Genomic DNA, 54,115 nt, shown 5'->3' with positions numbered 1-54,115 from the left:
TGTGACGGCGGGATTTATCGGCGTGACTATGGCTCTGAGGCGTTAGCCTTGCCTTCGTGAGCCTGCACATCTACGACACCAGTACGCGCGCCATCCGTGAATTCGTTCCGGTCGAAGCCGGCCGGGCGTCGATTTACCTGTGTGGGGCAACTGTGCAGGCTCCTCCGCATATCGGACACATCCGCTCAGGCGTGAACTTCGACGTGCTCAGGCGCTGGATGGCGCGTTCCGGATATGACGTGACGTTCTGCCGCAATGTCACGGACATCGACGACAAGATCATCAGGGTCTCGGCCGAGGAGAGCGTGCCCTGGTTCGTCGTGGCCGAGCGCAACCAGCGGGCCTTCACGTGGGCGTACGACACGCTGGGCTGCCTGCCGCCGACCGTCGAGCCGCGGGCCACGGGGCACGTACCCGAGATGATCACGCTGATGGCGCGGCTGATCTCGCTCGGGCACGCCTACGCCTCCGGCGGGGACGTCTACTTCGACGTTCAGTCCTACGCCGACCGCTACGGCACGCTCTCCAACCAGAAGCTGGAGAACATGCGGCCCGCGGCCGACACCGACGACGAGTCCTGCAAGCGCGATCCGCGCGACTTCGCCCTGTGGAAGGGGGAGAAGCCGGGCGAGCCGACCTGGCCGACCCCCTGGGGGCCCGGGCGTCCCGGCTGGCACCTCGAGTGCTCGGCGATGGCGACCAAATATCTCGGCCCGACGTTCGACATCCACGGCGGCGGGATCGACCTGATCTTCCCGCACCACGAAAACGAGATCGCCCAGTCGCAGGCGGCCGGGGACGGGTTCGCGCGCTACTGGATGCACAACGGCATGCTCAAGATCGGCGCGGAGAAGATGAGCAAGTCGCTCGGGAATTCTCTGCTGATTCCCGAGATGGTGCAGAAGGTACGACCGGTGGAGCTGCGCTACTACCTGGCGGCTCCGCATTACCGCTCCTCGATCGACTACTCGGAGGAGGCGCTGCTGGAGGCGGCGGCCGCCTACCAGCGGATCGAGGGCTTCGTGACGCGCGCCGCCGAGGTCATCCACGACGTGGACGCCGACGCGCCGCTGCCGCAGGCGTTCGCGGACGCGCTCGACGACGACCTCGGCACGCCTCAGGCACTGGCTGTGGTGCATGAGGTGGTGCGCGAAGGGAACGTGGCGCTGGCCAAGGGGGATAAAGAGGCTGTGGCGCGGCTGCTGGCCGAGACGCAGAACATGCTGGACGTGCTGGGGCTCGATCCGCGGTCTCCGCAGTGGCGGGGGGCCGGGTCGGATCTGGCGCCGGTGGTGGATGCGCTGGTGGCGGTGGCGTTGGAGCAGCGGAAGGCGGCTCGGGAGCGTAAGGACTACGCGGCCGCGGACGCGATCAGGAACCAGCTGGCGGCTGCGGGGATCACCGTGGAGGACACGCCGCATGGGGCTCGGTGGGAGCTGAGCCGCTAGTCCGCCGGCGGTCCGGTTCTGTGGTGGGCTGAGGTGCCTGACGGCCCGAGTACCCTTGATGACATGGCAGCAGGGGGTAGGGCTTCGGGCAGGCCCGCGAAGAAGAAGGGCCCGTCCAAAGGCACCGGGGGGCAGGGTCGCCGGTCGCTGGAGGGCAAGGGTTCGACCCCGCCTGCCGAAATGCGCCATTGGTACAAGGACAAGGCTCGTGCCGAACGCGTGGCTCGTGAGGAGCGTGGGGGCGGGCGGCGTACCGCGTCGGTGCGGCAGCGACGTTCCGAGGACGCTCCCGAATACATCGGCGGTCGCAATCCCGTGCTCGAGGCACTGCAGGCGGGAGTGCCTTCCAACGCGCTCTACATCGCCCAGCGTCTCGAGAACGACGACCGCGTACGTGATTCCATCAAGATCGCGGCGGAGCGCGGCATCGCCCTGCTCGAGGTCACCCGCGACAAGCTCGACCGCCTGACGGAGGGCGCCGTCCACCAGGGCATAGCCCTCCAGATCCCGGCCTATGACTACGCACACCCGTCGGAGCTGGTGGAGCTCGCGCAGGACGCCGCCGAGATCCCCCTGATCGTGGCCCTGGACTCGGTCACCGACCCCCGCAACCTCGGCGCCATCGCCCGCTCCGCCACCGCCTTCGGCGCCCACGGCCTGCTCATTCCATCCCGCCGCTCGGCCGGCGTCACGGGAGGGGCGTGGAAGACGTCCGCAGGCACCCTGGCCAACCTACGCGTGGCACGCGCGGCCAACCTGACGGCGGCGCTGCGGGAATACCGGGAGGCGGGGCTGTTCGTGATCGGCCTCGACGGCGCCGGCGAAACGGACATCGGCGACGTCGATTTGCTGACCGAACCGTTGGTGGTCGTTGTGGGCTCGGAGGGCAAGGGGCTTTCGCGGCTGGTTCGCGAGCATTGTGACGTGGTGACGCGCATCCCGATGCAGGCGGCCGCGGAGTCGCTCAATGCGGGGGTGGCGGCTGGGGTGGCGCTGTATGAAGTCGCTCGTCACAGGCGTCCCTAGCGTCTACACTGGTAGGCCGTGCCGACGTAGCTCAATCGGCAGAGCATCTGTCTTGTAAACAGAAGGTCAGGGGTTCGATTCCCCTCGTCGGCTCGTAGCTCAGAGCCCCCTCGCGGAGATCACGAGGGGGCTCTTGCTAACCGAGGTGCTAACACGTTCTCCCGGCTCATTGCTGTATTCGGTGAAGCTTCGCCCACACCTTGGCGCCAGTGACCCTCACGCGGCATATCCACACGGGAGAGACGCGCTTTCGGCCACGCTCGGATCGAGATCGACGATACGTGCCACGTGGCAGATTGCCGAAGCATCCGGATCGCTGGCGTCGGTGACGTCATCGCCAATTAGCCAGTCGTTCTCATCGTCGTGAATCACGATGAGCGCGGGCAACTCGCCGGAGATCACCGTTCTCTGTACGACGGCCCCGAGGCCGGGCGGGAACTTGCCATCGGGAAACGGGGAGGGGACGTGCCGAAGGACCTCGCTCATATCGCGCAGTCTTCCAGCCGAACTGAGGACCATCACGGTCGGGTGCGAACACGCCAGGCTAGTGGCCGAGGTGGGTGGGAGTGCACAAGTAAGCCGAGGTCGCGTGGCGATTTCTGGGAGCCACATTGGGAGCCACATTGGGAGCCACCCGAACGGTCAGGGGTTCGATTCGCCTCGTCGGCTCTGCAACACGAAGCCTCTGAACAGGTGTAATGCCGTCAGGGGCTTTCTGTTTGTCAGGACGATATCGAGATCTTGCGGACATCTTTGCTGTGCGATCTTCGGAAGTCTTCACAAAATCCGAATGATCACGCGGTGGCCCCCATCAGGCTCCTTGAACTTCGGTCCGGGTGCCAGCTGGCCGGAGGCCGCGCTCACCTCATTCTTGAGGCGCCTTGGTTTTCCTTTCCGTCCACACCTCGTACGTACTGTCCCCCGGGAGCACCCAAACCTCCGCATCAGGCCGGGCAATCGTCCGTAGCAGCGTCGCCTTGCCGGTCGCCTTCGAGACCCGGTAGATGGCCACCCCCGTCTTGGTCTTCGATCGGACGATCACGCGTCCCGCCTGGTCGAAGTCGAGGTCGTCGATGTACTGCCCGCGCGGCAACCGCACGGTCACCGTGCCGCTCGCGCGGCCGGTACGCAGGTTGAGCAGGCGCAGCTTGCGGAACTTGCGCCACGTGCCGACCGGCATCGCCGCCGTGACGTAGTCATTCGCCAGCGCCGTCGGCAACAGCCGCGTCTTCGGCCGCATCCGGGCATGGAGCCCTCGGTCGAACACCGTCGGCCCGTCCCCTGCCAGCAGCAGCCGCTTGCCGTCCGGGCTGAATCCCACGAACCCCCACGAGTCCGTCCGTCCGGGAGGCGGCAACACCTTGCCCTTCCGCAGGTCCGCGAAGATCCCCACCCCCGGCGCCGAGGTCTCCGTGATCACGTAACTGCCGTCGTCCGACACCGACGGCCACTCCTCGTAGATCGCGAACGCCGTGAGGTTCCGTGACACCACCCTTTCCTTGCCGTTCAGGGTCCGCTCGACGAACAGCCTGTCGGATTTCCGGAAGTAAAAGAAATGTCGTCCATCCCCGCTGACAAGGAACGGCGCCCGCTCACCGGCGTTGACCGCATCATCCGGTGCCTTGGCGAGCGCCTCCGGCACCTCCACCACGTCTCCGTTGGTCAGCACCAGTTGCCAGGTCTGTGTTCGCTGCGCGTACGCGATCGTGGCCGGCGTGGTAGCCGCCGCAGGCTGTCCGATCAGTGTTGCGGCGGTCAGGAGGAGTGTCGCGAGAGCCGTACGAAATCCCATGCTTCATGGGATGCCAGAAGTTGTCAGAATGTTGACGGTCTCTTCTGAGTTCGAGACCGGCTGGCCGAGGGAAAACCCGAGGAGGTTGTGCCTGCAGTTCGGCGCGCCAATTGATCGGCTGAATGACAGTGCCGAAGTACATCGGATCTTGCTGACAACCACCAGGACCAGAGCTCAGTGACCGACGCTCTGGTAGTGGTCGAGTTGACGCCGCCAGATGAGGTACGCCAGCGCGACCAGGACCACCCCCACCAGCGGGCCGGCCAGCGCCCAGGGGTTGTCGAGCTTGCCCAGGACGACGCTTGCAGGCACGTAGGCCACGAAGGCGACCGGCAGCACGAAGGTGAGCAGCCACTCGGTCACACCGCCGAAGATCTTCATCGGGTAGGAGCCGAACCTGCTGAAGATGTCGTCGACGAAGACGCGCAGGGCGAACGTGTCGAGCATGCGCAGCGACAGTGAGCAGAGTGCGAGGAAGAAGGCGGCCTCGATGAGGGCGCCGCCGACGATCGCCACGAAGCAGAAGGCGATCAGCCAGGCGTTCCACTGGACCTGCGCGTTCTGGCCGGCGACGGCGAGCAGCACCGCGCCCACGAGTAGGTCGCCGAACTGGGCGATGCCCATTCTGTTGCCCATGAGCTGGACGAGGGGGTTGAGCGGGCGTAGCAGGAAGCGGTCGAACTCGCCGTTGCGTACGACCCATTGGATGTCGTTCACGCTCATCATGGGGATCATCGCCAGGGCGTGGGCGGTCAGGCGCAGGCCGTACAGGAAGGCGATCTCCGCGAGTCCCCAGCCCGCCAGCGAGGGAAACGTGTGCATCACCACCCAGATGAAGGCGAACCCGGTGCCCTGCCAGAGCGCGCCGCTGAGGATGCCGATGACGGTGTTCAGGCGGTACTGCATGGCGCCGCGGGCGGAGGCGCGCTGGAGCAGGAGGTACAGGCGCAGGGAACGGAGGACCTCAGCCACCCTGGATCTCCACCCTTCGGTGAGCCCGGGACCAGGTCAGCGCGAGCAAGCCCGACAACCCCGCGATCCAGGCGACCTCGACCAGGACGGGTCCTGAAATATCGGAGATGTGGCCGACGTAGATCGCCGCGGGCACGTAGCCCATGTACTTGAAGGGCAGGGCCTCGGCCAGTACGCCCAGGAAGCCGGGAAAGAACGCGAGCGGCACCATCGTCCCGGCGAAGAACTGGCTGACCAGCCGGTAGAACAGCGAGATCGCCCCGGTCTCCATCATCCAGAAGCCGATCAGGCTGATCAGCAACGCCAGCTGTACGGCGATCACGTACCCGAGCGCCAGCGTGATCAGGTAGCCCAGGCCGTTGACCGGCGCGGTGATCGAGCCGACCAGCAGGACCACCGGGATGACCGGGGCGAGCAGCAGCAGTCCGCCCCAGGTGTTGCCGACCTGGAAGGCGGCCATCTGCCTGAGGTAGCCGACCGGCCGGGCCAGGTCGAAGAAGACCATGCCGGTGCGGATGCGGTGGTGCATGATGTGGGAGACGGTGGTCTGGGTGGCGAAGGCCTGCAGGTTGGCCAGGGTGAGATAGGCCAGCAGGGCGTCCAGTGAGAGCCCGGCGGCCGCGGGGCGCGAGCCGTACACCGAGGTCCAGATCATGCGCAGCAGGAAGACCTGGGCGATCAGCGTCACGCAGGTCATGATGATGTTGCTGCGGTAGGCCAGGGCGAGGCGGAAGCCGATGCGGGTCATCGGGTGTAGATGCCCTTGATCACGCTCTCCAGGTCCGGTTCCTCGATCGACAGGTCGCGGATGGTGTGTTCGGCGGCGATCGAGGCGATCACCCCAGGCAGATCGTCGTGGATGTCGAAGACGTAGCGCCCCTCGGCGTCCCGCGACACCCCGCGTACCTCCTCCGGCTCGGACTCCAGCAGGACCACCAGCCGCCGGGGCTGGTCGACCAGCGCGTCGATCGCACCGTCGAACAGGACCTTGCCGTGGTCGATGAGGATGATCCGCTTGCAGAGGGCTTCGACGTCGGCAAGATCGTGCGTTGTCAGGATGACGGTGGTGCGCCCGACGCGGTTGGTCTCCACGATGAACTCGCGCACCGCCTCCTTGGCCAGCACGTCGAGCCCGACGGTCGGCTCATCGAGGTAGAGCAGCGGCGGTTCGTACAGCACGGCCGCGGCCAGGTCACCGCGCATGCGCTGGCCCAGGCTGAGCTGGCGCACCGGAGTGTCGAGAAACTCGTCGAGCCCGAGCAGGTCGCGCAGCTTCTTCAGCGACGTCTCGAAGCGCGGACCCGGAACGTCGTAGAGCGAGCCCACCAGCCGTAAGGACTCGATCAGCGGCAGGTCCCACCACAACTGGCTGCGCTGGCCGAAGACCACGCCGACGCTGCGCGCGTTGGCCGCGCGGTCGCGCCAGGGCACCAGGCCGTTGACCTCCACGGTGCCGCTCGTCGGGGTGAGGATGCCAGTGAGGATCTTGATGGTGGTGGACTTGCCGGCGCCGTTCGGCCCGAGGTAGCCGATGACCTCGCCCTCGTCGATCTCGAAGCTGACGTCGTCGACTGCGGTCTTCTCCTCGTGCTGGCGAGTGACCAGCGTGCGTAAAGCCGCGAAAGGTCCGGCGAAGGTACGTGGCCGGCGGAAAACCTTGGTTAACCCCTCCACCTGGATCATGCAGAAATCTTTTCTGTACGGTGCCGGCGCTGCAAGTAGTTTTTATGGCCGGCCGGTCAGCGGGGTCTGGGCCGGTTGGCGAGGTCGAGCAGGGGTGGGCGGCGGGCCCAGGTGGCCCAGCGCCAGAGCCATTCGAGCGGGCCATGGCGGTATCGGCGCAGCCAGAGGGTCGACCACAACCACTGGGTGGTGAGGATGGCGGCAGCGATCAGGTAAACCGTCGTCATGGACCAGGTGTGCGACTGGCCGCCGAGGATATACGCGGTCGGGCGTGGGCGTTCGGACCGTCGGCCGGGTGCGGGTGGCCAGCGCGCCGGGTACGCGGTCCTGCGGTATCCGGCACCGGCTGGGAATCTTCGGATGGCATGGGCTCATCCTGCGAGCGCGGCTTGGCGCCGGCCTCGGCCGAAAGCAGGGTCGCGACGGTACTTTCGGCCGGTAAATGCGGACGGGCCAAGGCTGCCGGTGTCTCAGTCGGTCGTCCGGCGGGCTGGGAGGCGCTGCCATTGGGCGTCGACGATTGGGCGAACGGTGCCTTTCGTGTCTTTTCTCCCTATTCGCGTGGCGACAGTTATCTTGTCTTCCGTGTCGTACACCGTTCGGATGCTGGAGATCGACAACCCTGCGGCCTCGGCCAGGGCTCGTAGCCGGTACGGCTCCGGGCGGACGAATTCGCGCGCATATGTCGCGATAAGTCGTATTTGTCGTTGAATTTCCCGCCTTTGCGTTGCGAGTTCCGCCAGCCTCGCCAGGACCGGATCTTCGGTGGGTGACGCCCCGGCCGCCATCGTCAGCTCTCCGACCAGCGCACTTCGCGCCCTCCTCACGCTGTCCGCCCGCCCCGCATAGTCCTCCTGATCCTCGTCCTCGCCCTTGATCGGCTCCGGAATGAGCACTTTCGCCAGCTCCTCTGCGATTTCCATCATGCGCTGGATCATGAAACACGAAATGCAGAAAACGCAAGGAAGTGGGAGATCGACGGTATCGGTGTAGTGCGTTGATGTGATACAGGCCAATACCCACGTGTAAGAATTCTGCACCCCGAGGCGCGGGTTTCCCTGCTTGAGTGGAAAAAGCGGCATTTACCAGGTGCCGGATCTTGTGCGATCCTCAGAACCGCAAAACGAGCGGCCCTTCTGTTGCAGTCAGAAAGGCCGCTCTTGCGGTATCTCGCCAAATATCCCAAGTTAGGAGCCCGCTAGCCATGAGGTTACTAAGACAGCGTCGCCCGTCGAAAGAGCCCCAGCCCGTCCGTGAGCCGGAGCGCATCCCGCAGCGCTGGGTGCTCATCCTGCTCGCCGCGATCCTGGGAGGGCTGACGATCGGCGGCCTGGCGAGTTCGGTCCCGGCGGGCGTCGCGACGGCTCTGGGGCTGGTCGGGCTGCTCCATAAGATCATGAAGTAGTCAGGAATGTCATGAAGAGCATCCCGGAAGAGAGCGTCGCGGCCGGGGTCAGCCCCGTACCGCGCACAGCAAGCGGTTGTTCCCGCGCTGCCAGAGCGTCCCGATCTCGGAGAAACCCGCCTCCGCGAGCGCCTTGACATGATGCGACAGAAGGTGGGATTCCGAGCCGTGATGAGAGGCCCCAGCCGTGGTGCGCTCTTCGTTGAGCGAGGCGAACGCCGGGTCGGCGGCGATCGCGTCCCACCAGGTGCGCCAGTCCTCCGGCGGGTTCGCGCCGAACGCCCGCTTCGCCTCCCGCTCGTGAACGGCGTGCTCGAGCCGCGAGAGAGCGGGCGTGGCGTCATCGGTGTCCAGGTGATCGCCGTTGAGCAACACCCCGCCGGGACGCAGCACGGTCGCCAGCTCCGCGTACACCCCCTTCAGATCAGCTCCGGAGATCCAGTGCAGCGCCGTCGTGCTGACCGCGGCGTCGGCAGGGCGGTCGAGTCCGAGCAGTCCCGTCCAGCCGCTGGTACGCAGGTCGGCCGAGACGAACGTCAGCTGCGGATAGGCCGCCCGCCCGAGCCCGAGCAGCAGCGGATCGGCGTCAACGGAGATCACCGTGGCTGAGGGGAGCCGCTCCAGCAGCCGTGCCGAGAGCGAGCCGGGACCGCACCCGAGGTCGATGACCAGCGGATCGGGCCGCCCCAGCGCCTCCACGGCGTCGATCAGGGCGGTGAACCGCTCCTCGCGATCGGGAAGGTAACCCTCCTGCTGGCGATCCCAACGCGCGATCCACTCCATTGCGGCATCGTGAGTGAGCACGAACGCCTCCTTGTGACTGTCGTTTAAACTTTGGTCAGTCACAACCTAGAACACGAAGGTGTAACCGGTCAATTGGACTACAACAGTCACACGGATACGGTGGTCAGGGTCGCGGTGGCGCTCGTCAACGCGCTGACCCCAGGTGAACGGCGGGGACGTACCTTTCCCGCGCCCGGCGAGGTCGGGAAGGCCGCGACCGAGGGCTTGCGTGCCGCCTACCCGGCCCATCGCGAGGTCTCCGAGACGGAGGGCGCCGAGTTGATCGAGGTCGCCGCCCGCCTGCGAACGGTCTTCGCCGCGGTCTCCGCCGCCGACATCGACACCGCGGCCACGCAGGTGAACACGCTGCTGGAGGAGACCAACGCCAGGCCGATGCTCGAAAGGCACGACGGCGAGCCCTGGCACCTGCACTTCCATGGCCGCGGCGGGACCATGGCCGGCGACTGGGCGGCGAGCTGCGCCACCGGCCTGGCGATCGTGCTGGGCAGCGAGTTCAGCGATCGCCTCGGAGTCTGTACGGCGCCGCACTGCGACCGCGTCTACGTGGACGTGTCACGCAACGGCACCCGCAGGTTCTGCTCCACGGCCTGCCAGAATCGTGTCAAGACGGCGGCCTTCCGCGCGAGGGGCAGGGCGGAATGAACGCGGCTACGCCAGGCGGCGGATCGGAGTTCCGGCCAGGAACGCGTCGATGTCCGCCACGGCCTCCCGGAAATACGTCCCATAGTTGAGCTCGCTCACATACCCCAGATGCGGCGTAGCCAGCACATTGGACAACGTCCGGAACTCGTGATCGGCAGGCAGCGGCTCCACCTCGAACACATCCAGCCCGGCCCCCGCGATCCGATCCGCCTTCAAGGCCGCCACCAACGCCTCCTGATCGACGATCGCGGCCCGCGAGGTGTTGACGAGGTAAGAGCTGGGCCGCATCAACGACAGCTCCCGCTCCCCGATCAACCCCCGCGTCCTGTCACTCAACACGAGATGCACAGAAACAACATCAGACCCAGCCAGCAGCGCATCCTTGGAAGGAGCCAGTCGCACGCCCACGCCCGCGGCCCGTTCCCGAGTCAGGTTCTCGCTCCACGCCACCACGTCCATCCCGAACGCCCGCCCGACCCCCGCCACCCGGGATCCGATCTTGCCAAGCCCGAGTAGCCCGAGCGTGCGGCCGTACAGGTCGGTGCCGAGGGTGCTCTGCCAAGGCCCGCCCGAGCGCAGGGTGTTCGCCTCGGGGAGCAGGTGGCGGGTCAGGCCGAGGATCAGCGCCCACGTCAGCTCCACCGGCGGCGTCGAGCCGCTGCCCGTGCCGCACACCGTGACGCCGCGCGAACGCGCGGCGTCCAGGTCGATGGCGGCGTTGCGCATCCCCGAGGTGATGAGCAGCCGGAGGTTGGGCAGCCGCGCGAGCAAGGAGGCGGTGAACGGCGTGCGCTCCCGCATGACGACCACGATCTCGTAGTCGAGCAGGGCCGCCACCAGGGAGTCCTGATCGGCGAAGCGCTCGCGGAAGCTGGTCGCCCGCACCCTGGACCAGTCGGCCAGGCCGAGCGCCACCCCCTGATAGTCGTCGAGTACGGCACAACGCAGCATGGCCCGGCATCCTACGCCGCATGGACAATGCCCTCTTACCTCAGGGCGCCTTTCCCCTTACCCCGCCGAACCGGTCAAGACGGGCAACCGTGCGAAAGGGTGTCCTGAAGTCCGATGGGAGAGGAATCATCCCATGCGTAGACGCTTGGCAGCCGCAACCCTCGCAACCGCTGCCACCCTCACCGCGATCGTCGCCCTTCCCGGCCCGGCGAACGCGACCACTGCCAGTGACGTGCACCGCGTCAAGATGAACGGCAGGCAGGAAGTCCCCGGCCCCGGCGACCCGAACGGCTTCGGCACGTTCGGCTACCAGGTGCGTGGCTGGCGGCTGTGCTACTTCATCACCGCGCACAAGATCAGGCCCGCGACCATGGCCCACATCCACAAGGGCAAGAAGGGCGTCAAGGGTCCGATCGTCGTGGCGCTGAAGGCCCCGACGAAGGGATTCGCGCGCGGCTGCATCAAGGCGGTCAAGCACCAGAACGCCAAGAACGCCATGACCACTCTCACCAGGAGTGAGCTGCGCGGCATCGTGAAGTGGCCGCATCTCTACTACGCCAACGTCCACAACAAGAAGTTCCCGGACGGTGCCATCCGGGGCCAGCTCGCCGGCAGCATGCGGTACTGAGCCCCCTGCTCCAGCTCCCCGGGGCGGCCGGGGAGCTGGAGCCTGTTCACTCGGCGGCCAGTCGCTCCGCCTCTTCGTGCAACGCCAGGATCAGGACCAGCTCAAGCTGGAGCTGGCCGAGATCGGACGTGGTGAGACCGTCTAGGACGCGCATGTTGGGCCTCCCTGACCATAGGACGCCCCATGAGTAACAAGGGTTTACCGGCTATTTCTCACTCTTGAAACGTTCCCACGCGGATTGCCGCGTCATATTGAGTGAGGCGCCGATGCGTTCCCAGCTGACGTCCCTGCCGCGCAGGTGCCCCACCCAGTCGTGCAGGTTGTCGTCGACTTGCGCCTGCACGGCGGCGATTTTGGGGAGATGGTCGAGAATTTGCTGCTCGGTCATGGCCTCCCACGTGGGGAGCCGGGGCTCGGTGGAGGCGGCGAGCCGTTCCTCTTCGAGGATTTCACTGCACAGCCCGATGCACTGGTCGCAAATGTGCACACCGGGACCGGCAATCATTTTGTTCACTTCCGTGCTCTTCTTGTGGCAGAAGGAACAGCGAACCTTGTCTTTCCAGTCAGGCATGGCCTGACATTATCTCGTCAGGCCACTCCTGACAACCCCGAACGGCGGTCCTGTTCCAGTTGCGCCTGCAGGATGGCCTGCCGCTCCTCGTTGATCTTGCGGCAGAGCGTCACGTACGCGTTCAGCACCTTGCAGTACGCGATGCGCGCCTGTTCGAGCTGGGTGCGCACGTTCAGGATGTGGTCGGCGTCTCCGCCCCGCTCGGCCTCGGCCAGCAACATGCGGGCCTCGTCCACGATCTCTTCCGCCCGCATCCTGGTACGGCGGAGCAGGGCCGAGCATTCGTACAGCTCTCCCAGTCGAGCCGAGGAGACGATGAACTCGGCGGAGTGCACGGCCGAGCCGTTGGCCGCCCGCCTGCGGAGATCCGATCCCATTTCACGCCACCTCCCGGGGCAAGGTTGCCTAACTGTAGACGCGCAACCCTCCCGAGAGGATCACCTGGAACGGCGGGGAGTAGCTCAATGCTCCCGGTGGAGAGGTTTCTATGCCCGGGAGGGAAATCCTCGTCCCTGAAGGTCATTCTGCGCGAGCTAAATGTGGTATTTGGCGGCCTGAACGTGGCTTATTAGCGAAATGCGATGAATCTCCGGTGATAGCAAAAGCCGGGGATGAACACCTCCGATAGGCCCCACGAGGACGGCTGCTCGTCACATACTGAAACTGGATGACAGCGCAGCGTGACTCTGAAGTGGTGGCGGTGGTGGCGATGTCGGAGGCTACGGGGAACGATGACGATGGGGTTGACGTCAGCGTCGTCATCCCCGCGCACAACTGCCGTACCTATCTGGACAGATGTCTGACCGCGGCGCTCGTGCAGCGGGTGAAGAAGGAGATCGTCGTCGTGGACGACGGCTCCACGGACGGCAGCGGCGAACTCCTCGACCTGTACGCCGCCTACCACCCGGCCTGCGTCAAAGTGATCCACATCGACAACAGCGGCGGCGCGGGACGGCCGCGCAACGTCGGCATCGAACACGCCACCGGCCGCTACGTGTTCTTCTGCGACGCCGACGACTACCTCGGCCCCGAGGCGCTCGAACGTATGGTCGCCATGGCCGACAGGAACGGCTCCGACATCGTCCTCGGCAAGATCGTGGGGCACGGCAGGCGGGCGCCGCTGTCGATGTTCCAGCACAGCGCCGACCGGGTGGAGCTCGGCGACAGCACCGTCTACAACAGCCTGAGCTGCTTCAAGCTGTTCAGGAGAGAGCTGCTCGAACGCCACCGCATCAGGTTCGGCGAAGGGCTGCTGGTCGGCGAGGACCTGCTGTTCACCGTGCACGCCTATTGCCACGCCGAGGCGATCTCCGTGGTGGCCGACTACGACTGCTACCACCTGGTCTCCAGGCCGGACGGCAGCAGCATCATGCAGCAGGCCGGCAGCAGGGACCCGCTCGCCTGGCTGGCCATGATCCGGGGGCCGATCCGGCTCATGACCCGGCACGTCGAGCCGGGCCCGCTGCGCGACCACCTGCTGCGCAGGCACTTCAGGCTGGACGCGTTCGCCCAGCTCGGGACCGTGTTCCTGGAGAGCGACGACGTGCGGCGCAAGGACATCGCGCGGGAGGTGGCGGCGCTGTGCGACGAGTGGTACACCCCCGGCGTGCACGAGCGGCTCAACAGCATCGACAGGCAGCGGGCGACCGCGCTGGACGACATCGAACGGCTCGTGCGCCTGGCCCGCATCGAGAACGCCACCGTGCGGCGCAGGCTGACCGGGCTGCGCTGGGAGGGTGACCACCTGGTGGTGACGGGCGCCGCCCGGCTCGACGGCATCACCAGGGACGACGGCGTGGCCGTGGTGCTGCGCCGGCGGCACGACCCGTCGACCGAGCTGGTCATCGCGGCCGAGCGGAAGGGCGGCGAGTTCACCGCGCGGGTGGACGTGGCCGCGCTCGACTCCGGGATCTGGGACCTGCGGGTCGCGGTCGAGATCGAGGGCGTGGTGCGGTTCGGCAGGCTCGGCGCGGACCGCGACAGCGGGGTCACCCGGCCGCCGCCCAGGCTGATCGGCGGCGTCGTGAGCCTGCCGTACTTCACCAGGGACAACGGCAATCTGAGCATCGACGTCGGCGGGCACGTGGTCGCGGTGCCCGGCTCGGTCAGGCTGATCAGGACCAGGTGGGCGCTGGGGCACCGGCTGCTCGTCGACGGGGAGATCGAGGTCGTCGGCAGCACGCCCGCGGCCTCGGCGATCAGGCGGATCGTCTGGCGCGAGCGGCGTACCGGCCGCGAGCGGGCCGAGCGGGTGCTGGCGTTGCCCGGGGGCGGGTTCGCGGCGAGGTCGGCCGTGGCGGGCTTCCCGCCCGGCATCTGGGACGCCTATCTGGAGCTGGGGCTGGGCGGGCCGCCCGCGCGGTTCAGGATCGAGACCGACGCGAAGACGGTCGCCATGCCGCGCAAATGGTGGGGGGCCGCCCTGCTGCGGAGCGTGCGGCCGTACGCGACCTCGGGGAAGGGGCGGCTGAGCGCGGTGGTACGGCGGTTGACGGCCAGGACGATCCTGAGAAGGATCATGAGGTAATTGCCATCTATGTGCAGGTGCAAGACGATGTCCTAAAGTAAGGGCGTTTGGATACTTCTGGAGGGCATTGCCGTGCACGTACCCGATGGCTTCTTCAATGCGGCCACGTCCGTCTCAGCCGGAGTCGTCGCGGCCGCCGGGGTGGCGGTCTGCCTGCGCGGGGCGCGGCGCGAGCTCGACGACCGGACCGCGCCCATGGCCGGGCTCGTCGCGGCGTTCATCTTCGCCGTCCAGATGCTCAACTTCCCCGTCGCCGCGGGAACCAGCGGCCACCTGCTGGGCGGCGCGCTGGCCGCGATACTCGTCGGGCCGTATACGGGCGTGTTGTGCATGGCCGTGGTCCTGCTGGTGCAGGGCGTGTTCTTCGCCGATGGCGGGCTGACGGCGCTGGGCATCAACATCACGATCATGGGCATCGTCACCGTGCTGGTCGGCTGGGGGGTCTTCCGGCTGGTCACGAGGCTGGCCAGGGGTAAGGGTGGCGTCACCGCGGCGGCGTTCCTGGCCGCGCTGATCTCGGTGCCCGCCGCCGCGATGGTGTTCTCGTTGTTCTTCTGGATCGGGGGGACCGCGCCGATCGAGGTGTCCGCGGTCGCGGCCGCGATGGGCGGCGTGCACGTGCTGATCGGGATCGGCGAGGCCGTGATCACGGCGGTGACCGTCGGCTCGGTGCTGGCCGTGCGTCCCGACCTCGTGTACGGCGCCCGCGGCCTGGCCAAGCCGCTGGTACTGCGCGGCGCAGCGGGCGAGGGCACGACCGTCGGCCAGGAGGAGCCGGTGGCGGCGCCCGGCAGGCTCAGGCCGTTCCTGCTCGGCGGCATCGGCGTGACGCTGGTGCTGGCCGGGATCGTGTCGTTCTTCGCCTCCTCGTCCCCCGACGGGCTGGAGGCGGTGGCCGAGAACAAGGGCTTCCTCGACCAGAAGGTCGACCACCTGTTCGGCGGGTGGGCGCTGGCCGACTACGGTGATGTCGGCGGGATCCCCGTCGGCGTGGCCGGGATCGTCGGTGTCGGGCTCGTGCTGCTCATCGCCGGGGTGCTGGCCTACGCCGCGCGCGGTCGTAACAAGATCAAGGTGTGATACGTGGGCGCTGGGCATCATCACCAGCTCTATCTGCCGGGCGGCTCGGTCGTGCACCGGTTGCCGCCGCAGTGCAAGCTATTGGCCGTCTTCGCCTTCGCCATCGTGGTGGTGGCCACGCCGCGCGAGCGGTTCTGGGCCTTCGCGGCCTATGCCGTTCTCCTGGGCGTGGTCGCACTGGCCGCGAAGGTGCCGCTCACGTACGTCCTGCGGCGGATGGTGATCGAGGTGCCCTTCGTGTTGTTCGCGTTCCTCATCCCGGTCATCGGGCTGGGGGAGCGGACCACGGTGCTGGGGCTCTCGCTGAGCGTGCCGGGGCTCTGGGCGGCCTGGAACATCCTGGCCAAGGCCACGCTGGGGGTGATCGCCTCGATCCTGCTGGCGGCCACCACCGAGCCGCGGGTCATCCTGATCGGGGCGCAGCGGCTCAGGCTGCCGAGCCTGCTGGTGCAGATCGCCATGTTCATGCTGAGATACCTGGACGTGATCATGGATGAGATGCGGCGGATGCGGGTGGCTCGGGAGTCTCGCGGGTTCGAGGCACGGAACTTCCGGCAGGTCCCGGTGATCGCGCGGTCCGCGGGGGCGCTGTTCATCCGGTCGTACGAGCGGGGCGAGCGGGTGCATCTGGCCATGCTGAGTCGGGGATATTCCGGTCAAATGCCGATAATTCGGGATATTTCGGCATCCGTACAAGAATGGGGCGCCGCCCTCGCCCTGCCCGTGGCGGCCCTCGCAGTGTTGGGACTCTCCCTGTGACGAACTCTCTGGACGTCAGGCAGCTCGCCTACGCCTACCCCGACGGCACGCAGGCGCTGTTCGGCGTGGACCTGTCGATCGCCCGCGGCGAGCGGGTGGCCCTGCTCGGCCCGAACGGCGCCGGCAAGACCACCCTCGTCATGCACCTCAACGGCATACTCACCGCCGGGCACGGGAGTGTCACCGTGGCCGGCACCCCGGTGCGCAAGGACACGCTCAAGGAGGTCAGGCAGCGCGTCGGCCTGGTGTTCCAGGATCCCGACGACCAGTTGTTCATGCCCACGGTCAGGGACGACGTGGCGTTCGGCCCGGCCAACGCGGGGTTGCGGGGCGAGGACCTGGACCGCGTGGTCAAGAACGCGCTGGAGCGGGTCGGCATGCTGGACGCCGCGGACCGGCCGCCGCACCATCTGTCGTTCGGGCAGCGGCGCAGGGTGGCGGTGGCGACGGTGCTGGCGATGGCGCCCGAGGTCCTGGTGCTCGACGAGCCCTCGTCCAACCTGGACCCCGCCGCCCGCAGGGAGCTGGCCGAGATCCTGCGCTCCCTGGATGTGACGGTGCTCATGGTGACGCACGATCTCCCGTACGCGCTGGAATTGTGCGAGCGCTCGCTCATCCTCTCCGACGGCGTGATCGCCGCGGACGGCCCCACTCGGGAGCTGCTCGCCGACGCCCCGTTGCTGGCCACCCACCGGCTGGAGCTCCCGTACGGCTTCGCCATTCCCGCGGTGTGAGGGCTGGTTACGACTGCCCTGTCCTCAAGCATCCGACTCTTCGTAGTTTGTGCATGCCCGGTTGCCGGGGATGTCGAAGTACAGTGGCTCATCGAGGAGGGGCCAAATGAAGCTGCGGCTTGCGCGACACGCCCTGGGTGACGCCGTGGTGGTGGCCGTTGAGGGAGAGCTTGACCTGTTCACCGCACCGTTTCTGCGTGACGAGGTGCGGGACGCGATCAAGCAGGACGGCGCCAGACTCGTGCTCGACCTGCAGCAACTGTCGTTCATGGACTCCAGCGGCCTGTCGGTGCTGATCGAAGCCTGGCGGCTGGCGACGGGGGAGGGCGGCGGCGTGTGCCTGGCGGCGCCGCAGGCGCCGGTGGCGCGCATCCTCCGCACGACGGGGCTTGACCGTCGGATCAAGGTGTACTCCGACGTCGACAGCGCCGTGGGGGAGATTTAACCACCCCCGAGTAGAACTTCATTCGGTAGGCGGTTAGGGTCCGGGATATGGACGTGAACGGATCTGCAGCAATCATCTCCGGCGGCGCCAGCGGGCTCGGCGAGGCCACGGCCCGCGAGCTGGCGCGGGCCGGCGCCACGGTGGTCGTCGCCGACCTCAACGAGGAGCGCGGCAAGGCCGTGGCCGACGAGATCGGCGGGGTCTTCGCCAGGACGGACGTGTCGGACGACGAGCAGGTGCAGGCTGCCGTGGACGCCGCCGTGGCCACCGGCAAGCCGTTGCGCGTGGTGGTCAACAGCGCCGGCATCGGCTGGGCCGAGCGCACGGTCAACCGCGACGGCAACCCGCACAACGCGGCCTCCTACCGCAAGGTCATCGAGGTCAACCTGATCGGCACGTTCAACCTCATGCGCATCGGCGCGGCCGCGATCGCCAAGACCGAGCCGGCCGACGCCGACGGGCAGCGCGGCGTGGTGATCAACACCGCCTCCGTGGCCGCCCTGGAGGGGCAGACCGGGCAGCTGGCGTACTCGGCCTCGAAGGGGGGCATCGTGGGCATGACGGTGCCCGCGGCGCGCGACCTGTCCGCGATCGGCGTACGCGTGAACACGATCTGCCCCGGCATCATCGACACCCCGATCTACGGCTTCTCCGCCAACGCGGACGAGTTCAAGGCCAAGCTGGTGGCGCCGGTGGTGTTCCCCAAGCGCATGGGGCGGGCCGACGAGTTCGCGCACCTGGTGCGGTCCCTGATCGAGAACGACTACATGAACGCCGAGGTCATCCGGTTCGACGGCGGCATCCGCTTCCAGCCCAAATGACCCGCGGGGGGACGGCCCCCCGCGACCCCCCCGATCCTTGCGGGGGGACAGGCCCCCCGCACCCCCGATCACAATCTTGCGGGGGCCCGCCCCCGCACCCCCGATCACAATCTTGCGGGGGCCCGCCCCCGCACCCCCGATCACAATCATGCGGGGGCCCGCCCCCGCATACCCCCATCACAACCCCGTGGGGGACACCTGCGGATCCGACCTGAAAGGGTTGTTGTGGCTGACGAAGTGCTTGTCGAGGAGTTCGGGAACGTTGCCGTTATCACGATCAATCGCCCCAAGGCGCGTAACGCCGTCAATGGGGCGGTGGCGCGGGGGATCGCTGATGCGCTGGATGGGCTGGATGCTCGTCCTGATATTTCGGCTTATGTTCTGACCGGCGCTGGGGGGACCTTCTGCGCGGGGATGGATCTCAAGGGGTTCCTGGCCGGGGACTTCCCCGTGGTCGAGGGGCGCGGGTTCGGCGGGCTGGCCGAGTCGCCGCCGAAGAAGCCGCTGGTGGCCGCCGTGGAGGGCTACGCGCTGGCGGGCGGGTTCGAGCTGGTGTTGTCGTGCGACATCATCGTGGCGTCGTCGGAGTCCACGTTCGGGCTGCCCGAGCCCAGGCGCGGGCTGGTGGCGGGCGCGGGTGGCATCATGCGGCTGCCGCGCCGGATCCCGTACCACGTGGCCATGGAGATCGCGCTGACCGGCGACCACTTCCCGGCCTCCCGCCTGTACGAGCTCGGCCTGGTCAACCGGATCACCGAGCCGGGCCAGGCGCTGGAAGGAGCGCTCGAACTGGCTCGCAAGATCGCCGCCAACGCCCCGCTGGCACTCGCCGCGACCAAGCAGGTGATCATCGAGTCGCAGGACTGGTCGCGTGAGGAGATGTTCGGCAGGCAGAGCGCGATCATCACCCCGGTGTTCGGCTCGAAGGACGCCATGGAGGGCGCCGCGGCCTTCGCCGAGAAGCGCGCGCCCCGATGGAAGGGCGAGTGACCGGTCCCTCCCGCTTCCCCCTGGAAACGGGAGGGGCTTCTTTAGCGCGCGCATAGCTCTGCCTGCGTACGGTAAAAAGGAGGTGACGGACGTACCGGGAGAGCGCATGAGCGACCATTCGGGTTCCAGATTCGAGTCGGCCAAACGCGGCGCCGGAGCTCTCCTATCCGGTGCGCTGAGCTCGTTCATCATCGTGGTCGGCATGCTCGCCGTGATGTGGGCGGTCGAGGGCGTCGACTTCTTTCTCAACGGCTCGCTCGACAGGGAGTTCGGCATCATCGGCTGGGAGCCGGACGGGCTGATCGGCATCCTGTTCGCGCCGTTCCTGCATGTCGGGTTCGGTCACCTCATGGCCAACTCGCTGCCTCTGCTGATCCTCGGCTTCCTGGCCGGGCTGCGCGACCTGCGCAAGTTCCTCTGGGCCAGCGTGCTGATCATCCTCATCGGCGGCCTGGGCACCTGGCTGACCAGCCCGGAGGTCTACACGGTCGGGGCGAGCGGCCTGGTCTTCGGCTACTTCGGCTATATCCTGGCGCGCGGCCTGTTCGACCGCCGCCTCCTCGACATCGCCATCGCCGTGGTCGTGGGCTTCGTCTACTGGGGGATCCTGGCGGGCCTGCTGCCCAACCAGGACGGCATCTCGTGGCAGGGGCACCTGTTCGGGCTCATCGGCGGCGTCGTGGCCGGCTGGGTGTTGCGCCGCAAGCGCGAGCTGCCCGCCGCCCGTACCACCCCCGGCCTGTACTGAAGGTGAAGAGTTGGCGAACCTGGGAGCCCTGGAACACGCGATCATGGACGTGTTGTGGGATGCCGGGAAACCGATGCGCGTCAGGGAGCTCCTGGGCAAGCTCAACGAGGACCGCGAGCTCGCCTACACCACGGTGCAGACCGTGGCCGAGCGGCTCGTCAAGAAAGGGCTGCTGGTACGCACGCCGTACCGCAACGCGTTCCGCTACGCGGCGGTGAGGTCAAGGGACGAGCACGTCACCAGTCTCATGCTCGAGGCGCTGGCGGCCAGCACCGACAGGCTGCCGGTGCTGGCGAGGTTCGCGCAGAGCGTCGAGGAGGAGGACGCGCTCGCCCTGTTGAAAGAGCTGTCGCGCAGGACGGGTCAGAGGCGCTCGACCACGTAGTCGACGCAGACCGTCAGCGCCTCGACGTCGGCCGGGTCGATGGCCGGGAACATCGCGATGCGCAGCTGGTTGCGGCCCAGCTTGCGGTAGGGCTCGGTGTCGACGATGCCGTTGGCGCGCAGCACCTTGGCCACCTCGGCGGCGTCCACCTCGTCGGAGAAGTCGATCGTGCCGACCACCTGCGAGCGGAACTCGGGAGCGGCGAACGGCGTGGTATAGGCGGACTTGTCGGCCCAGGTGTAGAGGCGCTGGCTGGAGTCGGCCGTGCGGGCGGTGGTCCAGGCCAGGCCGCCCTGTGAGTTCATCCAGTCGAGCTGGTCGGCCAGCAGGAACAACGTCGCGACGGCCGGCGTGTTGTAGGTCTGGTCCTTGCCGGAGTTGTCGATAGCGACCGGCAGGCTGAAGAACTCGGGCACGTAGCGGCCGGTCGCGGCGATCTCCTCGACCCTGGCCAGGGCGCGCGGCGACATGATCGCGATCCACAGGCCGCCGTCGGAGGCGAAGCTCTTCTGCGGCGCGAAGTAGTAGACGTCGGTCTCGGTGAGGTCGACGGGCAGGCCGCCGGCGCCCGAGGTGGCGTCCACGAGGACCAGCGAGTCGTCGCCGCCCACGCGCTTGATGGGCATGGCGACGCCGGTCGAGGTCTCGTTGTGGGTGAGCGCGTAGGCGTCCACGCCGTCCTCCGCGACGGCCGCGGGGTGCGTGCCGACCTCGGACTTGATGACGCTCGGCTCGCCCAGCCACGGCGCCTTCTTGGTGACCGCGGCGAACTTCGAGGAGAACTCGCCGAACGACAGGTGCTGCGACCGGTTGCGGATGAGCCCGAAGGCGGCGATGTCCCAGAACGCGGTGGTGCCGCCGTTGCCCAGCACGACCTGGTAGCCCTCGGGCAGCGAGAACAGGTCGGCGAGCCCGGAGCGTACGCGGCCGACCAGGTTCTTGACCGGCTTCTGGCGGTGGGAGGTGCCCATGAGGCTCGCGCCGGAGGCGGCGAGCGCGGCCAGTTGCTCGGTGCGCACCTTCGAGGGCCCGCAACCGAATCGGCCGTCGGCGGGCTTGATGTCAGCGGGAATCACGATGTCAGCCACGTAATGGAGCCTACCGAGGCGTGTGCGATGGCTTGAACGCGGTCCGGCTCCTGAGACATGATGAACCACTTCCCTTGATCGCGGCTGGAGGAGCGTCCAGGTGGCCGATCTGCGAGGCGTCATCGAGGTGTTGATCCGCCGGCCCGCGTTCTGGCGCGCGGATCCGCCGCTGCCCATCGTGCTGATGACCGGCCCGCAGGCGCTCGCCGCGGTCGATCGGCTGGCCAAGCCGTTCGAGAACACCGTGCCCTATGCCCGGGTCACGGATCGCGAGCACGAGTCGGTCCTGGGCCTGGTGAAGTCGCTGGCGGGTGAGCAGGGCCGGCTGGGCAAGCCGGTGGGCGGGTCGCTCCTGCCGCCGCCGCGCTTCCCGCTCGCCCAGTTCGTGTTGTGGGCGAGGGAGAAGCCGGAGGGCGCCGCCGACTGGCCGCCCGATCCGCAGTCGCACACGGACTACCAGGCGTTCAAGAAGCGCCTCAAGGAATGGCGGAGGGGCAAGAGCGGCGGCGACGGCGATGTCAAGACGTCGGCCGACTTCCTGGCACGGGCCGCCACGACCTGGGTGCCGGTCGGCACCCTGGCCGTCTGGTGGGCCGGCGGCGCCTCCGACCTCGTCGGAGTCATTCCGTGGCTGCTCGGCGCTCTGGTGGCGCTGGCGGGCACCGCGGCGCAGGGCATGTTGTCGATCCGGGGATCGCTCTTCACCGGCTGGTTCGCCCAGAAGCCGGACCTGAAGAGGAGACGTTTCGAGCGGCTGCCGCAATACGCCCTGCGCCTGGCGGCCGCGGGCGACGAGGAGATCGAGGAGTTGCTGGTCCACGCGTTGATGCAGGACCTGCACGAGGCGTACAAGAAGTGGATCATTCCGTGGCCGAGCTGGGGCAGGGGGCAACATTGCCTCCTGGTCCTCCAGGCCGGCGATCCGGCCAGGCCCAACGCGCGGTTCCTGCGGTTGATGGAGGAGATCACCAAGAAGACCGGGCTGTTCGCCCCGATGGTCGTGCTGGCGGCCGTGCCGGACGGCACGCCCGCGCCGCAGGCGAGACCGGCGGATCTGGGCGATCTCGAGAAGACGGTACGGCAGTGGCGGACCACGGCTCGGCTGGGCGTGCCCGATCTGCGATTGACCATCGAGGCCACGGACCTGCCCCCGGACCCGCCGGGCGACACGTCGTCGCCGCGCCGCGCGCGGGCCAAGGGCTACTGGGCGGCGATGGCGCTGCTGCTGGTCGTCCCGCTCGCGCTGGTCTACTGGATCCAGCGGGACAGGGACGGACACTGCGGTGGCCTGCCCTGGGCCGAGCGGATCGGGAGCGAGTGCGTCGGCATCGTCAACGCGACCCGGGCCACGCCTGACGACCTGTTCGACGGCGAGGTGAAGCAGCTGATCAAGAAGATCGACGCGAACAACGTCTACGCCACGGACTCCGGGCGGTATGTCGGCATGGTCCTGTTCGGCGAGTTCTCGATCAGGAAGACCGCGCCGGACGACACCCGGCTCGCCGCCGCGATCTCCGAGCTCGCGGCGGTCGAGGAGTACCAGCGGACGGTTTCGAGCACTCCCCGGTTACGCGTGCTGATCGCGAACGCGGGCGACAACTTCGGCCATGGTCGCAGGACGGCCCAGCTCATCACCGAGATGGCCGGGCAGGACCCGCACGTCATGGGCGTGGTGGGCCTGCCGCGCAGCGTGACGGGCGTCAGCGAGGCGATCGGCGAACTGCACCTGGCGAAGATCCCGATGGTGGCGAGCACCGCGACCGCGGACGCGCTCGGCTACATCAAGAACGCCGCCGAGCCCGACGGCCCCGGCGATCCATCCCCCTACTACTTCCACGTGGGTCCGACGAACATCCGCCAGGCGACATTGGGCGCCCGATTCGCCCGGCAGACCCTCCTCCAGGGCGATGACAGCCCCTCCGCGGCCATCGTCGAGGACCGGTCGCCGACCGACGAGTACACCAACAACCTGGCCGAGGACTTCGAGACGGCGCTGAAGAAGGAGGGCGTCGAGGTCACGGGCCGGATCCCGTACACCGTCGACGAGGGCGGGATCTCCTCGGCCGCGGAGCAGGCGTGCAAGCTCGAGCCGGACGTCCTCGTCTACGCGGGACGCGCGTCCGAGTTCCGTGCCTTCCTCAAGTCGATCGAGGGCCAGGCCTGCGGTGAGGTGAAGGTGATCGCGGGCGACGACGTCGTCAAGGTGGTGAGCGACCACGGCGACGAGATCGCGAACATGAAGCAGGTCGAGGTCCACTTCATGGCGCTGGCCAACCGGGCGTTGTGGCCGCGCGGTTCGGCCACCGCGTTCGTCAGCAAGCTGCAGAACGGCGGCCTCGCGAAGGCCTCGGACGACAACCTCATCCTCACGTACGACGCGGCTGACGTGGTCTACCGGGCCGCCAACACCGCCTACCGGGCCGCCAGCACGGCAGGCGGGCAGGAGGACGAACGGCTGCCCAGCCGCGGCGACATCCTCTACCGGCTGGCCCTCACGTCAGGGAGCTCGTCGTGGGCGGGATCCAGCGGGGTGGTGGACTTCAACGCCACAGAGCGGCACACCCCCACCGACAAGGCGATCGCGATCATGAAGGTGGCGCGGTCGGAGTTCGGTTACGCGCTGCCCGTCGTGCGTTGCGGCCGGCTGGACACCAACGAGCCGCCCCGGAAGGACGATCGGTGCACCGACCTGCCTAACTGACACCGCGCAGGCGTCCCAGACGAAACGAACGGCTGCCGCGGCGGATGCGCGGCAGCCGGACGGATCGGAGTCAGATGATGCCGGCGACCTCGGCGGCGCCGGGCACGTCGCTCAGGGGACGCGAGGCCGGGCCGATGTAGTTCGCGCTCGGGCGGACCAGCCTGCCGGTCAGCTTCTGCTCCAGGATGTGCGCGGCCCAGCCGGCTGTGCGGGCGCAGGTGAACATCGAGGTGAACATGTGGGAGGGCACCTCGGCGAAGTCGAGCACCACGGCCGCCCAGTATTCCACGTTCGTGGCGAGCACCCGGTCGGGCTTGCGCGCGTGCAGCTCCTCCAGCGCGGCCTGCTCCAGCGCCGCCGCGACCTCGTAGCGGGGCGCGTCGAGCTCCTTGGCGGTACGGCGGAGCACGCGTGCGCGCGGGTCCTCGGCGCGGTAGACGCGGTGGCCGAAGCCCATGAGCCGGTTGCCCTTGTCGAGCTCGCTCTGGACGTACTTCTTGGCGTCGCCGAGCTGCTCCACGCCCTCGATCATGTGCAGCACCCGCGCGGGGGCGCCGCCGTGCAGCGGACCGGACATGGCGCCCACGGCGCCGGAGAGCGCGGCGGCCACGTCGGCGCCGGTGGAGGCGATGACGCGGGCGGTGAACGTGGAGGCGTTCATGCCGTGCTCGGCCGCGGAGGTCCAGTAAGCGTCGATGGCCTTGACGTGCTTGGGATCAGGCTAACCGCGCCAGCGGATCATGAAACGTTCGACGATGGTCTTGGCCTCGTCCACCCGGCTCTGCGGCACCATCGGCAGGCCGAGCCCGCGCGCGGACTGCGCGACGAACGAGAGCGCCATCACGGAGGCACGGGCGAGCTGGTCGCGGGCCTCCTGGTCACTGATGTCGAGCAGGGGCCTGAAGCCATAGGCCGGAGCCAGCATGGCCAGCGCGCTCTGCACGTCTACGCGGATGTCACCGGAGTGGACAGGGATGGGGTACGGCTCCGCCGGCGGCAGGCCCGGCTGGAACTTGTTGTCGACCAGCAGGCCCCAGACCGCCCCGAACGGGACCCGGCCGACCAGCTCTTCGATGTCGACGCCCCGGTATCGCAGGGCGCCCCCTTCTTTGTCCGGTTCCGCGATCTCGGTCTCGAAAGCTACGACGCCTTCGAGCCCGGGTTTGAAGTCGGACATACTCGGCCGCCTCCCTTTCTTGCCATGTTTCGGCAATGCAATGCCTTGATGTCGAGATACCGGCGGGTCAATTTAACCCCTTACCAGGTCATGGTCGGTCGTGGGACCCGCCGTTGGGCCAAACCCGCTGGTGGAGGGCCCTGCATGAGATCCACCACACAAGCGCGCAAGAATACCGTCTCGTGGATGCCACCCCGCGCCCGCCCACGCTGGCGGGGCTTCGCCGTACGTACGAGGGCGAGCCGCTGCTCGAATCAGACCTCGCGTCCGACCCCATCGCGCAATTCACCACCTGGTTCCAGGACGCGCTCGACGCCGGCCTGCCCGAACCCAACGCCATGGTCCTGGCCACCGCCTCCGCGGGCGGCCGCCCCAGCGCCAGGACGGTCCTGCTGAAGGGCTGCGACGAACGCGGATTCGTCTTCTACACCAACTACGAGTCCCGCAAGGGCCGCGACCTGGCCGAGAACGCCCGCGCGTCACTGCTGTTCCCCTGGCACCCGATCCGCCGCCAAGTACGCATCGAGGGCACCGTGACCCGGATATCCCACGAGGAGTCGGCCGCGTACTTCAACTCCCGCCCGTACGGCTCGCGCATCGGGGCCTGGGCCTCGCGGCAGTCGGCCGTCGTGCGGTCCAGGGAGGAGCTGGACGCCCGCTACGAGGAGCTGGCGGCGCGCTGGCCGGAGGATCCGCCGGTGCCCGACTTCTGGGGCGGTTACCGGGTGAGACCGATCGAGATGGAGTTCTGGCAGGGGCAGCTCGACCGGATGCACGACAGGCTCCGCTACCGGCGTACGAGACCCGGCTGGGTCCTGGAGAGGCTGGCCCCTTAAAGTCGCTTAACGTGACAATCGGGGAGCTGGTCAAGCGGCATCTGGTAGATACGAGGCCGCTCGGCGTGCCCGAGTACCGGCGGATCTGGCTCGGGCAGGCCGTCTCCCAACTGGGCGTCGGCGTGACCGTCGTCGCCGTCGGCCAGCAGGTCTGGGAGCTCACCCACTCCTCGTTCTGGGTCGGGCTGCTCGGCATGGCCAACCTGATCCCGCTGATCGTGTTCGGCCTGTGGGGCGGGGCGGTCGCCGACGCCGTGGACCGGCGCAAGCTGCTCATCGTCGGCTCGTTCATCGCCTGGTCGGCCACCCTGCTCATCCTCGTACAGGCGCTGCTCGACCTGCGCAACCTCTTCCTGATCTTCGCCGCGGTCGCGGTGAACTCCACCGGCTTCGCCATCACCGGCCCCACCAGGGGCGCGATCATCCCCAGGATCCTCGAGCCGGAGCTGGTGCCCTCGGCCAACGCGCTCAACTCGCTGGTGTACAGCATGGGCGCGGTGGCGGGGCCGATGATCGGCGCGGTCGTGATGGCCTCCGTCGGGTTCGGGGGCGCGTACGCGGTGGATGCCCTGCTGTTCACCGGGAGCCTCTACGCGGCGCTCAAGTTGCCCTCACTGCCCCCGCTGGGCGAGGTAACGCGCCCGGGGGCCCGCGCGGTGGTCGAGGGGCTCAGCTTCATTCTCAGGAGCCCCGTGCTGCTGATGTCGTTCGTCGTGGACATCATCGCGATGATGTTCGCCCTGCCGCGGGCGCTCTTCCCCGAGCTCACGGCAGAGAGGTTCGGCGGCTCGATGATCGCGCTCGGCTGGATGACCTCCGCGATGGCCATCGGCTCCGTCGTCGGCGCGCTGTTCTCCGGCTGGGTCGGCCGCGTCTCGCGGCAGGGGGTCGCGCTCGTCGTCGTCATCGCCGTCTGGGGCGTGGCCGTGGCCGCCGCGGGGTTCGCGCACGACCTCTGGCTCGTCGTGGTGTTCATGGCCGTCGGAGGGTTGGCGGACGTGATCTCGTCGGTGTGGCGGCAGTCGATCCTGCAGTTGTACGCGCCCGACGAGATGCGGGGGCGGCTGCAGGGGGCGTTCATGGTGGTCGTGGCGGGCGGGCCGCGCCTGGGTGACCTGCGGGCCGGTGCCACGGCGACGGTGTTCGGGCTGACCGGGGCCTGGGTGGGCGGCGGCATCGCGTGCGCCGTCGCGGTGCTGATCGTCGGGCTGTCGGTGGCCGGTTTCCGGAACTACAGAGCGCGCTAGGCGGCCGCCGGCTTCTGGCGGATCCTTCTCTTACCGCGCAAAGTGAAAGAGAAGTTCTTGACCGCGTTCGTTAGATATACGTTATGGCCGCTCGACCCCCGGCCTCTTCCAAAATGCGCCCGCCAGACCCGCGAACGGGCCTCTGCCGGTCGGCCACGACCCTCCCCGAACATGGTCTGCGTGCGAGGCCGCACCCCTGGCAGCAGGCCGCCGCGCTGCGCGGCGACGCGAGGTCGAGCCGGTCGGGAAGGAACTCGGCCGCACCGTTGTTGCCGTCCTTAACCATCGTCGGTCGTTCTCCCAATAGAGTTTCTGTGATTCCTGTGCCCACCGCGGATGGGCTCAGCCCCTGCCATGACCGGCGTAACATTTAGTTGGGAGGAGCCTTGACCGCACACGGCCTGATCGACACGACGGAGATGTATCTCCGCACTATTTTCGAGCTCGAAGAGGAGGGCATCGTCCCCCTTCGTGCCCGCATAGCAGAGCGCCTCGCACAGAGCGGCCCCACCGTCAGCCAGACCGTCGCCCGCATGGAGCGCGACGGCCTCGTCCGAGTCGAGGGTGACCGGCACCTGTCGATGACCGACCTGGGCCGCACGCTGGCCACCCGCGTGATGCGCAAGCACCGCCTCGCCGAATGCCTGCTGACCCAGGTGATCGGGCTTCCGTGGGAAGACGTGCACATCGAGGCGTGCCGCTGGGAGCACGTCATGTCGGAGTCCGTCGAGTCGCGCCTGGTGACGCTGCTCGACAACCCCACCGTCTGCCCGCATGGCAACCCCATCCCCGGGCTCGGCGAGCTGGGCGCCAAGGAGGTGGCCGAGGGCGGCGCCAACGTGCTGACCTCGATGTCCGACCTGGCAGGACCGAGAGATGTGCCCGTCGTGGTGCGTCGAATTAGCGAACAAGTGCAAAGCGATCCTGCTGTGATGCTTAAACTCAAGCAAGTTGGGATACAACCCGGACGCGAGGTGACGCTCGCGGCGAGCGACGACGGTGTGCGGGTGACAGGTGACGGTGACGCGAACGACACTCCCGCGGAGCTTCCGCGTGATGTCGCCGCGCACGTTTTTGTCTCCAAGCGCTGACGCGCACGCAGCTGCTTGGTTGAATCCCTCTTGGGAGGCCCTCCACTCTCCCCTGGCCAAGACTGTTGCAGGAGCGCCCGTGGTCCGCTTTGCAGACACGCCACCCCGAGGAGTGGTCTCCGGATGAAGCGATGGGGGGATCTGTCACAAGAAGCGGCTGATCACCTTGCTGCCGGTTCCGTGCTCGACCATGCTGAAATGGCCGTGGTCGTCACCGACCGGTTCAGCAACCTCCTCTACTGGAACCCGTTCGCCGAGAAACTCTTCGGCCGTCCGGGCAAATCGCCGCTGCGCGACACGTCCGTCCTGTCCCTCGGGATCATGGAGAAGGACCACCCGATGGCCATCGAGCTGGCCAAGCACGTGCTCACCGGCGGCGTCTGGGAAGGCACGTTCGACGTCAGGCGCGGCGACGGCACCATCGTCTACGTACGCGCCCAGGCCGTGCCGCTGCGCCACTCGTCCGGCTCGGTGACGGGCATCGTCATCCTGGCCCGCGAGGCGCTGCGCAGCAACGAGCGCGAAAAGGACCGCTTCGGCCTGCTGGAGCGCATCGGCGAGCGGCTGGCCGGCTCCCTCTACGTCGAGGAGACGCTCAAACGCGTCGCCGAGATGCTGATCCCGCAGTTCGCCGACCACTGCTTCATCGAGCTGATGGAGGGTGACCGGCTCGTCCGCCGGGTCTCTGAGCACGTGCAGGGGTGGACGCCCCCGTCGGGAACATGGAAGCCGGTGGGCGCGGAGATCCGCTACCCCACCGGCCACTACGCGGACACCGCACTGCGCCGCCAGGAGACGATCCTGGTGGAGAACTTCGCGACCAGCAACTTCCCCTCCGCTCACGAGGGCAGCGCCCGGCTGTGCGGCGAGATAGGCATGACCTCGGCCATCGTCGCCCCCCTCCTGGTACGCGGCGAGACGCTCGGATTGATGTACCTCGGCCTGTCCAACCTCACCGACCGGCGTAGCCCCCACTACGACGCCTTCGACCGCGACTTCGTGGGCGCCATCGCCACCAGGGTCGCGCTGGCGATCGACAACGCGTTGCTGTTCGAGGAGGAGCGGCACACGGCGGAGTCGTTCCAGAAGCACCTGCTGCCCAGGGCGCTGCCCCAGCTCGACGGCCTGCAGATCGCGGTGCGCTACTACCCGGCGGCCCCGCTGGCCTCACACGGGCAGGGCATCCAGACGCAGGTGGGCGGCGACTGGTACGACGTGATCCCGCTGTCGGCCGGCCGCGTCGGCATCGTGATCGGCGACGTCGAGGGCAGGGGCGCCAAGGCGGCCGCCATCATGGGCCAGCTCAGGGCGGCGCTGCGGGCCTTCGCGCAGGACGACAAGTCGCCCGCCGACATCCTGGCCAGGCTCGACGAGTGGACCCGCATCATCGCCACGCCCGAGCAGGACGACAACGGCGCCGACGTCAGCGTCCCGCCCATCGTGACCTGCCAATACCTGGTCTACGACGCCTGGTCCCGGCAGCTGTCCTTCGCCAACGCGGGCCACGCGCCGCCGCTGCTGCTGGTCGACGGCCAGTGCGTCGACCTCGACATCGAGGAGGTCGGCCAGCCGCTCGGGGTGCGCGCCAAGGGCATGCACGCCGACCTGGTCTACAAGGAGGAGACCCGCGACCTCCCGCCGGGCGCGGCGCTGCTCCTCTACACCGACGGCCTGATCGACCGCCGCCCCGGCCGCGACGGCCGGATGCCGAGCGAGGAGGAGACGCTCGGCGTGCTCCGCGACAAGCTCGCCAAGATGTCCGACGCCGAGGTCGAACGCATCGCCGACGCCGCCACGGTGGCGGTGCCCGGCGAGATCGACGACGACATGGCGATCCTGGTCGTCCGCTCCAGCGACGTGAACCTCGACATGGAGGAGCGCACGTTCCCCGCCCAGCCCATCATGGTGGGCGAGGCGCGCCGGATGGCGTCGGAGGCGTTCTCGGGCTGGAACGTGCCGGAGGAGCGGGCCGAGCTGGCCTGCCTGCTCGTCTCCGAGGTCGTGACCAACGTGGTGCTGCACGCCGCCACCGCCAGCGTGCCGCGCAGGGAGCTGGTCGTGGAGGGGCCGCCGCTGCCGTTCGAGGAGTCCTGGGACATGCCGGGCTTCGAGGACGAAGTGGTCGGCGACAAGGAGTTCACGCTACGGCTGCGCAGGGGCGAGGAGTCGGTCTGGGTCGAGGTGTTCGACCAGGACCTGCGGCTGCCGCGGATCCGCAGCGCGGGAGAGAACGACGAGGGCGGGCGCGGCCTCTACCTGGTCGATCAGCTCGCCCGGCGGTGGGGGTCGCGACCCACCAGGGAAGGCAAAGCGGTCTGGTTCGAGATTCCCACCCGCAGCAGGTGAATGATTCACTGGCGGCATGGAGCTGGCCTTCGAACGACGGGGCACCGGCGCGCCGCTGATCCTCATCCACGGCATCGGTCACCACTGGCAGGCCTGGCTGCCGGTGATGGATCGGCTGGCGGTCTCCCGCACGGTGATCGCGGTCGACCTGCCCGGCTTCGGAGTGTCGCCGGGCCTGCCTGACCGTACCCCGTACACCGCCGAGTCGCTGGCCGACGCCGTCGAGTCCTTCTGCGCGCTGCTCGGCGTCCGCGACCCGCACGTGGCGGGCAACTCGCTGGGCGGCTACATCGCGCTGGAGCTGGCCTCGCGCGGTGTCGTACGTACGGCCACGGCGTTGTCGCCCGCCGGCTTCTGGTCGCGTTCCGAGCTGCTCTACTGCCAGTCGATACTTCGCGGACTGCGGGCCGGGGCCAGGTCGATGCCCGTCGCCAAGGCGCCTGCGTTCCTGCGGGCCGTGTCCACCGGGGTGCTGGTCGCCCACCCGTCGAGGCAGGAGCCGACCGCGCTGGCCGCGGCCACCCAGGCGCTGGCCGAGGCGAGCGGCTTCGACGAGACGCTGGAGTCGTTCGCCGGGCTGATGCCGCCGGCGCCGCCGAAGTCGCCCATCACGATCGCGTGGGGCGAGCACGACCGGCTCCTGCTGCGCCGCCAGGCGGTGCGCGCGGCCCGGTGGTCGGGGCAGCGGGTCAAGCTGCTGAAAGGCTGCGGCCATGTGCCGATGAGCGATGATCCCGAGCTCGTGGCGCGGGTCATCCTCGAATCGTCCCGGCACCCGGCCGGCTAACGCATGGTCTGGCCCCAGACGAGCAGCATGACGATGATGAACACGACCATCACGCCGACATAGCCGATCGGCCCCAGGCGGATCGCCCGGCGCACGCGGTTGAGGCCCCAGGCGAAGATCAGCGCCAGGAAGACCAGGAGGATCAGGCCGCCGTCCATGCTGTCCAGTATGCGGCGTAGTCCCGCTTCCCGCGCTGTCAGAAGCCGAATGACCTCCCGATGATCTCTTTCATGATCTCGGTAGTGCCCCCGTAGATCGTCTGGACCCGGCTGTCCACCCACGCCTTGGCGACCGGGTATTCCATCATGTAGCCGTAGCCGCCGTGCAGTTGGAGGCAGCGGTCGATGAGCTTGGTCTGCAGCTCGGTGGTCCACCACTTGGCCTTGGCCGCGTCCACCACGGTCAGCTGTTTGGCGTTGAGCGCCAGGATGCACTTGTCGACGTAGTGGCGGGCGATCTCGGTCTCGGTGGCCAGCTCCGCCAGGACGAACCGGGTGTTCTGGAACGAACCGATGCTGCGCCCGAATGCCTGGCGGGTCCTGCAGTACTCGATGGTCTGCTCCAGCACGGCCTCGGCCGCGGCCACCGCCGCCACGGCGATCGACAGGCGTTCCTGCGGCAGGTTGTTCATGAGCTGGACGAAGCCTTCGCCGTCGGTGGGGCCGAGGCGGTTGGCCACCGGCACGCGTACGTTCTCGAAGAACAACTCGGCCGTGTCCTGGGCCTTCATGCCGATCTTCTCGAGGTTGCGCCCCCGGCCGAACCCCTCCATGCCGCGCTCCACGACCAGCAGCGTCGTCCCCCTGGCGCCCGCCTCGGGGTCCGTCTTGGCCACCACGACCACGAGGTCGGCGTTGATCCCGTTCGTGATGAACGTTTTCTGCCCGTTGACGACGTAGTGGTCGCCCTCGCGGATGGCCGTGGTCCTGATCCCCTGAAGATCGCTGCCCGCCCCCGGCTCGCTCATCGCGATCGCCGTGATCAGCTCGCCACCGACGAACCCGGGCAACCACCGCTGCTTCTGCTCGTCGTTGCTCAGATCCACGATGTACGGCGCCATGATGTCGTTGTGCAGCGAGAAACCGAGCCCGGACGCGGCACTCCTGATGATCTCCTCGACGATGACCGCGTTGTACCGGAAGTCCGTGACCCCCGCGCCGCCATACTCCTCCGGCACCGAGAACCCGAACATGCCCAGCTCACCGGCCTTCTTCCAGACCTCGCGCGGGACGATGCCGTCCTTCTCCCACTGCTCGTGATGAGGCACGACCTCGCGGGCCATGAACTCCCGCACGGTCTCACGGAAGAGCAGGTGCTCCTCGTCGAAGAGGTCTCGCTGCATCAGTCGCCTCCCGAATAGGATTCTGTTACCCGCAGGTATACCCCTTTTTCTGGTACGGCGGGCGCCGGTGGACACGGGTTCATCACAAGTGTCCGAAGAGGCGCTATTTGGCATGTGTTGCAGGTGTTTCGACTCTAGGCTCTCCCTCGGTCTATCTGTGGGCGATCGGAGTCTCCCGTGAGTCGGTGGCGCAAGGCGTTGATCGCCGCATCGGTGGGCATGGCCGCGTCCGCGGCATACGTTGTGACGTCCTCGATCCCGGGCGAGGCCCAGGCTTCGCTGGTGGCCGACTACCACTGCACGGGGGGCATCGCGGGCGGGGGCGTGGACCTGGAGGCCCGGATGACCCCGCAGGTCGAGGCGGGCACCATGAACGTCCGCTGGGACATGTCGTACAAGAACGTGAAGCAGTTCGGCTCGCCGGGCTTCTTCGTCCCGGGATCGTCCCTGAATCTGGAGGGCGTCGTGGACATCAGCGGCGCCTGGCTCGGCCAGCTCCGGCCCAGGGGCGGCCAGGAGCAGGACGAGCTGGTGCCGGGTGACTACCTGGACCTTCCCGAGGGGTTATCCGACAGCGCGTCCCTCACGCGTTCCGGCACCATCCGCTTCAAGCCCACCACGTTGACCGTCAGGTTCACGCCCGCCGAGGGCGAGGTGATGGTCAACAACAACCGGCAGGTCACCTACGCAGGTGCGTGGACCCATGAGTACACCGCGCCGGAATACTCCGATTTCCTCCACGACGTGCAGAAGACCAGCGAGCAAGGCGCCGTCGCCAAGCTGGAGTTCTTCGGCACGAAGGTGGCCTACATCGGCAGGCGGGCACCGAACCTCGGGCCGATCCGGGTGATCCTCGACGGGGAGGCCGTCACCGACCCCCTGGTCGAGCCGGGCCTGGACCGCAGCGGGAACGCCATGACGGGCACCGAGACCGAAGAGGTCCTCTGGGAGTCCCCGCAGCTGGAGTACAAGAAGCACACCATCGAGGTGGTCAACACCGAGGCCAAGGACGCCTATCTGGACGCGTTCCAGGTGATCACCGGCGACATCCCCGAGCCACCGGCCCTCAACCAGGCCGTCTGCGCGCTGCAGGGCGACCCCGGCGCCATCGACATCACCGTCCCCGGCGCCACGCCGACCCAGACGGACGATCCGACGGATGAGCCGCCCACCGACAACCCGACGGACAACCCGACCTCGACGTCCACCGCGACCAACACGGCCCCGCAGGGCAACACCACGACCATCGGCCCAGGGAACGTGATCGTGGTTCCCCGGGCGACCGGCTCCGGCTCGGCCACGCCCAAGGCCACCGGGCCGACCGCGACCAGGTACTACAAGGCCCAGATCCCCCAGACCCCCAAGGGTGGCGTGGACAGCGGTGAGGCGCCGGATCCCGGCGATCAGCCGTACGGGCTCATGACCAGCGGAGCGGCGCTGGTGATGGGAAGCGCCGGCGGCGGGCTGCTGCTGCGCCGGCGCAGGGCCGCGCACGCAGGAGGAGCGAAGTGATGGCCGAGCAGCAGAAGCCACCGACGCCGCAGCCGGCGCCGCAGAAGACGCCGATGCAGCGGGCGTTGCCAGGGCTGCTGATCGCCGGTTCGCTGGGTGGCGTCGGCATCGTCATGGTGAGCCTGCTCTCGCTGGCGCCCCCTGTGGACGACGGCTCGGGCTCGCTCGCGGCGGCGCAGGACCAGCCGACGAAGGTGGAGGTCCAGAACGCGGGCGCGTTCGTCCTGCCGGCCACCGTGGGACCCGGGGGCAAGGACGTACCCCTGACCCCGGCCCGCCTGGACGCACCCCCGCCCCTGGCCGCCGTGCCCGTCGTCTCCCCGTTCACCCCGGTCAAGACCAAGACGGCCAAGGTCAAGGCCCAGCCGATCCGCATCAAGATCCCCAAGATCAAGGTCAACGCCCCGATCGGCGCCGTCACCATGGACGCCAAGGGCAAACTGGGCACCCCGCCGCTCACCAAGCCGAGCCAGACCGGCTGGTACCGTGGCTCGCCGCTGCCCGGCGAGCTCGGCTCCGCGATCATCAACGGCCACGTGAGCACCCGCAAGGGCCCCGCCGTCTTCGACCGCCTGCGCGAGCTGGCTAAGGGAGACCAGATCTACGTGTACCGGTCGGACAAGAAGGTCACCCGGTACACGGTGAGCGGGATCGAGCAAGCCAGCAAGACCTCGTTCCCGACATCCAGGGTGTACGGGAACACGAACAACTCCCAGCTGAGGCTCATCACCTGTGGTGGGGTCTTCAACCAGACAGCGCACAGTTACACGGACAACATCGTCGTGTACGCAACGTTGTCGAAGAAGAAGGGCTGAGGAGGAACCTGTGGCCGATTTGGCGGTTTACGGGAAGTTGACAGGGACAGTTCGTAAGATCTCAACCTATCCGTGACAATCGGCTGGGATTCTGGCACGACTGTTGATACTGCGCTGAAATGGAGATGGAAGTGCTGACGTCCAAGGCGCGGCGCCGCCTCGCCCTCAAGACATCCGCTATGGCCGTCCTAGGTGCAGGGATCTTCGGTGCGATACCCGTCGTTGCCGCGATTGCGGCTCCGGTAGATGTGGCTTACACCTGCGGGCCTATGGGGGCCTCGGATGCGGGCGAGACCATCCCGTTCCGGATGGAGCTGAGGACTCCGGCTGGGGCCATCACGCCCAGCGCTACGGTGACGGTCACCTGGGACATTGCCCAGCCGACGAACACCGCGAGCCTGCTGGTGGCACCGTCGGCGATCACCCCAAGCAGCACCGTGGTGGCATCGGGCGTGGTCACCCCCAGCGGGACGCCGATCTCTTCGGCCCCGATCACCGCCGCGGCCACCGCCACGCCGCTGACGACCATTTCGGCCAACTCCGCCATGCCGCTGCCGACCATGACCATGGTGGTCAGGCCGACCGCGACGGGAACGATCGCGCTCAAGGGCGGCGGGTTCACGCTCTACGTGAACGGCGCCGGGTGGTATGAGTGCCAGCCGGGCACCTCCGGCGGTCCCTCCGCCAACCTGGTCGTCACGACCGGCAGCACGTCGACGTCGACCTCCACGAGCACGTCGACGACTTCGTCGACTCCGACCACGAGCACCCCCAGGAGCACGAGGACCAGCACTGCGACGGTGACTGTCACCCCCACCAGCAGCAGGAAGTCCCAGACCCCCAAGGCCGGGGCCGACACGGGCGCGGGTGGCATGATGGGCCCTGACGGCCGGATGTTCATCCTCGTCGGCACCGTCCTGGTCGGGGCCGCCGCCGCAGGCGGTCTCATCATGCGTCGTCGTAACGCCACCCGAGGCTGACCCACGTGTCCGAGTACTACGGCTACGGCGGCGGGCCCGTACCGCCGCCTGAGGACAAGGGGAGCACGGCGCTCAGGACCGTGCTGATCGTGGCCGCCATCGCCGGCGTCGTCACCGTCGTGGCCGGGTTGCTGATCGTGCTGAAGTCCCCCGACGAGTACGGCCTGGCCAGCAACCGGGACAACCTGGCCCTGGAGGCGCAGCCCGACGGGAAGGCCTCCGGGAAGCCCGAGCAGGCGTTGTTCCAGGCCGCGCCCGACGTGCCGCCGCCGTTGCCGCAGATCACGCCGGCGCCGCCGATGTTGCCCTCCACGCCCATCCGGATCGTGATCAAGAGGCTGGGGATCAACGCGCCGATCAAGTCCATCGGGCTGGCCAAGGACGGGACCATCCAGGTGCCGCCGTCCAACGATCCCAACCTGGTCGGGTGGTACCGGAACATGTCCACCCCGGGTGAGGCGGGGCCGGCCGTGCTGCTCGGGCACAAGGACACCCGGACGCGCAGCGCCGTGTTCAGCCGGCTGTACGAGATCAAGAACGGCGACGCCATCGAGGTCAAGCGCCAGGACAGGACCACCGCCGTGTTCACGGTCGGCGGCGTGGAGCAGGCGAGCAAGAAGACGTTCCCCACCCAGCGTGTCTACGGGGCACAGGACAACGCCCAGCTTCACCTCATCACCTGCGGCGGGACCTACGATCGTACGATCGGGCACTACACCGACAACATCATCGTCTACGCGACGATGACGAGCTCCTATCGAAGCTGAGCGCGGAGGCGGGCATGGGCTGGATGGCGAAGCGGCGACTGCGTACGGGCCCGACGGCGGCCCTGCCCGCCAAACCCGATCCGGCCGAGCTGTTGCGGATCATCCAGCTCGCGGACCCCGGCGCCAGGAAAGACGGCGACGACATCGTGGCGACCGACGTGCGGGTGTACGCCGCGGTCGAGGCCGAGGCCGATCTGACGGGTGGCGAGCTGGAGAAGGCGTGGGCGGTCCGGGTGGCCGCCGAAGGGCCGCTGCCGCTGGACTTCTTCGACCGGTACCTCGCGGAGGGGCTGGCGTTCCGGCTCAAGGGGCTCGCGGTCACCCGGGGCGAGGTGAGCGATCCGGCCGACGGCGGCGTGGGCGGTCCCGCCGTCATCCTCCCGGTACGCCCGACCGCCGAGGAGCTGGCGCCGCTGCTGGAGCAGCAGGAGGACGACGAGTTCACCTTCGTCGCGGGCGACATCAAGGCCATGCTGGTGCCGCAGAAGGGCCAGCCGCCGGCCGTACAGGAGTTGTTGCCCTTCGCCACCGAGCTGACCGCGATCGAGCTGCGCGGCGACGAGCCGGTCAAGCTCGGCACGCTCGCCCTGGAGTTGTCCGAGGCGCTGAACGGCCTGGTCGTGGACCGGTGGCGGTTCAGGGTGGACGCGGCGGAGGACCTTGTGCCGCCTGCGTGAGCAGCCACAGAACGGCGTTCTGTTGTAGTCTGCCCCTAGTAACCGAATAATGCTCGGTTTCCAGGAGGCACTGTGGCAGAGGCGTACATCGTCGGGGCGGTCCGCACCCCGGTCGGCAAGAAGAAGGGCGGCCTTTCCACCGTCCACCCCACTGACCTGGCCGCCCACACGCTCAAGGCGCTGATCGACCGCACCGGCGTGGACCCGGCGGCGGTCGAGGATGTGATCATGGGGTGCGTCATGCAGTTCGGCCCCCAGAGCATGGACATCGCGCGGAACGCCTGGCTGTCGGCGGGGCTGCCCGAGACGACCGCCGGTGTCACCATCGATCGGCAGTGCGGCTCCTCGCAGCAGTCGATCCACTTCGCCGCCCAGGGCGTCCTGTCCGGCACCCAGGACCTGGTCGTGGCGGCCGGCGTCGAGTCGATGAGCGTCGTCCCCATGGGCTCCTCGATCACGGCCGCGCTGGAGAAGGGCATGCCGTTCCCGTTCGGCGACATGTGGGTCGAAAGGTACGGCAAGCAGGAGATCTCGCAGTTCCGCGGCGCGGAGCTGATGTGCGAGAAGTGGGGCTACACGCGGGACGTGCTGGAGCAGTACGCGTTCGAGTCCCACCAGCGGGCCGCCAAGGCCATCGCCAACGGCCACTTCAAGGACCAGATCGCGCCCATCAACGGCGTCGAGGACGACGAGGGGCCGCGGGCGGACACCACGCTGGAGAAGATGGCCGGGCTGAAGACGCTCAAGGAAGGCGGCCAGATCACCGCCGCCACCTCCTCGCAGATCTCCGACGGCTCCGGCGCGGTGCTGATCGCCTCCGAGCAGGCGGTCAGGGAGCACGGGCTGACCCCGCGCGCCCGCATCCACCAGCTCGCGCTCGTGGGCGACGACCCGGTGTACATGCTGACCGCGCCCATCCCCGCCACGCAGCGGGCGCTCAAGAAGGCCGGCATGTCGATGAGCGACATCGACGTCGTGGAGATCAACGAGGCGTTCGCGCCGGTGCCGCTGGCCTGGACGAAGGAGCTCGACGCCGACCCGGCCCGGGTCAACCCGAACGGCGGCGCCATCGCGCTCGGTCACCCGCTCGGCGGCACGGGCGCGATCCTGATGACCAAGCTCCTGCACGAGCTGGAGCGCACGGGCGGCCGGTACGGGCTGCAGACGATGTGCGAGGGCGGCGGCCAGGCCAACGTCACCATCATCGAGAGGTTGTGAGAGGTGCGGGCGCCGCCTCCTGGCGTACGGCGGAGGCGGCGCCCGCTAACTACCATCCCGGGTAGTTGTCTTAGCGGCCCTTGGGCGGGATGCGCCTGGGCGGCGCGATCGGGCGTTGCGGCATCTTGGGCAACGGCCGCGTCAGGGGCAGCTGGGGATAGCTCTTCTTCTTGCCTGAACGTGCTCGCATGAGGGGAAGCTCCTTTACGTGATTCACGACGCGGCTCGAAGGAAGGCCGGTCGGCAACACCGCGTCTGGATGGACGGGGACGGGGTTTCGCGAATCACAGGTAAAGGCGCATGTCCATGACGGTACGGGGGGCATTGCGACCCCCGCAACCGAATTAAGGCGTGGGCAGGCGGGTCGGGACCGCCTTCTGCACCTGCTGGTACACCACCGACGTGCGGAAGCCGACGATCTCCTTGCGCTTGCTCAGCCGGTCCAGCAGGAACGCGTGCAGGTGGTCCAGGTCCTGCACCGCCACGTGCAGCAGGAAGTCGTCCCCGCCCGCCAGCACGAACACGCTGAGCACCTCCGGCATCTCCGCGGCCGACGACTTGAACGCGTTGATCACCGCCCGGCTGAGCGGGCGTACCTGGACCGCGACCATGGCCTGCACACTGCGGTTGAGCGCGGCCGGGTCGATGTCCGCGTGGTAGCCGCGGATGACGCCGCGGCGGGTGAGCGCCCTGACCCGCTCCAGGCACGTGGAGGGCGCGACGCCGAGCTGCCGGGCGAGCTCCCTGTTGGACTGCCGCGCATCCGTTTGGAGCAACCGTACGATCGCCGAATCAAGTTCGTCCATGAGCGCATGCTCTCAGGTTGTGCCAGCCATATGTTTGGCGAGGGCGTCGACGGCCGAATAGATGGGCTAATTTCTGGCGCTGTGGCTGAACATGCGCATGGGCGCATGCGGTGCGGGACGGGGCACGGCGGTGCTGGGGTCGGGGATGCTGGCGGCGGCGTGGCCGGTTTCGCCGGGCTGGCGTGGCGTGGGGGTGATGAAGGTGAGCGCTCGCCGTTCGCACAAAATCCGGTTATAAACGGCGCATAGCGCCGTCAGGCGGGCAGTACTCCTAGCACAGGACGGCGCAACGTCTGGAGATGCTATGACCGAGCACGCCAAGTACGCGGAGTCCAGGGAGGTCGGCGAGCAGGCGCGCGAGAAGGAGTGGACGCGGCCGAGCTTCGCCAAGCAGCTGTTCCTGGGGGACTTCCGGCTGGATCTGGTGCATCCGGCGCCCACGCTGTCCGACGAGGCGACCAAGCGGGGGGAGGAGTTCGTCCGGGCGGTGCGGCACTATCTGGACGCGCACGTCGATCCCGCGCTCATCGAGAAGAACGCGCAGGTGCCCGACGAGGTGGTGAAGGGGCTGGCGGGGCTCGGGGCGTTCGGGATCACGATCAGTGAGCAGTACGGCGGGCTCGGGCTGCCCTACCTGTACTACTGCCGCGCTCTCATGCTCGTCGGCTCGTACTGCCCGGCGCTGGCCACGCTGCTGTCGGCGCACCAGTCGATCGGGGTGCCGCAGCCGCTCAAGCTGTTCGGCACCGAGGAACAGAAGCGAGAATTCCTGCCAAGGTGCGCGGCGGGCGAAATTTCCGCCTTCCTGCTGACCGAGCCCGACGTCGGCTCCGACCCCGCGCGTCTGTCCACCACCGCCGTCCGCGACGGCGACGACTACGTGCTCGACGGCGTCAAGTTGTGGACCACGAACGGCGTCGTCGCCGACCTCCTGGTCGTCATGGCGAGGACGGGCAAGAAGATCAGCGCGTTCGTGGTCGAGGCCGACTCGCCTGGCATCACGGTCAAGCGGCGCAACGGGTTCATGGGGTTGCGCGGGATCGAGAACGGGGTCACCGAGTTCTCGCAGGTCAGGGTGCCTGCCAAGAATCTCATCGGGCGCGAGGGCGAGGGCCTGAAGATCGCGCTGACGACGTTGAACACCGGCCGCCTGTCGCTCCCGGCCACCTGCGCGGGCAACGCCAAGTGGGCCGTCAAGATCGCCCGCGAGTGGGGCAACGAACGCGTCCAGTGGGGGCGCAAAGTCGGCGAGCACGAGGCCGTGGCCACGAAGATCGCCTTCATCGCGGCCACCGCGTACGCACTCGAAGCCGTCTGCGAGCTCACCAGCCGCCTGGCCGACGACCAGCGCAACGACATCAGGATCGAGGCGGCGCTGGCCAAGCTCTACGCCTCGGAGCTGTCGTACCAGGCGCTGGACGAGCTGGTCCAGATCAGGGGCGGGCGCGGCTACGAGACCGCCGAGTCGCTCGTGGCCCGCGGCGAACGCGGCGTGCCCGCCGAGCAGATGTTGCGCGACTCCCGGATCAACCGCATCTTCGAGGGCTCCTCGGAGATCATGCGCCTGATGATCACCCGGGAGGCGGTGGACGCGCACCTGTCGGCCGCCGGCGAGCTGATCAACCCGGAGGCCTCCCGCCAGGAACGCACCCAGGCCCTGCGCCGGGCCAGCCGCTTCTACGCCAAGTGGCTGCCGACCCTGGTGGCCGGCACCGGCAACCTGCCCACCGCGTACGCCGACTTCGGCCCGCTGTCCGGGCACCTGCGCTTCGTGGAGCGGACCAGCAGGAAACTGGCCAGGTCCACCTTCTACGGCATGTCCCGCTGGCAGGGCAGGCTTGAGCACAAGCAGTCCTTCCTCGGCCGGATCGTGGACATCGGGGGCGAACTGTTCGCCATGACGGCCGCGTGCGTCAAAGCCGAGGAGGACTCCAGGGACCTGGGGCGCCGGCCGTACGAGCTGGCCGACACGTTCTGCCACCAGGCCAGACGGCGCGTGGACGCGCTGTTCGAGCGGCTCTGGGACAACAGCGACGCCCACGACGTGCGGCTGGCCGGCTACGTGCTCGAAGGCCGCTACGGCTTCGTCGAGGAGGGCATCCTCGACCCGTCCGTCGAAGGACCGTGGATCGGCTCACCTCAGGGAGGCGAAAGCGTCCGGCGTAAGATCCTCTGACGTCCGGTCTAGACCGGTTGTGAGCATTTTCCGGCCTGGATGTTGTCAAACCGAGACGAGCCGGTATAGACCGGCTCGTGAATCCGGGCTTACGCTGGCGCAAACGTGTTGAGCTGCGGCTCGCGCGCCCCAACCCCCTGGGCGGGGTCCGTTGGCTGGTACGGACCAGCGTCACCCGCCCGACGAGAAGGCGGTATCTCCAGTGAACATGAAGCTTGCAGGCGGCGCCGCTCTCGGCCTTGCCACGCTGCTGGTCCTGGCCGGCTGCGGTTCCGGCGGCTCGGGCGGCGGCGGTAGCGACACCCAGGCGTCCGGCGGCGGTCAGGTCACGCTGAAGATGGTCGCCGCCGACTACGGCGACGGCCCCGGCAAGCCGAACTCGGGCGAGACGTTCTGGAAGGGCGTCGTGGACGAGTTCCAGGCCGCCAACCCGAACATCAAGGTCGATGTCCAGGTCATCAACTGGAACGACATCGACAAGCAGGTCGCCACCATGGTCCAGAACGGCCAGGTGCCCGACATCCTGCAGACCGGCGACTACTCCGGTTTCGTCAAGGACCAGCTCCTGTACAAGGTGGACGAGGTCCTGTCCCCGAACGTCTCCGGCGACATGCTGCAGAAGTTCGCGGAGTTCGGCAAGGTGGACGGCACCGCGTACGGCATCCCGTTCGTCTCCTCCGCCCGCGCCCTGTTCTACAACAAGGACCTGTTCGAGAAGGCCGGCATCGCCGAGCCGCCGAAGACGTGGGACGAGCTCAAGGCCGACGCGGAGAAGCTGAAGAAGGCCGGCGTCACGCAGCCGTTCGGCCTGCCGCTGGGCCAGGAGGAGGCCCAGGGCGAGTCGTTCCTGTGGATGCTGGGCAACGGCGGCGGCTACAAGGACGCCTCCGGCAAGTGGGCGATCAACTCGCCGCAGAACGTCGAGACGTTCACGTACATGAAGGGCCTCGTGGACGCGGGCCTGACCACCCCGAACCCCGGCACCAAGGACCGCAAGACGGTCTGGGAGGACTTCGGCGCCGGCAAGGTCGGCATGGTCAACGGCGGCCCGATGTCCATCCCGATCTTCGACGCGGCCGGGCTGAAGAACTACGGCGTCGCGCCGATCCCCGGCAAGGCCGGCCCGCTCGACACCACGCTCGGCGTCATGGACTGGATCATGGCGTTCAACAAGAACGGCCACGCCGCCGAGATCAAGAAGTTCTTCGACTTCTTCTACACGGGCAACGCCGCGACGAAGATCTCCGACACCTACAAGCTGCTGCCCGTCACCAATGGCGGCATCCAGAAGTTGTCGAGCGACGAGAAGCTCAAGCCGTTCCTCGACGCGCTGCCGAACGCCAGCTTCTACCCGTTCCAGGACCCCAAGTGGGCCGAGGTGAACCCGGCGATCAAGCAGACCATCGGCGGGGCCGTCAAGGACGACCCGGCCAAGGTCCTCGGTGAGCTCCAAAAGACCGCCGAAGCGGCCGGCTAACCCGCGGGGGGCTTCGCCCCCCGCGTTCCCCCCAAAAAGGGCGTGGAAGAGGCGATTTATTTGACGCGGGGGGCTTTGCCCCCCGCGTCACGCGAGGGCGAGCCCTCGCGTGATGGAAGGTATTTCATGAGAAGGTTGCGCGCCCTAGAACCCCTCGCGTGGGTCGGGCCCGCCGTGGTGCTGATCGCGTTGGTCGTGCTCTGGCCCGTGATCGAGATGATCAGGTCGTCGTTCCTCAAGATCAGCCGGTTCGGTGTGGTTCAGGGGAGCAACGGGTTCGCCAACTACGACAAGCTGTTCGGTGAGAAGGACTTCGCCGACATCATGGTCCGCAGCGTGATCTGGGTGGTCGCGGTCGTCGCGTTCACCGTGCTGATCTCGCTGGCCCTCGCCCAGCTGTTCAATCAGCGTTTCCCGCTGCGCAAGCTGGCCCGCTGGGCGCTGATCGCGCCGTGGGCCGCGTCGGTGCTGATGACGGCGATCATCTTCAAGTGGATGCTCGACCCCGAGGTCGGCGTGATCAACCAGATCCGGCTGAAGCTGGGGTTGATCGACGCGATGGGCGGGGCCTCGGCCGACCAGCTCGGCGACGCTTCCACCGCCATGCCGTGGCTGGTGTTCGTGGCGGTCTTCGTGTCGGTGCCGTTCACCACGTACGCGCTGCTGGCCGGGCTGGCCACGATCCCGGCCGACGTCTATGAGGCGGCCACGATGGACGGAGCGGGGAGGTTCAGGACGTACTGGTCGATCACCCTGCCGCTGCTGCGGCCTGCGCTCACCGTGGCGGCCCTGATCAACGTTATGAACGTCTTCAACAGCTTCCCGATCATCTGGGCCATGACCCACGGCCAGCCGGGCTACTCGACGGCCACCTCGACGATCCTCATGTTCATCCTCAAGGGCTCGAACATCGGCGAATCGGCCGCCATGTCCGTCGTCAACTTCGGCATGGTGATCGTGCTGACCGTGATCTTCCTCAAGGTGTCGCGCTGGAACAAGGAGGTGGCGTGATGGCCGTCAACACCCTGCCGTCGCGGACCACCAGGCCGCATCCCCACGTCAGGCCCGCCGCGCCGCGCCGGATGCCCCGTCTCAAGACGGTGCTCGTCGCGGCCGCCGCGTACGTCATCGCGTTCATCTTCCTGTTCCCGTACGTGGTGATGCTGCTCACCTCGCTGCGCTCCCAGGACTCGCTGCGTGACGTGAGCTTCTGGCCCGATGAGTGGGTGTGGTCCAACCTCGCCAACTTCTGGACCAGCGGCCTGGCGGGGAACCTGATGGTGACGCTCAAGGTCGCCGGGGGCTCGACGGTGCTGGTGCTGCTGGTGGCGCTGCCGGCGGCCTACTACTCCGCCAGGCACAACTTCAGGGGGCGCACCGCGTTCCTGATCCTGGTGCTGATCACCCAGATGTTCCAGCCCACGGCCATGCTGGTCGGCATCTACCGGGAGTTCTACCAGTTCGGGCTGGTGGACTCGATCTGGTCGCTGATCCTGGTCAACGGGGGGTTCAACCTGGCGTTCGCGGTGTGGATCCTGAACGCGTACTTCGCCTCGATCCCGCGCGAGCTGGAGGAGGCCGCGTTCATCGACGGGAACGGGCGTTTCGGGGCGCTGTTCCGCATCACGCTGCCGCTGGCCATGCCAGGGGTGATCACCGCATTGATCTTCACGTTCATCGCCGCGTGGAACGAGTTCGTGGTCGCGCTGACCCTGACCACGACGCCGGAGAACCAGCCGCTGACCGTGGCTCTGAACTCCTTCATCGGGCAGTACCAGGTGGACTGGCAGAACCTGTTCGCCGGCTCGGTGATCGCCACCATCCCGGTGATCATCCTGTTCGCCCTGATCGAGCGAAAGGTGGTCGGTGGCTTGACCGCCGGCTCGATCAAATAGTCCATCCCGGACACTCGGCCGCCACCCTGGGTGGCGGCCGAGCTATTACTTCGGTACGCGGGCCACGCAGAACACCGTCTGGCCGAACGGCGGGCGGATGAAACGCTCGATGAAGCGGGTCGTCGGGACCACCGTGCGGTCGTAGATCTTGACCAGGCGCGGGTCCGGGTAGCCGACGCCGCCCCGGCGCACGGCCGCCCACCAGGCGATGCCGCCCAGGAAATTGATCGGCTTGAGCACGTCGACGTCGAGCCCGGCCTTGGCGACCGTCCTGCCCAGGGTCTTGGGCGTGTAGCGCTGGACGTGGCCCACCTTGCGGTCGAAGTCTCCATAGAGCTGCATGTAGCCGGGCACCCAGATGATGATCCGCCCGCCCGGCTGCGTGACGCGGGCCAGCGAGCGCAGGGCTTCGGCGTCCTCCTCGATGTGCTCGAGGACGTTCATCATGACGACGGTGTCGACCTTGTTCTCGAGCGGGATGTCGGTGGGCAGCCCGAACTGCAGGACGCTGATGTCGTCGCGGTCCGCGAACCGCTTCCCCAGCTGCTCGACGCAGTAGGGGTCGAAGTCGCTCACGACCAGCCTGTCGAGGCGGGGCAGGAACTGCTCGGCGAAGTGGCCGAGCCCCGAGCCGATCTCCAGCATCGAACGGCCGACATGCGGGGCGACCATGTCGAACTCGTACTGCCGATAGTTCTTGGCCTCGTCCCCACCTAGGTGGTTCTCCAGGGCCTCGTCACCGGCCGCGGGTTGCACTACACGGTCGTACCCAGACATAGTCCTGTTCTTTCTTAGGGACTCACGGATTGCCCGAGTCTAATGCCCAAGTCGGGGCTCAGGATCACAGGATGTGCGAAACACCCTTCCCTGCGTGGCCTCCGATGCGGTGGAATCTGAGTCGCCATGGACGACGACGAGGCGATCGCGCGCTCGCTCGACGGTGACCTTGCGGCCTACGAGGCGCTGGTCGCCCGCTACAGCGCGCTCGCCCACCGCACCGCCGCCATGCTGGGCGCGGGCGACGAGGCCGAGGACGTGGTGCAGGAGGCGTTCGTCAAGGCGTTCCGGCATCTGGCGTCCTTTCGCAAGGAGTCGCCGTTCCGTCCGTGGCTGCTGCGCATCGTGGCCAACGAGACCCACAACCTGACCCGGTCGCGCGGGCGCAGGTCCGACCTGACGGTACGGCTCGGAGCCACGGCCGATCTCACGGCGCCCGACGATCCCGAGGGCGCGGCCGTGGCCACCGACCGGCGGGCGCGACTGCTGGCCGCGGTACGCGGGTTGCCCGAGCGGGAACGCCAGGCCGTGGTCTGCCGGTACTTCTTACAACTGACGGAAGCGGAAACGGCACAGGTGCTCGACTGGCCCGTCGGCACCGTCAAGTCCAGCACCCATCGCGGGCTGGCCCGGCTGAGGGAGGAGGTGGGCAATGAACTCGCCTGAGCCTTTCGACGACCTCGAGGCCGAACTCGTGGCACTCGGCGACCTCCTCGACGTCCCCAGCCCGCCTCCGGCCGACGTGGCCGCCGCCGTCCGCGCCCGCCTCGAACCCACGTCCGCCCCCGACGCCGAGCTGGGTGGCGGGCCCGATCCGGCGCATGGCCCCTTCACCGCGCCCGTCAGGCCGCACCCTCGGGCGCCGGGTCGGCGCGCGAGGTGGAAGATCGTGACGGCCGTGGTCATCGCCGTCATCGCGATCACGGCAGCCACACCCCAGGGCCGCGCAGCCGTGGTGCAGATCCTGCGTTTCGCCGGCATCGAGATCCAGATCGGCGACACCCCGCCCAAGGCGATCACCACCACCGCTCCCATGCCCGGCGAGCGGACCGTCCCGCCATCCGATGTCACCGGTTCGGTGAAGTTCCAGGTCAAGACCCTATCCAGGCTCGGCAGTCCCCGAAGCGTCACGGTCGCCGACAACGGCCGCGTGGTGTCGATGTTCTGGCCGGGCGGCATCAGGCTCGACCAGTTCGACGGCGGCCTGGACCCGGTCTTCTTCAAGAAACTCGGCCCGCCCTGGCCCGACTACGTCAAGGTCGGCGCGTACAACGCCTGGTGGCTCCCCGGTGAGCACCCCCTCGGCTACATCCGACGCCAGGACGGCACCGAAGTCCCCCTGCGCCAGGCGGGACCCACCCTCATCTGGCAGCAGGACACGATGAGCTACCGCCTGGAAGGCGTGAAGACCAGGGAAGAGGCCATCCGCATCGCCACGTCACTCCAATGAGCCCGTGAGCCAGTCATCCACGCCCTTGAGCAGCTCCTTGCGTACCGACTCTGGCGCCGTCGAAGACCGTACGGACTGCCGCGCCAGCTCGGCCACCTCCGCGTCGCTGAAGCCGTAGACGTCGCGAGCCAGCTCGTACTGGCGCAACAGCCGCGTGCCGAACAGCAACGGGTCATCGGCCCCCAGAGCGATCGGCACCCCCGCGTCGAACAACCGCCGCAGCGGCACGTCGGCGGCCCGCTCGGCCACCCCCAGACCCACGTTCGAGGTCGGGCAGATCTCGCAGCAGATCTGCCGGTCGGCCAGGCGTTTCATCAGCCATTCGTCCTCCGCCGCCCGCACCCCGTGCCCCACCCGGTCCGCGCCCAGGTCGTCCACGCACTGCGCCACGCTGCGCGGCCCCATCAGCTCGCCCCCGTGCGGCACGGCCAGTAGCCCACCGCGCTTGGCGATCCTGAATGCCCGCTCGAAATCCCGCGCCTGTCCCCGCCGCTCGTCGTTGGACAGCCCGAACCCCACCACGCCTTTGCCGGCGTAGTGCGTGGCGAGCCTGGCCAGCGTGTTGGCGTCGAGCGGGTGCCGGGTCCTGTTGGCCGCCACGATCACCGCGATCCCGATCCCCGCGTGCCCGGCCGCCTGACGCACCGCGTCCAGCATCAGCTCCAGCGTGGCCGTCAGCCCGCCGAACCGCTGCGCGTACCCCGAAGGGTCCACCTGGATCTCCAGCCACCGTGACCCGGCCGCCACCTCGTCCTCGGCTGTCTCACGCATCAGCCGGTAGACGTGCTCGGGCCGGGTCAGCACGGACCTGGCGATGTCGTACAGCCGCTGGAACCTGAACCACCCGCGCTCGTCCGTGGCCCGCAACTTCGGCGGCCAGTCCTGCTCCAGGGCGTCGGGCAGGTGCAGCCCCTGGTCCCTGGCCAGCTCGATCAGCGTCGAGTGCCGCATCGAGCCGGTGAAGTGCAGGTGGAGATGGGCCTTGGGAAGCAGGTGAAGGGGCCGTGACATCTGCATATCTTGCCACTCAACCTCAGACGGTACGGATGAGGTCTGGCTGGGGATCAAGAATGCATGATCCCCGAGGGGTGCGGCATCGGGCAGGGATGGCGCGCGACGCTCGCCGCCCTGGCGCTGGCGGTGACGGCCCTCATCATCTACGCGATCTTCTCCTCGGGCTTCGGGCGTCCCCAGCGTGCCGGCGTCGTGACGCCCCAGCCCGTGCCTGTTTCGACCGGCCGTCCCGCCGCGGCCGCCCGTGTGCCGGAGGCCTCTCTCGCGGTGGTCTCCGACAACTTCTGGTTCACCTACCTGCCCGCCGGGCTCGAACGCGACGGCGGGGGAGCGATCAAGCCGGAACCTGGCGTCGACGGCGGCCGGGCCAGGTTCGGATCGGCTGACAGGTTCGTCGAAGCGCAGGTCGAGCACGGCACCGTGGCCGCCGACTGGGCGAGCTACCGCAAGCGGGTCGCCGTACGGGATGCCCGGGCCACCACCGTACGAGGCAGGCCCGCGGTGGTCGGCGGGCATCCGAGCGGCGGCCGGATGATCGTCTGGCTGGAACGCGTGGGCACGGGCGCGTGGATCCGCGTCAGTGACTCGCTCAGCAGGGAACTTGTCGCTATCGCCGCTTCGGTCAAGGCTCCTGTAGGAGACTAGCCGCCTCCGTCCAGGCTGCTGTAGTCCTGTAGGACACCTGGACATCAACTCACGTCATGGGGGGTCGATGCGGCGTCTGGCAGCGGTGCTCCTCATATTCACGCTCACAGCGTGCGGCGGCGGTGACGATGTGCCGCAACCCCAGGCCACGTCCCCGCCGCCCAAACCGGTCACGACGCGCAAATCCGGCTCGCTGGCCTGCGGCGCCACCAGAGTGCAGTTCTCCGCCAAGCCCGCGGGACTGACCCGGGCGGGATCGTTCGCCCGCCTGGCGTCGCTCAACCGGCCGCTTGAGGTCAGGGGCGTGATCTGGCGGGAGAACGACGAGCAGGTGTACGTCGGGGTGGTGTGCGGAGTGCGCACGGCCGAGCAGTTCGCCACGCTGGTCGCCGGGTCGACGCTGACGGCGTACAAAGGCAGGCCGGCCTTGCGCTGGATCACGCGTACGGGGCTGCGGAACTTCATGTGGCTGGAGCGGCCGGGCACCGCGGTCTACATCGGCGCGACACCCGGCCTGGCCACCCAGATCAAGCAGATCGCCGCCGGAGTCACGCAGACCCCGGCGCACTGAGGTCTCAGCGGGCCTCGGACAAGAGCTTGCCCAGGCGGCTGACGCCCTCCACCAGGTCGTCGTCGCCCAGCGCGTAGGACAGGCGGAAGTAGCCCGGCGTGCCGAACGCCTCCCCCGGCACGACCGCGACCTCGGCCTCCTCCAGGATCAGCTCCGCCAGCTCACCGGACGACTGGAGCCGCCTGCCGCGCAGTTCCTTGCCGATCAGCTCCTTGACCGACGGGTACGCGTAGAACGCTCCCTTCGGCTCAGGGCAGAACACGCCCGGGATCTCGTTGAGCATCCGCACCATCGTCTGGCGGCGCCGGTCGAACGCCGTGCGCATCTCCGCCACCGCAGACAGGTCGCCGGAGACCGCGGCCAGCGCGGCGATCTGGGCCACGTTGGAGACGTTGGAGGTGGCGTGCGACTGCAGGTTGGTCGCGGCCTTGACCACGTCGGCGGGGCCGATCAGCCAGCCCACGCGCCAGCCGGTCATCGCGTACGTCTTGGCCACCCCGTTGAGGATCACGACCCGGTCGCCCAGCTCCGGGACGGCCGTGGCGATGCTGGTGAACTCGGCGCCGCCGTACACGAGATGCTCATAGATCTCGTCGGTGACGACCCACAGGCCGTGCTCGGCCGCCCAGCGGCCGATCGCCACCGTCTCCTCGCGCGAGTGGACCGCGCCGGTCGGGTTGGACGGCGAGACGAACAGCAGCACCTTCGTACGCTCGGTGCGCGCGGCCTCGAACTGCTCGACGCTCGGCAGGTAGCCGGTGGACTCATCGGTCACGACGTCGACCTGAACGCCCCCGGCCAGCTTGATCGCCTCGGGGTAGGTCGTCCAGTAGGGGGCGACGACCAGGACCTCGTCGCCGGGGTCGAGCAGCGTCGCGAACGCCTCGTACACGGCCTGCTTGCCACCGTTGGTGATCAGCACCTGCGCCGGCTCGGCGGCGTAGCCGGAGTCGCGCCGCGTCTTGGCGGCGACCGCCTGCCTGAGCTCGGGGAGGCCGGCCGCGGGGGTGTACTTGTGGAAGCGGGGCTGGCGTGCCGCCTCGATCGCCGCCTCGACGATGTAGCCGGGCGTCGGGAAGTCGGGCTCGCCCGCGCCGAAGCCGATGACCGGGCGTCCTGCGGCCTTCATCGCCTTCGCCTTGGCGTCCACGGCGAGCGTGGCGGACTCGGAAATCGCGGAGATTCTTGCGGAGATGCGGGATCGGCTGGACATGCGTCCATGCTCCCACGCGGTTGTGACCTGGGCGATCAGTATTCGGTTCGACGTACCTGGCATTCCCCCGTATGCTTTCGCCTGGTCCTGCCGCCGCATGTCGGCGAGCGGTTCGGTCCAGACAGTGACTCGACCAGGGTAGTGTGGTTGACGACATAGGGCACTGGCGCAATTGGTAGCGCACCGGTCTCCAAAACCGGCGGTTGGGGGTTCGAGTCCCTCGTGCCCTGCGAGTGCGGTCCGCGCAATAATGGCGTGTAAGCGCGCCGCAAGACTGCGTTGGATACGACAGATTCAGGTGAGGACTGTGGCGATCGACACGCGCGGCGAGACCGCAGGCAAGCCGAGTGGCGAGAAGAAGACACGCACTTCACCTGCCCTTTTCTATCGGCAGGTCGTCAACGAGCTTCACAAGGTCATCTGGCCGACACGCAAGGATCTCATCACCTATACGACGGTCGTTCTGATATTCGTTCTGATCATGGTTGCGATCGTGTACGGGCTCGACGCTGCGCTGGGATGGGCGGTCCTCCGCGTCTTCGGCGGATCCTGACCCAGACGCCGCCGGTGTCGCCCTGACGGAGTCGCCAATCGATACGAGCGAAAGAGGAAGAGTCACCGTGTCCGAGGAATCAGTTCCGGCGGAGGGGTCCCGCGACGAGTGGGGCGACGAGCTGGAAGAGGCCACTGAGGAGGCCGCCGAGGCGGCCATCGAAGAGGCCGAGACCGCGGCGAGCGACGAGGCGGCCGAGGTCGAGGCTCCTGCCGTCGAGGACGGTGCGGTTCTTCCCGACGTCGACCCCGTCGAGGAGTTCAAGAGCTCGCTGCGCGGCCAGCCCGGCGAGTGGTACGTGATCCACTCCTACGCCGGTTACGAGAACCGGGTGAAGTCCAACATCGAGAGCCGCAACGTGTCGCTCAACATGGAGGACTACATCTTCCAGGTCGAGGTGCCCACGCACACCGTCCAGGAGTTCAAGAGCGGCAAGAAGGTGCCGGTCAAGGAGCGGGTGCTGCCCGGCTACGTGCTGGTGCGCATGGAGCTGACCGACGAGTCCTGGGCCGCCGTGCGCAACACGCCCGGCGTGACCGGCTTCGTGGGCCTGTCCAACAAGCCGAGCGCGCTCAGCCTCGACGAGGTCGCCAAGTTGCTGGCGCCCGAGCCGTCCGAGGAGAGCAAGAAGGCCGCGGCCAAGACGACCGCGGGCCCGACGGTCGAGTTCGAGATCGGCGAGTCGGTCACGGTCATGGACGGCCCGTTCGCCACGCTGCCGGCCTCGGTGAGCGAGATCAGCCCCGAGTCGCAGAAGCTCAAGGTGCTCGTCTCGATCTTCGGCCGCGAGACTCCGGTCGAGCTCTCGTTCAACCAGGTCTCGAAGATCTAAGACGATCACATACACTTAGACGTTCGGTCGGCCGCCTTGTCGCGAGGGCGGCCTCCGACATGTCCGGGCCGCATCCGCGGCTCTGACGGCATCGCAATCAGGACCCGGAGAAGGACAAATGCCTCCGAAGAAGAAAATTGCCGCGCTGGTCAAGGTGCAGCTCCCTGCTGGCCAGGCCACCCCGGCGCCGCCGGTGGGTACCGCGCTCGGTCCCCACGGCGTCAACATCATGGACTTCGTCAAGCAGTACAACGCTGCGACGGAGGCCCAGCGGGGCAACATCATCCCCGTTGAGATCACCATTTTCGAAGACCGCAGCTTCACCTTCATCACGAAGACGCCTCCGGCGCCCGAGCTGATCAAGAAGGCCCTGGGTCTCGACAAGGGCAGCGCGGTCCCGCACCGCGACAAGGTCGGCAAGCTCAGCCGCGAGCAGCTGCGCAGCATCGCCGAGACGAAGATGCCCGACCTCAACGCCAACGACGTCGAAGCGGCCGAGAAGATCATCGCCGGCACCGCCCGGTCGATGGGCATCACCGTCGCCGAGTAACACCCGTACCGATCCGTGGGTGGGCTTTCTTCGACGAAGGCCCGCACCGTGGGAGGGCCCTGGGGCCCGCATGACCACTCAGGAGTAAAGACAATGCAGCGCAGCAAAGCGCACAAGGACGCGACCGCCAAGGTCGACCGCGACAAGCTCTACTCGCCCGCCGACGCCGCGAAGCTGGCCAAGGAGACGTCGACCACCAAGTTCGACGCCACCGTCGAGGTCGCGCTGCGGCTGGGCGTCGACCCTCGCAAGGCCGACCAGATCGTGCGCGGCACGGTCAACCTCCCGCACGGCACCGGCAAGACCGCCCGGGTCCTGGTCTTCGCGACCGGTGACCGTGCCGAGGCAGCCCGCGAGGCGGGCGCCGACATCGTCGGCGCAGACGAGCTGATCGACGAGATCGCCAAGGGCAACCGGCTCAGCGAGTTCGACGCCGTGGTGGCCACACCGGACATGATGGGCAAGGTCGGGCGTCTGGGCCGGGTGCTCGGTCCGCGCGGTCTCATGCCCAACCCGAAGACCGGCACCGTGACGCCCGACGTCGCCAAGGCCGTGACGGAGATCAAGGGCGGCAAGATCGAGTTCCGCACCGACCGCCAGGCCAACCTGCACTTCATCATCGGCAAGACGTCGTTCGACGAGCGCAAGCTCATCGAAAACTACGCCGCCGCCCTGGACGAGGTGCTGCGGCTCAAGCCGTCGGCGGCCAAGGGCCGCTACCTGAAGAAGGTCACCTTCTCCACGACGATGGGCCCGGGCGTCCCGGTCGACCCCAACATCACCCGCGGCCTCACCTCAGAGGTCGAGGGGTAGTAGCTGTTTTGTGAGAGCCTCGCCCGATCTCTCGGGCGGGGCTCTTTTTCTTTTGGTACGGCAAGCCGTGGCGACCGCCACCCGCCGTACGTGGCCGACGGCCTCCAGGAAAACGGCCTCTGACCGGTGCGGGGCCGGGCGCCGCTACGTGCGCCCCATTGAACGGCCATGCGTGTGGACAGGTTGTGCAGGAAATGTGTGGGCAGTGTGGGGGATAACCCCAAGGCCGGGTAGTTAAGGTTCGGGCCTGGCCGTCAAGGTTTGTTGGTGTGTGGGTGCTGGGCCGGTGCTGTTGATCGTGATGTTGGTGATCGGTGTGCTGGTCCGGGGGCGGTGGGGGTCGGCTTT

At 68.1% G+C, this 54,115-nt stretch carries 57 protein-coding genes, 2 tRNA genes and 1 pseudogene; 39 read left to right on the top strand and 21 right to left on the bottom strand.

Annotation, left to right across the window (positions count from 1 at the left end):
* Window positions 1-56: 56 nt before the first annotated feature.
* The 3 genes from cysS to ACFLIM_RS38385 all read left to right on the top strand — a co-directional run bounded on the left by cysS (window position 57) and on the right by ACFLIM_RS38385 (window position 2,567).
* Complete coding sequence (cysS, locus tag ACFLIM_RS38395) at window positions 57-1,448, top strand: cysteine--tRNA ligase (protein WP_393173493.1); 1,392 nt, start codon at window positions 57-59, stop codon at window positions 1,446-1,448.
* A 63-nt stretch (window positions 1,449-1,511) separates the two neighbouring features.
* Complete coding sequence (gene rlmB / locus ACFLIM_RS38390) at window positions 1,512-2,474, top strand: 23S rRNA (guanosine(2251)-2'-O)-methyltransferase RlmB (RefSeq protein WP_393173491.1); 963 nt, start codon at window positions 1,512-1,514, stop codon at window positions 2,472-2,474.
* A 20-nt stretch (window positions 2,475-2,494) separates the two neighbouring features.
* Window positions 2,495-2,567: transfer RNA gene (locus tag ACFLIM_RS38385), tRNA-Thr, on the top strand.
* Window positions 2,568-2,690: 123 nt separating this feature from the next.
* On the opposite strand, the gene ACFLIM_RS38380 is transcribed toward ACFLIM_RS38385, so the two are convergent.
* From ACFLIM_RS38380 to ACFLIM_RS38350, 7 genes are all read right to left on the bottom strand, one after another.
* On the bottom strand, window positions 2,691-2,960 hold the full coding sequence (locus ACFLIM_RS38380) for a hypothetical protein (protein WP_393173489.1): 270 nt from the start codon (window positions 2,958-2,960) through the stop codon (window positions 2,691-2,693).
* Window positions 2,961-3,339: 379 nt separating this feature from the next.
* Complete coding sequence (locus tag ACFLIM_RS38375) at window positions 3,340-4,266, bottom strand: hypothetical protein (RefSeq protein WP_393173487.1); 927 nt, start codon at window positions 4,264-4,266, stop codon at window positions 3,340-3,342.
* Window positions 4,267-4,440: 174 nt separating this feature from the next.
* Window positions 4,441-5,238, bottom strand: a complete 798-nt coding sequence (locus ACFLIM_RS38370) for an ABC transporter permease (protein ID WP_393173485.1) — start codon at window positions 5,236-5,238, stop codon at window positions 4,441-4,443.
* A complete protein-coding gene (locus ACFLIM_RS38365; RefSeq protein ID WP_393173483.1) occupies window positions 5,231-5,986 on the bottom strand; it encodes an ABC transporter permease in 756 nt (251 codons plus the stop codon). Before ACFLIM_RS38365 ends, ACFLIM_RS38370 begins: the two co-directional genes overlap by 8 nt.
* The gene (locus tag ACFLIM_RS38360; RefSeq protein WP_393173481.1) at window positions 5,983-6,921 is read right to left on the bottom strand and encodes an ABC transporter ATP-binding protein; all 939 of its coding nucleotides are present in this window, start codon (window positions 6,919-6,921) and stop codon (window positions 5,983-5,985) included. Before ACFLIM_RS38360 ends, ACFLIM_RS38365 begins: the two co-directional genes overlap by 4 nt.
* 56 nt (window positions 6,922-6,977) lie before the next feature.
* Window positions 6,978-7,178 carry a DUF418 domain-containing protein gene (locus ACFLIM_RS38355; protein ID WP_393173617.1) on the bottom strand — a complete coding sequence of 67 codons (201 nt, stop codon included), beginning with the start codon at window positions 7,176-7,178 and terminating at the stop codon, window positions 6,978-6,980.
* A 213-nt stretch (window positions 7,179-7,391) separates the two neighbouring features.
* Complete coding sequence (locus ACFLIM_RS38350) at window positions 7,392-7,847, bottom strand: hypothetical protein (RefSeq protein WP_393173479.1); 456 nt, start codon at window positions 7,845-7,847, stop codon at window positions 7,392-7,394.
* Between the two features lie 278 nt (window positions 7,848-8,125).
* On the opposite strand from ACFLIM_RS38350, the gene ACFLIM_RS38345 reads away from it, so the two are divergent.
* Window positions 8,126-8,326, top strand: a complete 201-nt coding sequence (locus ACFLIM_RS38345) for a hypothetical protein (RefSeq protein ID WP_393173477.1) — start codon at window positions 8,126-8,128, stop codon at window positions 8,324-8,326.
* A 48-nt stretch (window positions 8,327-8,374) separates the two neighbouring features.
* Here the strand turns inward: ACFLIM_RS38345 and ACFLIM_RS38340 are convergent, their stop codons facing one another.
* Complete coding sequence (locus ACFLIM_RS38340) at window positions 8,375-9,130, bottom strand: class I SAM-dependent methyltransferase (protein ID WP_393173475.1); 756 nt, start codon at window positions 9,128-9,130, stop codon at window positions 8,375-8,377.
* A gap of 72 nt (window positions 9,131-9,202) precedes the next feature.
* Between ACFLIM_RS38340 and ACFLIM_RS38335 the strand changes: the two genes are divergently transcribed.
* The gene (locus ACFLIM_RS38335) at window positions 9,203-9,772 is read left to right on the top strand and encodes a CGNR zinc finger domain-containing protein (protein ID WP_393173473.1); all 570 of its coding nucleotides are present in this window, start codon (window positions 9,203-9,205) and stop codon (window positions 9,770-9,772) included.
* Between the two features lie 6 nt (window positions 9,773-9,778).
* On the opposite strand, the gene ACFLIM_RS38330 is transcribed toward ACFLIM_RS38335, so the two are convergent.
* Window positions 9,779-10,723 carry a D-2-hydroxyacid dehydrogenase family protein gene (locus ACFLIM_RS38330; protein ID WP_393173471.1) on the bottom strand — a complete coding sequence of 315 codons (945 nt, stop codon included), beginning with the start codon at window positions 10,721-10,723 and terminating at the stop codon, window positions 9,779-9,781.
* A 133-nt stretch (window positions 10,724-10,856) separates the two neighbouring features.
* On the opposite strand from ACFLIM_RS38330, the gene ACFLIM_RS38325 reads away from it, so the two are divergent.
* The gene (locus tag ACFLIM_RS38325) at window positions 10,857-11,351 is read left to right on the top strand and encodes a CHRD domain-containing protein (protein ID WP_393173469.1); all 495 of its coding nucleotides are present in this window, start codon (window positions 10,857-10,859) and stop codon (window positions 11,349-11,351) included.
* Window positions 11,352-11,556: 205 nt separating this feature from the next.
* On the opposite strand, the gene ACFLIM_RS38320 is transcribed toward ACFLIM_RS38325, so the two are convergent.
* Both ACFLIM_RS38320 and ACFLIM_RS38315 read right to left on the bottom strand, forming a co-directional pair.
* Window positions 11,557-11,922, bottom strand: a complete 366-nt coding sequence (locus ACFLIM_RS38320) for a ClpX C4-type zinc finger protein (RefSeq protein WP_393173467.1) — start codon at window positions 11,920-11,922, stop codon at window positions 11,557-11,559.
* Window positions 11,923-11,939: 17 nt separating this feature from the next.
* On the bottom strand, window positions 11,940-12,299 hold the full coding sequence (locus tag ACFLIM_RS38315) for a hypothetical protein (RefSeq protein ID WP_393173465.1): 360 nt from the start codon (window positions 12,297-12,299) through the stop codon (window positions 11,940-11,942).
* A 290-nt stretch (window positions 12,300-12,589) separates the two neighbouring features.
* On the opposite strand from ACFLIM_RS38315, the gene ACFLIM_RS38310 reads away from it, so the two are divergent.
* The 9 genes from ACFLIM_RS38310 (at window position 12,590) to ACFLIM_RS38270 (ending at window position 20,411) form a co-directional block, all read left to right on the top strand.
* Window positions 12,590-14,449: a glycosyltransferase family 2 protein gene (locus tag ACFLIM_RS38310; RefSeq protein WP_393173463.1), complete on the top strand. Its 1,860-nt coding sequence runs from the start codon at window positions 12,590-12,592 to the stop codon at window positions 14,447-14,449.
* 72 nt (window positions 14,450-14,521) lie between these two features.
* Window positions 14,522-15,529 carry an energy-coupling factor ABC transporter permease gene (locus ACFLIM_RS38305; protein ID WP_393173461.1) on the top strand — a complete coding sequence of 336 codons (1,008 nt, stop codon included), beginning with the start codon at window positions 14,522-14,524 and terminating at the stop codon, window positions 15,527-15,529.
* A 3-nt stretch (window positions 15,530-15,532) separates the two neighbouring features.
* Window positions 15,533-16,288: a cobalt ECF transporter T component CbiQ gene (cbiQ, locus tag ACFLIM_RS38300; RefSeq protein WP_393173459.1), complete on the top strand. Its 756-nt coding sequence runs from the start codon at window positions 15,533-15,535 to the stop codon at window positions 16,286-16,288.
* Window positions 16,285-17,022 carry an energy-coupling factor ABC transporter ATP-binding protein gene (locus ACFLIM_RS38295; protein WP_393173457.1) on the top strand — a complete coding sequence of 246 codons (738 nt, stop codon included), beginning with the start codon at window positions 16,285-16,287 and terminating at the stop codon, window positions 17,020-17,022. Before cbiQ ends, ACFLIM_RS38295 begins: the two co-directional genes overlap by 4 nt.
* Before the next feature lie 106 nt (window positions 17,023-17,128).
* On the top strand, window positions 17,129-17,467 hold the full coding sequence (locus ACFLIM_RS38290) for an anti-sigma factor antagonist (protein ID WP_393173455.1): 339 nt from the start codon (window positions 17,129-17,131) through the stop codon (window positions 17,465-17,467).
* 47 nt (window positions 17,468-17,514) lie between these two features.
* On the top strand, window positions 17,515-18,288 hold the full coding sequence (locus tag ACFLIM_RS38285; protein ID WP_393173453.1) for an SDR family NAD(P)-dependent oxidoreductase: 774 nt from the start codon (window positions 17,515-17,517) through the stop codon (window positions 18,286-18,288).
* A 225-nt stretch (window positions 18,289-18,513) separates the two neighbouring features.
* Window positions 18,514-19,278: a crotonase/enoyl-CoA hydratase family protein gene (locus ACFLIM_RS38280; RefSeq protein WP_393173451.1), complete on the top strand. Its 765-nt coding sequence runs from the start codon at window positions 18,514-18,516 to the stop codon at window positions 19,276-19,278.
* 106 nt (window positions 19,279-19,384) lie between these two features.
* Window positions 19,385-20,026, top strand: a complete 642-nt coding sequence (locus tag ACFLIM_RS38275) for a rhomboid family intramembrane serine protease (RefSeq protein WP_393173449.1) — start codon at window positions 19,385-19,387, stop codon at window positions 20,024-20,026.
* Between the two features lie 10 nt (window positions 20,027-20,036).
* On the top strand, window positions 20,037-20,411 hold the full coding sequence (locus tag ACFLIM_RS38270) for a BlaI/MecI/CopY family transcriptional regulator (protein ID WP_393173447.1): 375 nt from the start codon (window positions 20,037-20,039) through the stop codon (window positions 20,409-20,411).
* Here ACFLIM_RS38270 and serC read toward each other — a convergent pair.
* Window positions 20,390-21,499, bottom strand: a complete 1,110-nt coding sequence (serC, locus tag ACFLIM_RS38265) for a phosphoserine transaminase (protein ID WP_393173445.1) — start codon at window positions 21,497-21,499, stop codon at window positions 20,390-20,392. The two genes, ACFLIM_RS38270 and serC, sit on opposite strands and share 22 nt — an antisense overlap.
* A gap of 100 nt (window positions 21,500-21,599) precedes the next feature.
* Between serC and ACFLIM_RS38260 the strand changes: the two genes are divergently transcribed.
* Window positions 21,600-24,200 carry an ABC transporter substrate-binding protein gene (locus tag ACFLIM_RS38260; RefSeq protein WP_393173443.1) on the top strand — a complete coding sequence of 867 codons (2,601 nt, stop codon included), beginning with the start codon at window positions 21,600-21,602 and terminating at the stop codon, window positions 24,198-24,200.
* A gap of 70 nt (window positions 24,201-24,270) precedes the next feature.
* Here the strand turns inward: ACFLIM_RS38260 and ACFLIM_RS38255 are convergent.
* Window positions 24,271-25,377: pseudogene (locus tag ACFLIM_RS38255) on the bottom strand (citrate synthase 2).
* A gap of 182 nt (window positions 25,378-25,559) precedes the next feature.
* On the opposite strand from ACFLIM_RS38255, the gene pdxH reads away from it, so the two are divergent.
* From pdxH to ACFLIM_RS38230, 5 genes are all read left to right on the top strand, one after another.
* Entirely contained in the window at window positions 25,560-26,213 is a 654-nt protein-coding gene (gene pdxH, locus ACFLIM_RS38250; RefSeq protein WP_393173441.1) for a pyridoxamine 5'-phosphate oxidase, read from the top strand.
* A gap of 11 nt (window positions 26,214-26,224) precedes the next feature.
* Window positions 26,225-27,460: an MFS transporter gene (locus tag ACFLIM_RS38245; protein ID WP_393173439.1), complete on the top strand. Its 1,236-nt coding sequence runs from the start codon at window positions 26,225-26,227 to the stop codon at window positions 27,458-27,460.
* Window positions 27,461-27,846: 386 nt separating this feature from the next.
* Complete coding sequence (locus ACFLIM_RS38240) at window positions 27,847-28,551, top strand: metal-dependent transcriptional regulator (RefSeq protein ID WP_393173437.1); 705 nt, start codon at window positions 27,847-27,849, stop codon at window positions 28,549-28,551.
* A 123-nt stretch (window positions 28,552-28,674) separates the two neighbouring features.
* Window positions 28,675-30,897 carry an ATP-binding SpoIIE family protein phosphatase gene (locus ACFLIM_RS38235; RefSeq protein WP_393173435.1) on the top strand — a complete coding sequence of 741 codons (2,223 nt, stop codon included), beginning with the start codon at window positions 28,675-28,677 and terminating at the stop codon, window positions 30,895-30,897.
* A gap of 16 nt (window positions 30,898-30,913) precedes the next feature.
* Window positions 30,914-31,684: an alpha/beta fold hydrolase gene (locus ACFLIM_RS38230; RefSeq protein ID WP_393173433.1), complete on the top strand. Its 771-nt coding sequence runs from the start codon at window positions 30,914-30,916 to the stop codon at window positions 31,682-31,684.
* Here the strand turns inward: ACFLIM_RS38230 and ACFLIM_RS38225 are convergent.
* Window positions 31,681-31,842 (bottom strand): hypothetical protein, encoded by a 162-nt coding sequence (locus ACFLIM_RS38225; RefSeq protein WP_393173431.1) that lies wholly within the window; start codon window positions 31,840-31,842, stop codon window positions 31,681-31,683. The two genes, ACFLIM_RS38230 and ACFLIM_RS38225, sit on opposite strands and share 4 nt — an antisense overlap.
* 38 nt (window positions 31,843-31,880) lie before the next feature.
* Window positions 31,881-33,026: an acyl-CoA dehydrogenase family protein gene (locus tag ACFLIM_RS38220; protein ID WP_393173429.1), complete on the bottom strand. Its 1,146-nt coding sequence runs from the start codon at window positions 33,024-33,026 to the stop codon at window positions 31,881-31,883.
* Between the two features lie 177 nt (window positions 33,027-33,203).
* Between ACFLIM_RS38220 and ACFLIM_RS38215 the strand changes: the two genes are divergently transcribed.
* Both ACFLIM_RS38215 and ACFLIM_RS38210 read left to right on the top strand, forming a co-directional pair.
* Entirely contained in the window at window positions 33,204-34,538 is a 1,335-nt protein-coding gene (locus ACFLIM_RS38215; RefSeq protein ID WP_393173427.1) for a hypothetical protein, read from the top strand.
* A complete protein-coding gene (locus ACFLIM_RS38210) occupies window positions 34,538-35,353 on the top strand; it encodes a class F sortase (RefSeq protein WP_393173425.1) in 816 nt (271 codons plus the stop codon). The genes ACFLIM_RS38215 and ACFLIM_RS38210 overlap by 1 nt, the downstream gene beginning before the upstream one ends.
* Window positions 35,354-35,606: 253 nt before the next feature.
* On the opposite strand, the gene ACFLIM_RS38205 is transcribed toward ACFLIM_RS38210, so the two are convergent.
* Window positions 35,607-35,960, bottom strand: a complete 354-nt coding sequence (locus tag ACFLIM_RS38205) for a hypothetical protein (protein WP_393173423.1) — start codon at window positions 35,958-35,960, stop codon at window positions 35,607-35,609.
* 18 nt (window positions 35,961-35,978) lie between these two features.
* Window positions 35,979-36,227 carry a hypothetical protein gene (locus tag ACFLIM_RS38200; protein ID WP_393173421.1) on the bottom strand — a complete coding sequence of 83 codons (249 nt, stop codon included), beginning with the start codon at window positions 36,225-36,227 and terminating at the stop codon, window positions 35,979-35,981.
* Window positions 36,228-36,338: 111 nt separating this feature from the next.
* On the opposite strand from ACFLIM_RS38200, the gene ACFLIM_RS38195 reads away from it, so the two are divergent.
* From ACFLIM_RS38195 to ACFLIM_RS38185, 3 genes are all read left to right on the top strand, one after another.
* Window positions 36,339-37,100, top strand: a complete 762-nt coding sequence (locus ACFLIM_RS38195) for a class F sortase (RefSeq protein ID WP_393173419.1) — start codon at window positions 36,339-36,341, stop codon at window positions 37,098-37,100.
* 14 nt (window positions 37,101-37,114) lie between these two features.
* Window positions 37,115-37,777 (top strand): hypothetical protein, encoded by a 663-nt coding sequence (locus tag ACFLIM_RS38190; RefSeq protein ID WP_393173417.1) that lies wholly within the window; start codon window positions 37,115-37,117, stop codon window positions 37,775-37,777.
* Between the two features lie 72 nt (window positions 37,778-37,849).
* Window positions 37,850-38,995, top strand: a complete 1,146-nt coding sequence (locus ACFLIM_RS38185; RefSeq protein ID WP_393173415.1) for an acetyl-CoA C-acetyltransferase — start codon at window positions 37,850-37,852, stop codon at window positions 38,993-38,995.
* A gap of 344 nt (window positions 38,996-39,339) precedes the next feature.
* Here ACFLIM_RS38185 and ACFLIM_RS38180 read toward each other — a convergent pair whose 3' ends face one another.
* Window positions 39,340-39,801 carry an Lrp/AsnC family transcriptional regulator gene (locus ACFLIM_RS38180; protein ID WP_393173413.1) on the bottom strand — a complete coding sequence of 154 codons (462 nt, stop codon included), beginning with the start codon at window positions 39,799-39,801 and terminating at the stop codon, window positions 39,340-39,342.
* A gap of 304 nt (window positions 39,802-40,105) precedes the next feature.
* On the opposite strand from ACFLIM_RS38180, the gene ACFLIM_RS38175 reads away from it, so the two are divergent.
* From ACFLIM_RS38175 to ACFLIM_RS38160, 4 genes are all read left to right on the top strand, one after another.
* On the top strand, window positions 40,106-41,977 hold the full coding sequence (locus ACFLIM_RS38175; RefSeq protein ID WP_393173411.1) for an acyl-CoA dehydrogenase family protein: 1,872 nt from the start codon (window positions 40,106-40,108) through the stop codon (window positions 41,975-41,977).
* 208 nt (window positions 41,978-42,185) lie between these two features.
* Window positions 42,186-43,454, top strand: a complete 1,269-nt coding sequence (locus tag ACFLIM_RS38170) for an extracellular solute-binding protein (protein WP_393173409.1) — start codon at window positions 42,186-42,188, stop codon at window positions 43,452-43,454.
* Window positions 43,455-43,580: 126 nt separating this feature from the next.
* Window positions 43,581-44,465 (top strand): carbohydrate ABC transporter permease, encoded by an 885-nt coding sequence (locus ACFLIM_RS38165; RefSeq protein ID WP_393173407.1) that lies wholly within the window; start codon window positions 43,581-43,583, stop codon window positions 44,463-44,465.
* The gene (locus ACFLIM_RS38160; RefSeq protein ID WP_393173405.1) at window positions 44,465-45,349 is read left to right on the top strand and encodes a carbohydrate ABC transporter permease; all 885 of its coding nucleotides are present in this window, start codon (window positions 44,465-44,467) and stop codon (window positions 45,347-45,349) included. Before ACFLIM_RS38165 ends, ACFLIM_RS38160 begins: the two co-directional genes overlap by 1 nt.
* 45 nt (window positions 45,350-45,394) lie before the next feature.
* Here ACFLIM_RS38160 and ACFLIM_RS38155 read toward each other — a convergent pair whose 3' ends face one another.
* Entirely contained in the window at window positions 45,395-46,105 is a 711-nt protein-coding gene (locus ACFLIM_RS38155; RefSeq protein WP_393173403.1) for a class I SAM-dependent methyltransferase, read from the bottom strand.
* A 147-nt stretch (window positions 46,106-46,252) separates the two neighbouring features.
* On the opposite strand from ACFLIM_RS38155, the gene ACFLIM_RS38150 reads away from it, so the two are divergent.
* Together ACFLIM_RS38150 and ACFLIM_RS38145 are read left to right on the top strand one after the other, a co-directional pair.
* Window positions 46,253-46,792 carry an RNA polymerase sigma factor gene (locus ACFLIM_RS38150; protein ID WP_393173401.1) on the top strand — a complete coding sequence of 180 codons (540 nt, stop codon included), beginning with the start codon at window positions 46,253-46,255 and terminating at the stop codon, window positions 46,790-46,792.
* Window positions 46,779-47,576 (top strand): hypothetical protein, encoded by a 798-nt coding sequence (locus ACFLIM_RS38145; protein ID WP_393173399.1) that lies wholly within the window; start codon window positions 46,779-46,781, stop codon window positions 47,574-47,576. The genes ACFLIM_RS38150 and ACFLIM_RS38145 overlap by 14 nt, the downstream gene beginning before the upstream one ends.
* Here the strand turns inward: ACFLIM_RS38145 and ACFLIM_RS38140 are convergent.
* Window positions 47,565-48,587, bottom strand: a complete 1,023-nt coding sequence (locus ACFLIM_RS38140; RefSeq protein WP_393173397.1) for an adenosine deaminase — start codon at window positions 48,585-48,587, stop codon at window positions 47,565-47,567. The two genes, ACFLIM_RS38145 and ACFLIM_RS38140, sit on opposite strands and share 12 nt — an antisense overlap.
* Window positions 48,588-48,650: 63 nt before the next feature.
* Here ACFLIM_RS38140 and ACFLIM_RS38135 point away from each other — a divergent pair, with 63 nt between their 5' ends.
* Together ACFLIM_RS38135 and ACFLIM_RS38130 are read left to right on the top strand one after the other, a co-directional pair.
* Window positions 48,651-49,235, top strand: a complete 585-nt coding sequence (locus tag ACFLIM_RS38135) for a hypothetical protein (protein WP_393173395.1) — start codon at window positions 48,651-48,653, stop codon at window positions 49,233-49,235.
* A gap of 67 nt (window positions 49,236-49,302) precedes the next feature.
* On the top strand, window positions 49,303-49,806 hold the full coding sequence (locus ACFLIM_RS38130; protein WP_393173393.1) for a hypothetical protein: 504 nt from the start codon (window positions 49,303-49,305) through the stop codon (window positions 49,804-49,806).
* Window positions 49,807-49,810: 4 nt separating this feature from the next.
* On the opposite strand, the gene ACFLIM_RS38125 is transcribed toward ACFLIM_RS38130, so the two are convergent.
* Complete coding sequence (locus ACFLIM_RS38125) at window positions 49,811-51,019, bottom strand: pyridoxal phosphate-dependent aminotransferase (protein ID WP_393173391.1); 1,209 nt, start codon at window positions 51,017-51,019, stop codon at window positions 49,811-49,813.
* A gap of 157 nt (window positions 51,020-51,176) precedes the next feature.
* On the opposite strand from ACFLIM_RS38125, the gene ACFLIM_RS38120 reads away from it, so the two are divergent.
* From ACFLIM_RS38120 to rplA, 5 genes are all read left to right on the top strand, one after another.
* A tRNA-Trp gene (locus ACFLIM_RS38120) sits at window positions 51,177-51,249 on the top strand.
* Window positions 51,250-51,326: 77 nt separating this feature from the next.
* On the top strand, window positions 51,327-51,572 hold the full coding sequence (secE, locus tag ACFLIM_RS38115; RefSeq protein ID WP_393173389.1) for a preprotein translocase subunit SecE: 246 nt from the start codon (window positions 51,327-51,329) through the stop codon (window positions 51,570-51,572).
* Between the two features lie 67 nt (window positions 51,573-51,639).
* On the top strand, window positions 51,640-52,404 hold the full coding sequence (nusG, locus tag ACFLIM_RS38110) for a transcription termination/antitermination protein NusG (RefSeq protein WP_393173387.1): 765 nt from the start codon (window positions 51,640-51,642) through the stop codon (window positions 52,402-52,404).
* A 118-nt stretch (window positions 52,405-52,522) separates the two neighbouring features.
* The gene (gene rplK, locus ACFLIM_RS38105; protein ID WP_195902716.1) at window positions 52,523-52,954 is read left to right on the top strand and encodes a 50S ribosomal protein L11; all 432 of its coding nucleotides are present in this window, start codon (window positions 52,523-52,525) and stop codon (window positions 52,952-52,954) included.
* A gap of 93 nt (window positions 52,955-53,047) precedes the next feature.
* Window positions 53,048-53,767 carry a 50S ribosomal protein L1 gene (gene rplA, locus ACFLIM_RS38100; protein WP_393173385.1) on the top strand — a complete coding sequence of 240 codons (720 nt, stop codon included), beginning with the start codon at window positions 53,048-53,050 and terminating at the stop codon, window positions 53,765-53,767.
* Window positions 53,768-54,115: the final 348 nt, after the last annotated feature.

The organism is Nonomuraea marmarensis (assembly GCF_043197025.1).
GTDB lineage: Bacteria > Actinomycetota > Actinomycetes > Streptosporangiales > Streptosporangiaceae > Nonomuraea > Nonomuraea marmarensis.
Note: the sequence above shows the minus strand (reverse complement) of the source record. Positions and strands in the feature narration are given on the sequence as shown.

What these genes read in the sequence shown, in the direction of transcription:
- rlmB (WP_393173491.1), top strand. Translation starts at nt 1,512, where the DNA reads ATGGCAGCAGGGGGTAGGGCTTCGGGCAGGCCCGCGAAGAAGAAGGGC.
- ACFLIM_RS38380 (WP_393173489.1), bottom strand. Translation starts at nt 2,960, where the DNA reads ATGAGCGAGGTCCTTCGGCACGTCCCCTCCCCGTTTCCCGATGGCAAG.
- ACFLIM_RS38375 (WP_393173487.1), bottom strand. Translation starts at nt 4,266, where the DNA reads ATGGGATTTCGTACGGCTCTCGCGACACTCCTCCTGACCGCCGCAACA.
- ACFLIM_RS38365 (WP_393173483.1), bottom strand. Translation starts at nt 5,986, where the DNA reads ATGACCCGCATCGGCTTCCGCCTCGCCCTGGCCTACCGCAGCAACATC.
- ACFLIM_RS38360 (WP_393173481.1), bottom strand. Translation starts at nt 6,921, where the DNA reads ATGATCCAGGTGGAGGGGTTAACCAAGGTTTTCCGCCGGCCACGTACC.
- ACFLIM_RS38350 (WP_393173479.1), bottom strand. Translation starts at nt 7,847, where the DNA reads ATGATGGAAATCGCAGAGGAGCTGGCGAAAGTGCTCATTCCGGAGCCG.
- ACFLIM_RS38345 (WP_393173477.1), top strand. Translation starts at nt 8,126, where the DNA reads ATGAGGTTACTAAGACAGCGTCGCCCGTCGAAAGAGCCCCAGCCCGTC.
- ACFLIM_RS38330 (WP_393173471.1), bottom strand. Translation starts at nt 10,723, where the DNA reads ATGCTGCGTTGTGCCGTACTCGACGACTATCAGGGGGTGGCGCTCGGC.
- ACFLIM_RS38325 (WP_393173469.1), top strand. Translation starts at nt 10,857, where the DNA reads ATGCGTAGACGCTTGGCAGCCGCAACCCTCGCAACCGCTGCCACCCTC.
- ACFLIM_RS38320 (WP_393173467.1), bottom strand. Translation starts at nt 11,922, where the DNA reads ATGCCTGACTGGAAAGACAAGGTTCGCTGTTCCTTCTGCCACAAGAAG.
- ACFLIM_RS38315 (WP_393173465.1), bottom strand. Translation starts at nt 12,299, where the DNA reads ATGGGATCGGATCTCCGCAGGCGGGCGGCCAACGGCTCGGCCGTGCAC.
- ACFLIM_RS38310 (WP_393173463.1), top strand. Translation starts at nt 12,590, where the DNA reads ATGACAGCGCAGCGTGACTCTGAAGTGGTGGCGGTGGTGGCGATGTCG.
- ACFLIM_RS38290 (WP_393173455.1), top strand. Translation starts at nt 17,129, where the DNA reads ATGAAGCTGCGGCTTGCGCGACACGCCCTGGGTGACGCCGTGGTGGTG.
- ACFLIM_RS38285 (WP_393173453.1), top strand. Translation starts at nt 17,515, where the DNA reads ATGGACGTGAACGGATCTGCAGCAATCATCTCCGGCGGCGCCAGCGGG.
- ACFLIM_RS38275 (WP_393173449.1), top strand. Translation starts at nt 19,385, where the DNA reads ATGAGCGACCATTCGGGTTCCAGATTCGAGTCGGCCAAACGCGGCGCC.
- ACFLIM_RS38235 (WP_393173435.1), top strand. Translation starts at nt 28,675, where the DNA reads ATGAAGCGATGGGGGGATCTGTCACAAGAAGCGGCTGATCACCTTGCT.
- ACFLIM_RS38230 (WP_393173433.1), top strand. Translation starts at nt 30,914, where the DNA reads ATGGAGCTGGCCTTCGAACGACGGGGCACCGGCGCGCCGCTGATCCTC.
- ACFLIM_RS38225 (WP_393173431.1), bottom strand. Translation starts at nt 31,842, where the DNA reads ATGGACGGCGGCCTGATCCTCCTGGTCTTCCTGGCGCTGATCTTCGCC.
- ACFLIM_RS38220 (WP_393173429.1), bottom strand. Translation starts at nt 33,026, where the DNA reads ATGCAGCGAGACCTCTTCGACGAGGAGCACCTGCTCTTCCGTGAGACC.
- ACFLIM_RS38210 (WP_393173425.1), top strand. Translation starts at nt 34,538, where the DNA reads ATGGCCGAGCAGCAGAAGCCACCGACGCCGCAGCCGGCGCCGCAGAAG.
- ACFLIM_RS38200 (WP_393173421.1), bottom strand. Translation starts at nt 36,227, where the DNA reads ATGCCACCCGCGCCCGTGTCGGCCCCGGCCTTGGGGGTCTGGGACTTC.
- ACFLIM_RS38190 (WP_393173417.1), top strand. Translation starts at nt 37,115, where the DNA reads ATGGGCTGGATGGCGAAGCGGCGACTGCGTACGGGCCCGACGGCGGCC.
- ACFLIM_RS38180 (WP_393173413.1), bottom strand. Translation starts at nt 39,801, where the DNA reads ATGGACGAACTTGATTCGGCGATCGTACGGTTGCTCCAAACGGATGCG.
- ACFLIM_RS38175 (WP_393173411.1), top strand. Translation starts at nt 40,106, where the DNA reads ATGACCGAGCACGCCAAGTACGCGGAGTCCAGGGAGGTCGGCGAGCAG.
- ACFLIM_RS38170 (WP_393173409.1), top strand. Translation starts at nt 42,186, where the DNA reads ATGAAGCTTGCAGGCGGCGCCGCTCTCGGCCTTGCCACGCTGCTGGTC.
- ACFLIM_RS38165 (WP_393173407.1), top strand. Translation starts at nt 43,581, where the DNA reads ATGAGAAGGTTGCGCGCCCTAGAACCCCTCGCGTGGGTCGGGCCCGCC.
- ACFLIM_RS38160 (WP_393173405.1), top strand. Translation starts at nt 44,465, where the DNA reads ATGGCCGTCAACACCCTGCCGTCGCGGACCACCAGGCCGCATCCCCAC.
- ACFLIM_RS38150 (WP_393173401.1), top strand. Translation starts at nt 46,253, where the DNA reads ATGGACGACGACGAGGCGATCGCGCGCTCGCTCGACGGTGACCTTGCG.
- ACFLIM_RS38145 (WP_393173399.1), top strand. Translation starts at nt 46,779, where the DNA reads ATGAACTCGCCTGAGCCTTTCGACGACCTCGAGGCCGAACTCGTGGCA.
- ACFLIM_RS38140 (WP_393173397.1), bottom strand. Translation starts at nt 48,587, where the DNA reads ATGTCACGGCCCCTTCACCTGCTTCCCAAGGCCCATCTCCACCTGCAC.
- ACFLIM_RS38135 (WP_393173395.1), top strand. Translation starts at nt 48,651, where the DNA reads ATGATCCCCGAGGGGTGCGGCATCGGGCAGGGATGGCGCGCGACGCTC.
- ACFLIM_RS38130 (WP_393173393.1), top strand. Translation starts at nt 49,303, where the DNA reads ATGCGGCGTCTGGCAGCGGTGCTCCTCATATTCACGCTCACAGCGTGC.
- ACFLIM_RS38125 (WP_393173391.1), bottom strand. Translation starts at nt 51,019, where the DNA reads ATGTCCAGCCGATCCCGCATCTCCGCAAGAATCTCCGCGATTTCCGAG.
- rplK (WP_195902716.1), top strand. Translation starts at nt 52,523, where the DNA reads ATGCCTCCGAAGAAGAAAATTGCCGCGCTGGTCAAGGTGCAGCTCCCT.
- rplA (WP_393173385.1), top strand. Translation starts at nt 53,048, where the DNA reads ATGCAGCGCAGCAAAGCGCACAAGGACGCGACCGCCAAGGTCGACCGC.